Annotated in this window: 51 protein-coding genes, 1 pseudogene and 2 riboswitches (2 of these 54 only partly in view); of the genes and pseudogenes, 25 read left to right on the top strand and 27 right to left on the bottom strand. The window is 55.2% G+C overall.

Features of this window, described 5'->3' with window-relative positions; translation table 11 throughout:
* The 3 genes in view from NF683_RS04740 to NF683_RS04730 are tightly spaced (each overlapping or abutting the next) and all read left to right on the top strand, a layout consistent with a single transcriptional unit that may run on beyond the window.
* On the top strand, positions 1-124 hold the final stretch of the coding sequence (locus NF683_RS04740) for a 2-aminoethylphosphonate--pyruvate transaminase (protein WP_253921410.1). It extends 1,013 nt beyond the left edge of the window; only the last 124 of its 1,137 coding nucleotides appear in the window; the start codon falls outside the window, past its left edge; its stop codon occupies positions 122-124.
* On the top strand, positions 124-942 hold the full coding sequence (gene phnX / locus NF683_RS04735) for a phosphonoacetaldehyde hydrolase (protein WP_253921409.1): 819 nt from the start codon (positions 124-126) through the stop codon (positions 940-942). Before NF683_RS04740 ends, phnX begins: the two co-directional genes overlap by 1 nt.
* Positions 939-1,832 carry an EamA family transporter gene (locus NF683_RS04730; protein WP_253921408.1) on the top strand — a complete coding sequence of 298 codons (894 nt, stop codon included), beginning with the start codon at positions 939-941 and terminating at the stop codon, positions 1,830-1,832. Before phnX ends, NF683_RS04730 begins: the two co-directional genes overlap by 4 nt.
* A 7-nt stretch (positions 1,833-1,839) precedes the next feature.
* Here NF683_RS04730 and NF683_RS04725 read toward each other — a convergent pair whose 3' ends face one another.
* From NF683_RS04725 to NF683_RS04710, 4 genes are all read right to left on the bottom strand, one after another.
* A complete protein-coding gene (locus tag NF683_RS04725) occupies positions 1,840-2,583 on the bottom strand; it encodes a sulfite exporter TauE/SafE family protein (protein ID WP_253921407.1) in 744 nt (247 codons plus the stop codon).
* A 107-nt stretch (positions 2,584-2,690) separates the two neighbouring features.
* Positions 2,691-3,494: a 5-deoxy-glucuronate isomerase gene (gene iolB, locus NF683_RS04720; protein ID WP_253921406.1), complete on the bottom strand. Its 804-nt coding sequence runs from the start codon at positions 3,492-3,494 to the stop codon at positions 2,691-2,693.
* An 86-nt stretch (positions 3,495-3,580) separates the two neighbouring features.
* Positions 3,581-4,576 (bottom strand): inositol 2-dehydrogenase, encoded by a 996-nt coding sequence (gene iolG / locus NF683_RS04715; RefSeq protein ID WP_253921405.1) that lies wholly within the window; start codon positions 4,574-4,576, stop codon positions 3,581-3,583.
* Positions 4,577-4,613: 37 nt separating this feature from the next.
* A complete protein-coding gene (locus NF683_RS04710) occupies positions 4,614-5,483 on the bottom strand; it encodes a MurR/RpiR family transcriptional regulator (protein WP_089040561.1) in 870 nt (289 codons plus the stop codon).
* 239 nt (positions 5,484-5,722) lie between these two features.
* On the opposite strand from NF683_RS04710, the gene NF683_RS04705 reads away from it, so the two are divergent.
* From NF683_RS04705 to NF683_RS04665, 9 genes are all read left to right on the top strand, one after another.
* Complete coding sequence (locus NF683_RS04705) at positions 5,723-6,673, top strand: sugar ABC transporter substrate-binding protein (protein WP_253921404.1); 951 nt, start codon at positions 5,723-5,725, stop codon at positions 6,671-6,673.
* A gap of 54 nt (positions 6,674-6,727) precedes the next feature.
* On the top strand, positions 6,728-7,858 hold the full coding sequence (locus tag NF683_RS04700; protein ID WP_253921403.1) for an ABC transporter permease: 1,131 nt from the start codon (positions 6,728-6,730) through the stop codon (positions 7,856-7,858).
* A gap of 1 nt (position 7,859) precedes the next feature.
* The gene (locus NF683_RS04695; RefSeq protein ID WP_089040564.1) at positions 7,860-8,747 is read left to right on the top strand and encodes an ATP-binding cassette domain-containing protein; all 888 of its coding nucleotides are present in this window, start codon (positions 7,860-7,862) and stop codon (positions 8,745-8,747) included.
* A gap of 9 nt (positions 8,748-8,756) precedes the next feature.
* Complete coding sequence (locus tag NF683_RS04690; RefSeq protein ID WP_253921402.1) at positions 8,757-9,554, top strand: TIM barrel protein; 798 nt, start codon at positions 8,757-8,759, stop codon at positions 9,552-9,554.
* Between the two features lie 90 nt (positions 9,555-9,644).
* Complete coding sequence (locus tag NF683_RS04685) at positions 9,645-11,603, top strand: bifunctional 5-dehydro-2-deoxygluconokinase/5-dehydro-2-deoxyphosphogluconate aldolase (RefSeq protein WP_253921401.1); 1,959 nt, start codon at positions 9,645-9,647, stop codon at positions 11,601-11,603.
* A gap of 1 nt (position 11,604) precedes the next feature.
* Complete coding sequence (gene iolD, locus NF683_RS04680; protein ID WP_253921400.1) at positions 11,605-13,452, top strand: 3D-(3,5/4)-trihydroxycyclohexane-1,2-dione acylhydrolase (decyclizing); 1,848 nt, start codon at positions 11,605-11,607, stop codon at positions 13,450-13,452.
* Between the two features lie 86 nt (positions 13,453-13,538).
* Positions 13,539-14,441: a myo-inosose-2 dehydratase gene (iolE, locus tag NF683_RS04675; RefSeq protein ID WP_253921399.1), complete on the top strand. Its 903-nt coding sequence runs from the start codon at positions 13,539-13,541 to the stop codon at positions 14,439-14,441.
* Between the two features lie 36 nt (positions 14,442-14,477).
* Entirely contained in the window at positions 14,478-15,980 is a 1,503-nt protein-coding gene (locus tag NF683_RS04670) for a CoA-acylating methylmalonate-semialdehyde dehydrogenase (protein WP_253921398.1), read from the top strand.
* A 248-nt stretch (positions 15,981-16,228) separates the two neighbouring features.
* Positions 16,229-17,350, top strand: a complete 1,122-nt coding sequence (locus tag NF683_RS04665) for a Gfo/Idh/MocA family protein (RefSeq protein ID WP_253921397.1) — start codon at positions 16,229-16,231, stop codon at positions 17,348-17,350.
* A 139-nt stretch (positions 17,351-17,489) separates the two neighbouring features.
* Here the strand turns inward: NF683_RS04665 and NF683_RS04660 are convergent, their stop codons facing one another.
* From NF683_RS04660 to hemP, 9 genes and pseudogenes are all read right to left on the bottom strand, one after another.
* Complete coding sequence (locus tag NF683_RS04660; RefSeq protein ID WP_253921396.1) at positions 17,490-18,866, bottom strand: aldehyde dehydrogenase family protein; 1,377 nt, start codon at positions 18,864-18,866, stop codon at positions 17,490-17,492.
* Between the two features lie 360 nt (positions 18,867-19,226).
* Complete coding sequence (gene mgtE, locus NF683_RS04655) at positions 19,227-20,582, bottom strand: magnesium transporter (RefSeq protein WP_253921395.1); 1,356 nt, start codon at positions 20,580-20,582, stop codon at positions 19,227-19,229.
* A gap of 229 nt (positions 20,583-20,811) precedes the next feature.
* Complete coding sequence (locus tag NF683_RS04650) at positions 20,812-21,186, bottom strand: YbaN family protein (RefSeq protein WP_226912429.1); 375 nt, start codon at positions 21,184-21,186, stop codon at positions 20,812-20,814.
* A gap of 122 nt (positions 21,187-21,308) precedes the next feature.
* Positions 21,309-22,010: pseudogene (locus tag NF683_RS04645) on the bottom strand (ATP-binding cassette domain-containing protein); the annotation flags it as partial.
* A 53-nt stretch (positions 22,011-22,063) separates the two neighbouring features.
* Entirely contained in the window at positions 22,064-23,104 is a 1,041-nt protein-coding gene (locus NF683_RS04640) for a FecCD family ABC transporter permease (protein ID WP_253921393.1), read from the bottom strand.
* Complete coding sequence (locus NF683_RS04635) at positions 23,101-23,970, bottom strand: heme/hemin ABC transporter substrate-binding protein (RefSeq protein ID WP_253921392.1); 870 nt, start codon at positions 23,968-23,970, stop codon at positions 23,101-23,103. Before NF683_RS04635 ends, NF683_RS04640 begins: the two co-directional genes overlap by 4 nt.
* The gene (locus NF683_RS04630) at positions 23,967-25,031 is read right to left on the bottom strand and encodes a ChuX/HutX family heme-like substrate-binding protein (protein WP_253921391.1); all 1,065 of its coding nucleotides are present in this window, start codon (positions 25,029-25,031) and stop codon (positions 23,967-23,969) included. Before NF683_RS04630 ends, NF683_RS04635 begins: the two co-directional genes overlap by 4 nt.
* A 31-nt stretch (positions 25,032-25,062) precedes the next feature.
* Positions 25,063-27,036, bottom strand: coding sequence for a TonB-dependent receptor domain-containing protein (locus tag NF683_RS04625; RefSeq protein WP_253921390.1), 1,974 nt, complete (start codon positions 27,034-27,036; stop codon positions 25,063-25,065).
* A gap of 110 nt (positions 27,037-27,146) precedes the next feature.
* A complete protein-coding gene (gene hemP, locus NF683_RS04620; RefSeq protein WP_253921389.1) occupies positions 27,147-27,314 on the bottom strand; it encodes a hemin uptake protein HemP in 168 nt (55 codons plus the stop codon).
* A gap of 256 nt (positions 27,315-27,570) precedes the next feature.
* On the opposite strand from hemP, the gene NF683_RS04615 reads away from it, so the two are divergent.
* Positions 27,571-29,703 carry a PhoX family protein gene (locus NF683_RS04615; protein WP_253921388.1) on the top strand — a complete coding sequence of 711 codons (2,133 nt, stop codon included), beginning with the start codon at positions 27,571-27,573 and terminating at the stop codon, positions 29,701-29,703.
* 119 nt (positions 29,704-29,822) lie between these two features.
* Here NF683_RS04615 and NF683_RS04610 read toward each other — a convergent pair whose 3' ends face one another.
* The gene (locus NF683_RS04610) at positions 29,823-30,143 is read right to left on the bottom strand and encodes a hypothetical protein (RefSeq protein WP_193059556.1); all 321 of its coding nucleotides are present in this window, start codon (positions 30,141-30,143) and stop codon (positions 29,823-29,825) included.
* A gap of 185 nt (positions 30,144-30,328) precedes the next feature.
* On the opposite strand from NF683_RS04610, the gene NF683_RS04605 reads away from it, so the two are divergent.
* Entirely contained in the window at positions 30,329-31,222 is an 894-nt protein-coding gene (locus tag NF683_RS04605) for a LysR substrate-binding domain-containing protein (RefSeq protein WP_253921387.1), read from the top strand.
* A gap of 92 nt (positions 31,223-31,314) precedes the next feature.
* On the opposite strand, the gene NF683_RS04600 is transcribed toward NF683_RS04605, so the two are convergent.
* Entirely contained in the window at positions 31,315-31,953 is a 639-nt protein-coding gene (locus NF683_RS04600) for an NAD(P)-dependent oxidoreductase (protein ID WP_253921386.1), read from the bottom strand.
* A gap of 110 nt (positions 31,954-32,063) precedes the next feature.
* Between NF683_RS04600 and NF683_RS04595 the strand changes: the two genes are divergently transcribed.
* Positions 32,064-32,963 (top strand): LysR family transcriptional regulator, encoded by a 900-nt coding sequence (locus tag NF683_RS04595; RefSeq protein WP_253921385.1) that lies wholly within the window; start codon positions 32,064-32,066, stop codon positions 32,961-32,963.
* A gap of 27 nt (positions 32,964-32,990) precedes the next feature.
* On the opposite strand, the gene NF683_RS04590 is transcribed toward NF683_RS04595, so the two are convergent.
* Positions 32,991-33,644, bottom strand: a complete 654-nt coding sequence (locus tag NF683_RS04590; protein WP_253921384.1) for a TetR/AcrR family transcriptional regulator — start codon at positions 33,642-33,644, stop codon at positions 32,991-32,993.
* A 101-nt stretch (positions 33,645-33,745) separates the two neighbouring features.
* Here NF683_RS04590 and NF683_RS04585 point away from each other — a divergent pair, with 101 nt between their 5' ends.
* Positions 33,746-34,906 (top strand): efflux RND transporter periplasmic adaptor subunit, encoded by a 1,161-nt coding sequence (locus tag NF683_RS04585; protein WP_089040583.1) that lies wholly within the window; start codon positions 33,746-33,748, stop codon positions 34,904-34,906.
* Positions 34,893-37,991, top strand: coding sequence for an efflux RND transporter permease subunit (locus tag NF683_RS04580; RefSeq protein WP_253921383.1), 3,099 nt, complete (start codon positions 34,893-34,895; stop codon positions 37,989-37,991). Before NF683_RS04585 ends, NF683_RS04580 begins: the two co-directional genes overlap by 14 nt.
* A gap of 72 nt (positions 37,992-38,063) precedes the next feature.
* On the opposite strand, the gene NF683_RS04575 is transcribed toward NF683_RS04580, so the two are convergent.
* The 6 genes from NF683_RS04575 to NF683_RS04550 form a co-directional block, all read right to left on the bottom strand.
* Entirely contained in the window at positions 38,064-38,825 is a 762-nt protein-coding gene (locus tag NF683_RS04575; RefSeq protein ID WP_198361405.1) for a M15 family metallopeptidase, read from the bottom strand.
* 46 nt (positions 38,826-38,871) lie between these two features.
* Positions 38,872-40,146 (bottom strand): TRAP transporter large permease, encoded by a 1,275-nt coding sequence (locus tag NF683_RS04570; protein WP_089040585.1) that lies wholly within the window; start codon positions 40,144-40,146, stop codon positions 38,872-38,874.
* Complete coding sequence (locus NF683_RS04565) at positions 40,143-40,634, bottom strand: TRAP transporter small permease (protein ID WP_120386249.1); 492 nt, start codon at positions 40,632-40,634, stop codon at positions 40,143-40,145. The genes NF683_RS04570 and NF683_RS04565 overlap by 4 nt, the downstream gene beginning before the upstream one ends.
* 143 nt (positions 40,635-40,777) lie before the next feature.
* Positions 40,778-41,824: a TRAP transporter substrate-binding protein DctP gene (gene dctP, locus NF683_RS04560; RefSeq protein ID WP_253921382.1), complete on the bottom strand. Its 1,047-nt coding sequence runs from the start codon at positions 41,822-41,824 to the stop codon at positions 40,778-40,780.
* A 126-nt stretch (positions 41,825-41,950) separates the two neighbouring features.
* Complete coding sequence (locus tag NF683_RS04555; protein WP_253921381.1) at positions 41,951-42,877, bottom strand: LysR family transcriptional regulator; 927 nt, start codon at positions 42,875-42,877, stop codon at positions 41,951-41,953.
* Between the two features lie 67 nt (positions 42,878-42,944).
* On the bottom strand, positions 42,945-44,195 hold the full coding sequence (locus NF683_RS04550; RefSeq protein WP_253921380.1) for a D-amino acid dehydrogenase: 1,251 nt from the start codon (positions 44,193-44,195) through the stop codon (positions 42,945-42,947).
* A gap of 55 nt (positions 44,196-44,250) precedes the next feature.
* A riboswitch (glycine riboswitch) is annotated at positions 44,251-44,358 on the bottom strand.
* Between the two features lie 23 nt (positions 44,359-44,381).
* Positions 44,382-44,472, bottom strand: a riboswitch (glycine riboswitch).
* Between the two features lie 169 nt (positions 44,473-44,641).
* Between NF683_RS04550 and NF683_RS04545 the strand changes: the two genes are divergently transcribed.
* Positions 44,642-44,935, top strand: coding sequence for a hypothetical protein (locus NF683_RS04545; RefSeq protein WP_038478731.1), 294 nt, complete (start codon positions 44,642-44,644; stop codon positions 44,933-44,935).
* 109 nt (positions 44,936-45,044) lie between these two features.
* Positions 45,045-45,572, top strand: a complete 528-nt coding sequence (locus NF683_RS04540; protein WP_089040590.1) for an HPP family protein — start codon at positions 45,045-45,047, stop codon at positions 45,570-45,572.
* Here NF683_RS04540 and NF683_RS04535 read toward each other — a convergent pair.
* The gene (locus NF683_RS04535; protein WP_038478724.1) at positions 45,563-46,147 is read right to left on the bottom strand and encodes a gamma-glutamylcyclotransferase; all 585 of its coding nucleotides are present in this window, start codon (positions 46,145-46,147) and stop codon (positions 45,563-45,565) included. The genes NF683_RS04540 and NF683_RS04535 overlap by 10 nt on opposite strands.
* A gap of 94 nt (positions 46,148-46,241) precedes the next feature.
* Here NF683_RS04535 and NF683_RS04530 point away from each other — a divergent pair, with 94 nt between their 5' ends.
* A complete protein-coding gene (locus NF683_RS04530) occupies positions 46,242-47,108 on the top strand; it encodes a sirohydrochlorin chelatase (protein WP_253921379.1) in 867 nt (288 codons plus the stop codon).
* Between the two features lie 83 nt (positions 47,109-47,191).
* Complete coding sequence (locus tag NF683_RS04525; RefSeq protein ID WP_038478718.1) at positions 47,192-48,781, top strand: ABC-F family ATPase; 1,590 nt, start codon at positions 47,192-47,194, stop codon at positions 48,779-48,781.
* Positions 48,782-48,792: 11 nt separating this feature from the next.
* Here NF683_RS04525 and NF683_RS04520 read toward each other — a convergent pair whose 3' ends face one another.
* Positions 48,793-49,386: a cell division protein ZipA C-terminal FtsZ-binding domain-containing protein gene (locus NF683_RS04520; protein ID WP_089040592.1), complete on the bottom strand. Its 594-nt coding sequence runs from the start codon at positions 49,384-49,386 to the stop codon at positions 48,793-48,795.
* Positions 49,387-49,684: 298 nt separating this feature from the next.
* Here NF683_RS04520 and NF683_RS04515 point away from each other — a divergent pair, with 298 nt between their 5' ends.
* Complete coding sequence (locus NF683_RS04515) at positions 49,685-50,530, top strand: helix-turn-helix transcriptional regulator (RefSeq protein WP_253921378.1); 846 nt, start codon at positions 49,685-49,687, stop codon at positions 50,528-50,530.
* Positions 50,531-50,542: 12 nt separating this feature from the next.
* Here the strand turns inward: NF683_RS04515 and NF683_RS04510 are convergent, their stop codons facing one another.
* The gene (locus tag NF683_RS04510) at positions 50,543-52,048 is read right to left on the bottom strand and encodes an aldehyde dehydrogenase (protein WP_253921377.1); all 1,506 of its coding nucleotides are present in this window, start codon (positions 52,046-52,048) and stop codon (positions 50,543-50,545) included.
* Positions 52,045-53,292 carry a M20 family metallo-hydrolase gene (locus NF683_RS04505; protein WP_253921376.1) on the bottom strand — a complete coding sequence of 416 codons (1,248 nt, stop codon included), beginning with the start codon at positions 53,290-53,292 and terminating at the stop codon, positions 52,045-52,047. Before NF683_RS04505 ends, NF683_RS04510 begins: the two co-directional genes overlap by 4 nt.
* Positions 53,293-53,454: 162 nt before the next feature.
* On the opposite strand from NF683_RS04505, the gene NF683_RS04500 reads away from it, so the two are divergent.
* From NF683_RS04500 to aguA, 3 genes are all read left to right on the top strand, one after another.
* Positions 53,455-54,858, top strand: a complete 1,404-nt coding sequence (locus tag NF683_RS04500; RefSeq protein ID WP_253921882.1) for an aminotransferase — start codon at positions 53,455-53,457, stop codon at positions 54,856-54,858.
* A gap of 71 nt (positions 54,859-54,929) precedes the next feature.
* Entirely contained in the window at positions 54,930-56,276 is a 1,347-nt protein-coding gene (locus NF683_RS04495) for a Na+/H+ antiporter NhaC family protein (RefSeq protein ID WP_253921375.1), read from the top strand.
* A gap of 8 nt (positions 56,277-56,284) precedes the next feature.
* Entirely contained in the window at positions 56,285-57,403 is a 1,119-nt protein-coding gene (gene aguA, locus NF683_RS04490) for an agmatine deiminase (protein ID WP_253921374.1), read from the top strand.
* Between the two features lie 43 nt (positions 57,404-57,446).
* On the opposite strand, the gene NF683_RS04485 is transcribed toward aguA, so the two are convergent.
* Positions 57,447-57,451, bottom strand: partial view of an alkene reductase gene (locus NF683_RS04485; RefSeq protein ID WP_253921373.1) — the end only. Its footprint extends 1,114 nt past the window's final position; only the last 5 of its 1,119 coding nucleotides appear in the window; its start codon lies off the right edge, out of view — the gene reads right to left on this strand; it ends in the stop codon at positions 57,447-57,449.

Below are 57,451 nucleotides of genomic sequence, written 5' to 3'. Positions count from 1 at the left end.
CAGTTTTCGCATCGGCTGCATTGGCCAGTTGGATGCGGCGGTGATTGAGCAGTTACTCAGCGTTATTCAAGACGCCCTAACGAGTATGGGTGTTTCTCTCTTCATTGAATCAAGGAGTGCCTGATGCACTATCAATCTCCTCAATGCCTGCAGGCGGTGATTTGTGACTGGGCGGGTACGCTGGTCGATTTTGGCTCCTTCGCACCGACCCAGATATTTGTCGAAGCCTTTGCCGAACTGGGTGTGGCGATCAGCCTAGCAGAAGCACGCGGCCCGATGGGCATGGGCAAATGGGACCATATCCACACGCTGTGCAATCAGCCTGAGATAGCCGAGCGCTTTCTCCAAGCCGTCGGCCACCTGCCGACTGATGCCGATGTGACGGCGCTTTATGAACGCTTTATGCCGCTGCAGATCGCCAAAATTGCCGATCACTCGGCGGTGATTCCTGGGGCGCTGGATACGCTCACTTGGTTGCGAGCGCAAGGGCTAAAGGTCGGTTCGTGCTCCGGCTATCCGGCCGTGGTGATGGAAAAGGTGGTGGCGCTAGCCGCCGATAATGGCCTGAAGGTGGATCATGTAGTGGCCACCGATGAGGTACCCAACGGTCGCCCACACCCCGCCCAAGCGCTGGCCAATGTCATTGCGTTAGGCATCAGTGATGTTGCTGCCTGTATCAAGGTGGACGATACCGCCCCCGGCATCCTTGAAGGGCGCCATGCAGGAATGTGGACGGTCGCACTCACTTGTTCAGGCAACGCCTTGGGGCTGAATTATGGCCAGTATCAAGCGCTAAGCGATAGCGAACGCCATGCCGCCCACGAGCGAGTAGCTGCACAGTTTGCTCCCTCAAAACCGCACTACAGCATTGCCACTATCGCCGAGCTGCCAAGCGTTGTAGATGACATAAATGCCCGTTTACAGCGAGGAGAGCGGCCTTGAGCCCAGCCGCACTGGCGTTAGTGCTGTTTTCGGTGTGTATGCATGCTGGGTGGAACGTGCTGGGTAAGCGCAATGCGCCGTCGCTGGCTTTTTTTACCTTGGCATACGGGGCAGGCGGTGTGTTGTTGCTGCCGCTAGTGTGGCTTGGGCCATCATTAGCGGCGCTACCCAACGCATTTTGGGGATGGCTAGCGCTTTCAGGGCTGTGCCAAATGCTCTATATGGGTGGCTTAGCCTGGGCTTATGCGCGTGGGGAAGTCAGTGTTCTCTATCCCATCGCTCGGGCGCTGCCGGTGGTGCTTGTGCCGCTCGTGTCCATTGCGCTGCTCGGCAACCGCGCGCTGGATGTGGCGGATGGCATTGGCATGGCCTTGGTGGTGGCAGGGGCGCTGTGCCTGCCACTAAGCCGCCCCGAAGCGCGCAGGCTAGCTACCTATTTAACACCAGCCATGGGGTTTGCACTGTTGGCAGCCGCCGGCACGGTGGGCTATTCACTGATAGATAAGCAGGCACTGGCGTTAATGCAGCTAGCCGGTCATAGCAGTTTAACCGCCGGCGCGGTGTTTATGGTGTTACAAGCAGTGATGACCTTAACCTGGGCGATTCCGCTGCTGATGCTGCTGCCCTCGGAGCGTCGCCGGTTGCCTGCCATCCGCCGGCAAGGGCTAGTCATGCTGGTCGTCACCGGGCTGATGATGACCTGCACGTATGGCTTGGTACTCATGGCCCTGGCACTAACCGACGAAGTGAGTTACGTCGTGGCGCTGCGCCAGCTCTCCATTCCGGTGGGGGTATTAATGGGTGTACTGTGGCTAAAAGAGCCTGCATCGGCGGCAAAAGCCGCTGGCACACTGATCATGCTGAGTGGGCTGCTGCTGGTGGCACTTTAAGCACGCGCTAGCTGACCGCTTGCCAGATTAGGTTGATTCCCACTAGGAACATGGCCAGGATCACTAGACGGTAAAATAGCACTTCGTTGACACGGCTTTGCAGCCACAGCCCGTTGCGCACGCCGATCCAAGCGACGGGTACCAACAGCAACGACGCCCAGGCGCTGGTGACATTGATTTCACCCAGCCACATATACGGCGCTAATTTGATCGCGTTGACTACGGCAAAGGTCACCGCACAGGTGGCAATAAAGGTCTCTTTCGATAGTTTGCGCGGCAGGAGATAAACGTTTAACGGCGGCGCGCCCGCATGGGCCATAAAGCTAGTAAAGCCGCAGACGCTTGCCGCTGGCAATGCCCAGCGAGTGGAGATTGGTTTTTTAGAAGCGGGCTTGAGCAGCATATAGGCGGCGAACAGCAAGGTGATAACGCCGAGCGTCAGGCGTAAGCCCTGTTCGCTTAAGCTGCCAAACAGCAGCGTCCCCACCGTCACGCCGATAAACAGCCCCGGCACAAAGCGCCAGACCTCAGTAGCATCCTGCTTGCCCCACCATGCCTTCACCGCAAATACATCCATCACCAGCAGTAGCGGTAGCAGCAGGCCTGCCGCTTGGGTGGGGCTAATCGCCAGCGCCATGAGTGGCACCGAGAGCGTGCCAAAACCGCCCGCGAAACCACCTTTTGAAACGCCGGTCATGTAAACAGAAAATACAATCAACACCCAAGCGATGGTGGAATAATCGGGAAGCATAGGGCCTCTATGGTCTTCTATTAAAGGTAATGCACAAAAAAGCCCCGCATCAGCGGGGCTATAAAGCATAGCATTAGATAAACGTTAGCGGGCGAAGAGTCGTTCCATCAAGCGTTCATCAACCATTCGTGATCCGGGTCGTTGTGAAATTTCCACGCCCGCTTGGGCCCCGCCATGACATTTAAGTAGTAGAGCGAGTAGCCATGAGAAGCACCCACGGGGTGGTAGCCCTTGGGTACCAGCACGCAGCAACCGTTCTCTACCGCCATGGTTTCATCAAGGCTGCGGTCATCGGTGTAAACGCGCTGAAAGGCGAACCCTTGTTCAGGGTTAATACGGTGGTAGTAGGTCTCTTCCAGGTATGATTCGTGGGGTAAGTTATCCACATCGTGTTTATGTGGCGGGTAGCTAGACCAGTTGCCCGCAGGTGTGAATACTTCAACCACCAGTAGGCTATCGGCGGGCTCGGTTTCCGGCAGAATATCGTGTACGTGGCGGGTATTAGTGCCCTGGCCACGGGTGCTCTGCTTGATGTTGTCGGGGGAAATCAGCCTTGGGGCGTGATTGCCATGCCCAGGGGCAGCGCACACCGCAAGCTCTAAGTCCGTGGTCGCTTCCACCGCGTAGCTAACATGGTCAGGCAGATAAACCGCGTAGGGAGGGATCTGCTCAAAGATATCCATGCGCTTGCCGATGTCTTCAAAGCGGTGCTCGCCGCAGGTCACTGTGGCCCGCCCGGTGAGCAGCACCAGGCAGACTTCCTGGTCAACGCTGCTGGCCTCCAGGCGCTGGCCCTTGGCGAGTTTATGCACCCGAAAGCCAACGTGCGTCCAGCCAGCCGATTCAGGGGTAACGTCAATCACGGTGCCTTGGGCATCTGGGGCGGTGGGGCGTACCAGTAGTGAAGCCATATATCGCTCCTTCTGATGGCTAGCTGCTCGGTTGGCAGCTAGTCGTTGTCGATATGCAAGGTCTACACAGACCCGTCTGCGTCTGTTTAAACCGGGGCGTCGAGCAGAACTTTGCGACCTTCACGCAATGAAAGCTCCGCTGCATCGGCTAAGCGCAACGCCTCTAGGCCATCTTGGGCACCGGCGAGTGGCGCACGCTTCTCTTGCCAGGCGGCGACAAAGTCGCCAATTTCAAGTTGGTAGGCTTGGGCGTAGCGCTCCAGGAAGAACCACTTGGGTTTGTCTTCCACTTGGCCTGCTTCACCAGTAAAACGCAGCCGAGTGTCGCTCTCGTTCTGGGCTTGCAGCATGCCTTGGCTGCCAAAGGCTTCGATACGCTGATCGTAGCCGTAGCAGGCGCGTCGTGAGTTGCTGATTTGGCACAGCTTGCCACTGGCGGTGGTAAGGGTGACCATGGCGGTATCTACATCACCTGCTTCGCCAATCGCTGGGTCAATGATGCTACTACCGACGGCAAAGACACTTTCAATCGGCTCATCCAGCAACCAGCGAGCCATATCAAGATCATGAATCATCATGTCGCGGAACAGACCGCCGGACTCAGCCACATACTCGGCAGGCGGGGGAGAGGGGTCGCGGCTAATAATCGTCAGCGTTTCAAGTGCGCCAATACGCCCTTCGGTAATCGCTTTTTTTAATGCTGCAAACTGAGGATCGTGGCGGCGGTTAAAGCCTAACGCGCAGGTCACCGGGTGTTCGCTAAGTACCTGTAGGGCATCGCGCGTGCGCGCTAAATCCAGGGCGATAGGTTTTTCGCACAGAACCGCCTTGCCTGCACGGGCGGCACGCTCCAGATACTCCGCATGCGTAGGCGTGCTTGAAGCAATCAGTACGGCATCAATTTCATCATCTGCGAAGATTTCATCCACAGAGGCCGCTCGGCTAGCGTACTGCTCGGCTAGGGCTTCTGCGGCAGGCTGATGAAAATCAGCCACGGCAACCAGCGTAACGTCGGGGTGTGAATAAATGGCCTGGGCATGCACCTTGCCGATGCGTCCAGCGCCGATAAGCGCGAGTTTCATAAGCACTCCTGGTTTGTTGTTGCTGTTGGCTTGGTGTTTATGTCTTACGTTTTTTAGTCGAGGCTTTTTCTTGGGCTTTGTCCCGGGATTTGTCTTGCCGCACGCCCAGGGCAATGGCCAAGGCTTGGGTTAAGCAGAGCGATGCGGTCAAGCCGCGAAAACTTTTCACTTCAGCTTCGTTAACCACGAAAGCAACATCCGCGAAACGCGCCAGTGGGCTAAGGCTCGAATCGGTAATCACCACAATGGGTAGGCCGCGCTGATGGGCGTCTTCGCAGGCTTTTTGGCTCTCTTCGGCATAGGGAGAGAAGCTAATGGTCAGTAGCGCGTCGTGTTGGCTCATCGCGCGCAGTTGCTCTCCGTACATTCCTCCCAAACCGCTGACCAGCAACGCAGGTTTATCCACATGCGCCAGGGCATAGGTCATGTAGCTGGCGACCATGAAGCTGCGTCGTGCGCCCATTACATGAATCGCATGGGCCTTTTCAAAAATATCCAGCGCCTTCTCTAGGCTCTCTGGATCAATACGGCTGGGTAGCTGCTCAAGCACGGCGCGGTTGGCGTCAGCGAACTCCCATAATAGTTGGGTGCTATCGGGTGTTTCTCCGGTGGCGCTGCGTACCGCGCGAATGCGTTCGGTGTAGTTAGGCAACTCATCGACCAGACGGCTGCGAAACAACTGCTGCATTTCGGAAAAGCCCTTAAAGCCCAAGCTATTGGCCAAGCGAATTAAGGTGGATGGCGTGACATCCGCTTGTTCGGCAATTTTGGCCACGGTCGCTAAAGCAACTTCCTGAGGGTGATCAAGCATAAAGCGCGCGGTTTGCTGTAAGCGTTTGCTCAGTGTGGCGTACTCGGCGGTGATCAGCGTTTCCAACTCACGGTAGCTCTGTGGTGGTTGTGGCATACAAATTCCTTCGCGTTGGCCCATCTAGCAGCCTTCTGCTTATGTGCTAGTGGATATGCAGTACTGAGCAAAGTGACTCGTTGCTGTGCAGTCTAGTTGATTGGAATAAATATTCCATTTATACCAAAGTATAGAATAAATAATTTGCTATAACTGATGTTTGGAATCTATATTTCATAACGCCAAGGCATTTAATGCCACTTCCCTACCAACAACGATAACGTTATGAGGAATTATTTATGGCACGTCTATCTCAATGGCTTCTAGCCTCTGCCGCTACCACGGCATTAATGGCAGGTGTCGTTCAAGCACAGGAACCAGAGCAAGAAGAGAGCCGTTTCGTCATGGTGACCCATGGCGTTCCCTCTGATCCTTTCTGGTCGGTGGTTAAAAACGGTGCAGAAGCCGCCGCTGAAACCGTTGGGGCTAGCTTGGAGTATCGCGCGCCCTCTACCTTTGATATGGCTAAGATGCAGCAGCTTGTAGAAGCCGCAGTGGCATCTGGTCCTGATGGTTTGATTCTCTCTTTTACCGACGAAAATGCCCTGGGTGGCGCTGTGCAAAATGCTGTTGATAACGGCATCCCCGTCATCACCATTAACTCCGGTGGCGACGTGGCAAGGGATTATGGTGCCCGGCTGCACGTTGGGCAGAGTGAATATGAGGCAGGTAAACAAGCTGCTGAACGCATGCAGGAGATGGGCGTCGAGAAAGGCGTCTGCGTTAACCATGAACAAGGCAACCAAGGACTTGATCAGCGCTGTGATGGTTTTGTCGACGGCTTCGATGGCAATGCTGAGCAGCTAGCGACCACTTACGACCCCACCAATATTCGCAATGCCATTGTCGCTTACCTTAACGAAAACAGTGATGTGCGTGGTGTGCTGACCTTGGGTGCATTGGCCGCTGATCCGATGATTCGGGCCATGCGTGAGCAGGGGGCAACCGATATGTTCACCCTCGGTACTTTTGATCTTTCCCCCGGCATTTTGGAAGCCTTGGATGCGGGTGAGCTAGACTTTGCGATCGACCAACAGCAGTACATGCAGGGCTACCTACCTGTCATATTCCTAGATCAGTTCGTCAAGAACGGTCTGCTGCCCGCAGGGGATGTTGCCACCGGACCAGGATTTGTTACTCAAGAAAACGCTGCTCAGGTCATTGAGCTGAGTAGTCAGGGCATCCGCTGATAACTACCTAATCGGAAAAGGCTCGGCGGTGTCGAGCCTTGGGAGTCGATCGCTATGAATTCCACTGAAACGAAATCATCGGTTGCGCCAGCAGCGGCTGATCAAGATGAGCGTATCCAGAGAGTCTCTTTCTGGAAGAAAGCGCTTAATCGCCCGGAGTTGGGGGCGCTGGCCGGTGCCGTGTTGGTGCTTGCCTTCTTTATCGCTGCTTCCAGCGGCACCGGGATGTTTACCCCCGCGGGTATTATTAATTTTCTTGAAGTCGCCGCTCAGCTCGGCATTATCGCCACGGCGGCTGCGTTATTGATGATCGGCGGAGAGTTTGATCTGTCGATTGGCTCGATGATTGGCTTGGCAGGCATCCTGATTGCCATCCCCGCGGTGGAGTATGGCTGGCCGCTATGGGCCGCAATTTTATTGGCGTTCGCCTGTGCGGGCTTGGTGGGCTGGATTAACGGTAATCTGGTCAATAAAACAGGCTTGCCGTCATTTATCGTTACCCTGGGTTTCCTGTTCATTCTGCGTGGCCTGGCTATCGGAACCAGTCGCTTGTTGACGGGGCGTACTCAGGTGGGAGGAGTGCAGGATCATATCCCCGGAGATTGGTTTGCGGCGCTTTTCTCTGGAGAAGTCGCTACGGGCCTATTTAGCTGGATGGCAGCCAATGGCTGGATGGCGACCAACTTTGCGGGCAACCCCACGGTTACCGGTATTCCTGTCTCGATTGTCTGGTGGCTGGGCTTAACCGCTGTAGCGACTTGGGTGCTGCTGTGCACGCCTTACGGCAACTGGATATTCGCTAGCGGTGGCGATGCCAATGCGGCGCGCAACTCAGGCGTTCCCGTCCAGCGCGTCAAGATATCACTGTTCATGTTCACCGCTTTCTCCGCCACCATCTTTGCCTGCATACAGGTGATGGATACCGGCTCGGCGGACACCATTCGTGGCCTACTAAAAGAACTGGAAGCCATCATTGCCGTTGTCATTGGCGGTGCTTTGCTGACCGGTGGCTATGGGTCTGCCATTGGTGCAGCGCTGGGGGCACTGATCTTTGGCATGGTGCAAATGGGCATTTTTTACACCGGCGTTAATACCGACTGGTTCCAGGTTTTCCTGGGCGTGATGTTGCTGGTGGCGGTGCTATTCAACAATTACATGCGCAAAAAGGCGATGGAGGCCAAATAACATGACCACACGTACGCCAATGATTGAAATGCGCAGTGTCAGCAAACACTTCGGCAGTGTTATCGCCTTAAGTGATATCTCGATGCAGGTCTACTCCGGTGAGGTTATGTGCCTGCTAGGGGATAACGGTGCTGGCAAGTCAACGTTGATTAAAACCCTTTCCGGTGTTCACCAGCCCACCCACGGCGAAATGCTACTGGATGGCAAACCCGCTCGTTTCAAGTCCCCAGCTTATGCATTAGACGCTGGTATCGCGACCGTTTTCCAGGATCTGGCGATGGTGCCGTTGATGTCGATTACCCGTAACTTTTTTATGGGGCGCGAACCGACGGTGGGCTGGGGGCCTTTAAAGCGCATTGATTGGAAATATGCCGACCGGGTTGCCAAAGAGGAAATGTCCAAAATCGGTATTGATGTACGCGACCCAAGCCAGCCGGTGGGCACGCTTTCTGGCGGGGAGCGCCAGTGTGTGGCGATTGCTCGTGCCGTCTACTTTGGTGCCAAAGTGCTGATTCTGGATGAGCCCACGTCCGCGCTTGGGGTCAAGCAGGCGTCTGTTGTGCTGCGCTACATCGCCAAAGCCCGCGCCGATGGCCTTGCAGTCATCTTTATTACCCACAACGTCCATCATGCTTACCCAGTGGCGGATGCATTCACCCTATTGTCACGCGGCGGTAGTTTGGGCTCTTTCCGCAAAGAAGAAGTCAGTCGCGAAGAAGTGCTCAACATGATGGCGGGTGGCGCTGAGCTTGAAAGCCTGGATGCAGAGCTTGCGGAATTCCAGCGGGAAGATAAAGCCAAGAAGGCAAGCTTAGCCGATCAAGACACTCAGCCTGCCGATGCAAGCAGCGCCGAGCAAACTTCACCGCGAGCGGCAAGCGGCTATTAAGGAAGCATGATGAATAAGTTGACCCCATCATCGCCGTTCACGCTGGCTGTCTGTGCTGAAATGATCTTCTGCGATTTGCCGATATTGGAACGCGTTAAGCGTATTTCTGAACTGGGCTTTCAAGTCGAAATCTGGGACTGGACGAAGCACGACATTGACGCACTGGCCAATAGCGGGGCGACGTTTTCATCCATGACCGGCTATGTCACCGGCACCCTGGCAGATGCCTCCGGGGCAGATGAACTGCTACGCACCGCCGCTGAGTCGGTTGAGGTAGCAAAGCGTCTTGGCATTCCGCGCCTTAACCTGCATGGCACCGGGCTAGATGGTAATGGGTTGCCCGTTCAGCCTTGCCAGCAGATGACGGGCGCTATGTGGCTCAAAGCCCGCGACACGCTCAATCGGCTGGCAGATCTTGGCGAAAAGAATGACGTCATCTTCGTGCTTGAAAACCTCAATACCGAGGTTGATCACCCTGGCGTGCCGTTTGCTCGCTTGGAAGATGTTCTAGCACTGGTGGAGAGTGTTGATCGGCCCAGCTTGCGCATCATGCTAGATGTTTATCACGCCCAAATTGGCGAAGGTAATCTGATTGAATTGATTCGCCGCTGCGGGCCGTACATTGGTGAAGTGCAGGTAGCCGATGTGCCTGGGCGCTGCGAACCGGGGACTGGCGAGATTAACTACCCGGCCATTGCTCAAGCGCTGAACGACATAGGTTATCGCGGCACGGTGGGGTTAGAAGGTTGGGCCTCTGGCGATGACGGCCTCGCCCTTGATCGATTCCGTGCTGCCTTCTCATTTTAGGTAAGCCTCATCGATAGCCACCCAAGACGCTTTTATGCCCAGTGCCCTCTTTTGCCCGATACCACGAATTTGTGACGTGGGGAGACATTTATGCTGAATAACAATAGTCAACACCGGCCGCTAGATCTGATTTGCCTGGGACGTGTGGCGGTCGACCTGTACGCCGAGCAGATTGGCAGCCGTTTAGAAGACGTGGCGAGCTTTGCCAAGTACCTAGGTGGTAGCTCGGGCAATATGGCTTACGGTACCGCTCGTTTGGGATTGAAGTCTGCCATGCTCTCGCGGGTCGGCGATGAACAAATGGGCAACTTTGTTCGCGAGGAATTAGCACGAGTGGGGGTGGATACCTCCGCGCTACAAACCGACCCCGAGCGCCACACCGGCTTGGTGCTGCTGGCGTTAAAAGATCGCGAAAGCTTCCCGCTGCTATTTTACCGCCGCGACTGTGCCGATATGGCCATCGACGCCGACGCCATCGACCCTGAATTTATCGCCCGGGCCAAGGCGCTGGCGATTACCGGCACCCATCTTTCTACCGATACCACTCGCCGGGCGTGCCGCAAAGCGCTGGACGCTGCCGCCCATTATGGCGTGAAGCGAGTACTGGACATCGACTACCGCCCAGTGCTGTGGGGGCTGACCAATCCCGGCGATGGTGAAACCCGTTTTATCGCCGATGAAAAAGTCACTACAGATCTTCAACGCTGGTTGCCAGATTTTGATCTGATTGTAGGTACCGAAGAGGAGTTTCATATTGCCGGCGGCAGCACGGACACCTTAGCGGCTTTGCGCGCGGTACGTGAGGTTAGCGAAGCCACTCTGGTATGCAAGCTGGGCCCCATGGGCTGTGTCGTGTTTGAAGGCGCTATTCCTGAGCGTATTGAAGACGGCATTCTGGTCAAGGGCGTTCAGGTCGAAGTACTCAATGTGCTGGGCGCTGGCGATGCCTTTATGAGCGGGCTGCTACGTGGCTGGCTACGCAATGAACCCTGGCAAACCAGTGCCAGCTATGCCAATGCCTGTGGCGCGCTGGTGGTCTCCCGCCACGGCTGTGCCCCCGCCATGCCCACCGAAGACGAGTTATTTGATTACTTGGCGCGCCGGGATGAGGTACCCCGTCCGGATATTGATCAACGCCTAAACCATTTGCACCGCGTCACCACTCGAGTGCCCGTTCAGTGGCCCGAAGTGTTGGGATTGGCATTTGACCACCGTCGCCAACTCACCGATATGGCCCGCGAAGAGCATGCCGACAACGCGCGGCTGCCAGCACTCAAAAAACTCTTGGTCAGCGCCGCTGAAGAGGGCGCCAAGCTGGGTGGCATTTCCACTCCCGCGATTCTGGTTGATGACGTGTTGGGTCAGGACGCGCTCAATCATGCCAGTGGAAAAGGCTGGTGGATTGGACGACCGGTAGAGCTGCCGGGCTCACGCCCGCTGCGTTTCCAGCATGGCGATGACTTAGGTGCCTGCCTACGCAACTGGCCTAGAGAACAGATCATTAAATGCCTGGTGTTTTACCACCCTGACGATGAACTCTCACTGCGCCTAGAGCAGGAGGAGCGTCTGCGCCAGCTCTACCAGGCGGCCTGTGCTTATGGGCTGGAGTTGCTGATTGAGATAATCCCTCCCGCCGATATGCCAAGTGATAACACGACGCTACCGCGCAGCCTTCAGCGGCTCTACAACCTAGGCATTCGCCCAGACTGGTGGAAGCTACCCTCAATGACGGATGTGGCCTGGCAGGCGGTGGGCGAGACGATTGAGCGCGAGGATGCCTACTGCCGTGGGGTTGTACTGCTCGGGCTCGACGCCCCTATGGACGACATGAAACGCGGCTTTGAAGCAGCCGCCAATCATGCCTGCTGTAAGGGTTTCACCGTTGGCCGAACGCTATTTGCTAGTGCGAGTCGTGATTGGCTGGCCGGGCGTATCGACGACGCTAGCTTGGTAGAGCGCGTCGCCCAGAACTATGCCGAACTGATAACGGCGTGGCGGCAATTAAGGCAGGCACAGCCGCAAACGCTGGCCCATACCGAGGAGGCGTAAGATGAGTACCATTCGACTCACCATGGCCCAGGCGCTGGTTAAGTATCTCTCCGCTCAGCGTATTGATATAAATGGCCAAGAAGTGGCGCTTTTTGAGGGGGTATTTGCGATTTTTGGTCATGGCAACGTGGCGGGGTTAGGCGAAGCGCTTTACCACGTGCAAGACGAATTGCCGACCTTTCGTGCCCATAACGAACAGTCCATGGCCCACGCGGCGATCGCCTTTGCCAAGGCCAATGGCCGCCAGCGCCTAATGGCGGCGACCAGCTCCATCGGCCCAGGGGCGACCAATATGGTGACCGCCGCGGCGCTCGCTCATGCCAACCGTTTGCCGATCCTGCTGCTGCCGGGGGACACCTTTGCCACCCGCGAACCCGATCCGGTGCTGCAACAAGTGGAACATTTCGGTGACCCGACGATTAGCGTCAATGACTGTTTTCGCCCGGTATCGCGCTACTTCGACCGCATTAACCGCCCCGAGCAGCTGCTGACCAGCCTGCCCCAGGCGATTGCCACCCTGCTTGACCCTGAACACTGCGGTCCCGCGACCCTGGCGCTGCCCCAGGATGTGCAAACTTTTGCCTACGATTATCCTGCGGCATTTTTTGCCCCCAAAGTGCATCGCATTCGCCGCTCGCCGCCAGATGCTTTCGAACTTCGCCAAGCCATCGCCGCACTGCAGCAGGCTAAGCGCCCGCTGATCATTGCTGGCGGCGGCGTACATTACGCGGCTGCCTGCGACGCTTTAGCCGAATTTGCCAAAACACGCGGCATCCCGGTCGCTGAAACCCAAGCAGGCAAGGGAGCGCTGGCCGATAGCCACGCTTGCGCTGTGGGTGCCATTGGGGTGACCGGTAGTGCAGCTGCCAACCAGTTGGCGGAGCAGGCGGATGTCATTCTGGCGGTAGGCACGCGCTTGCAGGACTTTACCACTGGCTCTCGGGCGCTGTTTGAAGACAACGATAAAACACTGATCGCCCTTAACGTTGGCCGTTTCGATAGCTTGAAGCATCAAGCGTTGCCGCTTAGCTGCGATGCTTTGATCGGGCTGGAGCAACTCGACGCAGCGCTGGGCGAGTGGCGCGGTAGCGATGAATGGCGCGAACAAACTGGCACGCTCAAACGCGAATGGGCCGACATAGTGCGCCGTGTGACCGCAGATCAAGGGCTGGCGCTGCCAACCGATGCCCAGGTGATCGGTGCGGTTAATCGCCAAGCTGGCAGCGATACCACCGTGGTCTGCGCTGCCGGTGGTTTGCCCGGCGAGCTGCACAAACTCTGGCAATGTTCGGGCCCCGGCAGCTACCACGTTGAGTACGGTTTCTCCTGCATGGGCTATGAAATTGCCGGCGGGCTGGGCGTCAAGATGGCCAAACCTGACAGCGAGGTAGTGGTGATGGTCGGCGATGGCAGCTACCTGATGCACAACTCGGAGCTGGCGACCTCGGTGATGCTGGGCCACAAGCTGACAGTGGTGGTGTTGGATAACCGCGGTTATGGCTGTATCAACCGCTTGCAGCACGCCACCGGCGGCGCGGGGTTTAACAACCTGCTGCAAGATTGCCGCACCGTCGAGGCTGGTGCACCGAAAACCGATTTTGCCGCCCACGCTAAAGCGTTGGGCTGTGAGTCTGAATCAGTCACCGGCATTGCGGAACTGGAGCAGGCGCTGGTGCGCGCTCGCAGCGCCTCCTCGACCTATGTGATTGCTCTGGATACTGACCCACTGCCCAGTACCCAGGAAGGCGGTGCCTGGTGGGAAGTAGCCGTGCCCGAGGTCTCCGAGCGTGAAGCGGTCAATAAAGCCTATCAAGGTTACCGCGAGGCTAAGCAGCGCCAAGCCCGCTAATCGAATACAGAACATCAGAGAGTCGGCGATAGGGTAAAGCGCCCTAACGCCAAAAATACTCAGACAAAAATGACAAGGAATACGCTATGCCGACGGTTACTTTAGGCATCAATCCGCTCACCTGGACCAACGATGACTTGCCCAGCCTGGGTGGCGCAACACCGCTGGAAACCTGTTTGAAAGAGGGGCGCGAGGCAGGCTTTAGTGGTTTTGAATTAGGTAACAAGTTTCCCCGCACGCCCGACGCCTTGAATCAGGTGCTTAGCGCCCACGACTTGGCGCTTGTGTCGGGCTGGTACTCTGCGCAGCTGTTGGAGCGCACGCCTGAAGAAGAGATTGAGGCTATTCAGGATCACATGAACCTGCTCAAGCAGTGCGGCGCTAAGGTGATGGTGCTATGTGAAGTTACCCACTGTGTACACGGCGATCAGGAGCGTCCGCTCTCCCAGCGTCCGCATCTTTCCGGGCAACAGTGGCAGCGCCTGCTGCATGGCTTGGAGGTGGTGGGTGACTACCTGAAATCCCAGGGCATTCAACTGGTATATCACCACCACCTGGGCACGGTGATCGAAAGCCAGGCCGACGTTGAACGCTTAATGGATTACACCGGCGAAGGCGTGGGGCTACTGCTTGATTTTGGTCATCTGCGCGGTGCAGGCGGCGACCCGCTCGCCATCGCCAAACGCTACAGCCAACGTATCCACCATGTGCACTGCAAAGACCTGCGCTTTCCGGTGCTGGACGCAGTGCGCAACCGCGACAAAAGCTTTTTAAACGGCGTGCTAGACGGCCTGTTTACGGTGCCGGGGGATGGCGATGTAGATTTTCTGCCCGCCTTAACCCACCTGTGCGAACAGGGCTACCAGGGTTGGTTAGTGGTTGAAGCCGAACAAGACCCCGAAGTCGCCCATCCGTTGACCTATGCTCGCCTGGGGTATCGCAACTTGCGCCAACTTGCCGAGCAGGCAGGTTTCGACATTGCCAGCTAAACAGTGCCAGTCGCCGCCTTTTAATCAGGAGCTTGTATGAAGACGTTATCCCATTATCTTAATGGTGAGTTCTCCACCGGTCAGAGCCAGCGCACTGCGCCGGTTTATAATCCGGCCACCGGCGAACAAAGCGCCCAGGTAGCGCTAGCCACCGCCGATGAAACTCGTGAAGCCGTGCGCATCGCCGACGAAGCCTTTGCCGGCTGGTCAAAAGTCTCGCCGCTAAAGCGCTCGCGCATCTTGTTTAAATTTAAAGCGCTGGTCGAGGAGCACACCGATGAGCTGGCGCGACTTATCTCCAGCGAACACGGCAAGGTGTTTTCAGACGCCAAAGGCGAAGTGACCCGCGGCCTGGAAGTGGTTGAGTTTGCCTGCGGCATTCCCCACCTGCAGAAGGGCGAGCACTCCATGAACGTCGGCACCGGCGTTGATAGTTACTCGATGATGCAGCCGCTGGGCGTGTGCGCCGGTATCTCGCCGTTCAACTTCCCCGCCATGGTGCCCATGTGGATGTTCCCCATCGCTTTGGCCTGCGGCAACACTTTCGTCATGAAGCCTTCGGAAAAAGATCCCTCCACGCCGCTGCGCTTAGCCGAGCTGCTTAAAGAGGCGGGCCTTCCGGATGGTGTCTTTAATGTCGTTAATGGTGATAAAGAAGCCGTCGATGTGCTGCTCACCGATGAGCGTGTTCAGGCGGTAAGTTTTGTGGGTTCCACCCCCATCGCCGAGTACATCTACGCTACGGCGTCAGCACATGGCAAGCGTGTTCAGGCGCTGGGCGGAGCTAAAAACCATATGGTGATTATGCCTGATGCGGATCTCGATCAAGCCGTGGGTGCCTTGATGGGCGCGGCTTATGGCTCAGCAGGCGAGCGCTGCATGGCGATTTCCGTTGCTGTACCCGTGGGCGAAGATACCGCCAACCGCCTGCGTGAAAAACTGGTGGCTGAACTGGATAAGCTGACGGTCGGGCCTGGCCTGGTTGATGGTCCTGATAACGATATGGGGCCGCTGATCACCCGCGAGCATCGCGATAAGGTGGCGGACTATATTCAGGTTGGTGTGGATGAAGGCGCAGAGCTTGTGGTCGACGGTCGCCAGACAACGGTTGATGGCGCAGGTGATGGCTACTTTATTGGCGGCACTCTGTTCGATCATGTGACGCCAAAAATGCGTATTCACTCCGAGGAGATCTTTGGCCCGGTGTTGGCGATTGCTCGCGTAGCCAGCTTCGACGAAGCGGTCAGCATGATCAACGCTCATGAATACGGCAACGGCACGGCAATCTTTACCCGCGATGGCGATGCGGCGCGTCAGTACTGCGAGCAGATCCAGGTCGGTATGGTCGGCGTTAACGTACCTATCCCGGTACCCATGGCGTTCCACAGCTTTGGCGGTTGGAAGCGCTCGCTGTTTGGCCCGCTGCATATGCACGGCCCCGACGGCGTGCGTTTCTACACTCGCATGAAAACCATCACCCAGCGCTGGCCCAGCGGCATTCGTGAAGAGACCAACCACTTCACCATGCCGACCATGTAAGCAGTCTATGGGGCACGACATCATTCAACGCCGGGCCCAGCCCGGCGTTATTGTTTTAAAACCGGCCAGTGTATCAGGTGATGAGGGCAGGTTTCCGCGAGGGCGCTGTGAACCCGTCCATGGGCGCTACTTTCGCCATCCATGGCGAAAGACCCTCGCTTCAACCTGCCCTCACACCCCTTCATCGAGTGTTTGTAAAAGCAATTATTTTTTTACCGGCAATTAACTTGTTAACAGGGATAACCACAATGAAAACCCTCAAGATTGGCCTGATCGGCACTGGTTTTATGGGTAAAGCCCACGCCATTGCCTTTAATGCAGCATCCAGTGTTTTTGAACTGCCTGCCAAGCCCGTTTGCGAACTGCTGGCGGATGTCGACCTTGCCACTGCGGAGAGCCGAGCACGTGCCTGGGGATTTGCTCGCGCCACCGATGACTGGCGCGCCCTGGTGGCCGACAGTGACGTGGACGTGGTGGATATCTGCGCGCCTAACTTTCTGCATAAAGAGATGGCGCTGGCCGCCATTGCCGCTGGTAAGCATGTTTACGCCGAAAAACCGCTGGCGTTGAGCACGGCAGACGCCGACGAGATGGTCGCCGCGGCTGAAAAAGCGGGCGTCAAAACTCTGGTGGGCTTTAACTATATTCGCAATTCCGCCACCCAGTTGGCTCGTCAGATTGTCGCCAGCGGTGAAATTGGTGAGCTGATTCACTTTCGTGGGCGGCACAACGAGGATTACCTGCTCGACCCGGAAAAGCCCCACGACTGGCATACCAAGCGGGCGACCGCAGGGGCCGGTGCGTTAGGTGATGTGGGCTCGCATATCCTCAATATGGCCGAATTTTTAACCGGGCAGCGGATTAGCGAGGTTTGCGGCCAGCTACAGACTGTCATCCCCTCTCGGCCCAATGCCGACGGCAGCGGTATGGACGCGGTGGAAAACGACGATCAGGCCCAGGCCATGCTGCGGTTTGATAAAGGATTAATCGGCAATATCGAAACGTCTCGGGTGGCGGCTGGTCGCAAAATGGGCTTGGCCTACACGCTAACGGGCACCAAAGGCGCCGTTGTGTTTGATCAAGAGCGCATGAGCGAGCTGCAGCTGTATCGCCACGGTGATGCCCACGGCAGGCGTGGGTTCACTACGCTGTTAGCCGGCCCTGAACACCCCGACTATGCCGCGTTCAGTCCCGCGCCGGGGCATGGTCTGGGCTATAACGACCAGAAAATTATCGAGGTGCGTGATCTGGTCGAAGGTATCATTAACGATCTTCCCCTCTATCCAGACTTCCGCGAAGCGGCACGGGTGAATCGATTGATAGATGCCATCGAAGCGTCAGATCAGACGGGGCAGTGGGTGCAAGTCTAATATCAGCAGCCCCGTGCCTGATGATGCCGATGGATAAAGGCGTACTTCACTTCAGGCTTTTCGCACAGTACACCGCGGCGGCCCCTCCAGTTGCAACGCTACAAATAACAACTAACAGGACAAGGCCGCTAAGGATCTGTCAGGAAAACGGAGCCAACATCGCGCTAATATCTTTACCCTCATAGGGCGGATAGACATCGACGGTCTTGTCGGCGGGCGAGATCAAAAGCGACTTAGCGTTGCTGAGTGCATCGAACCCCGCCTTGCCGTAATATTTCCCCATTCCCGAATTGCCGACCCCGCCGAAGGGCAGCGAGCCGACCCAGCAATGCAGATTGGTCAGGTTTACGCAACCGCCGCCGAAGGACACTGACTGAAGAAAGTGCTCGATCGTCGCTTCATCGCGGCTGAAGATATAGGCGGCCAGCGGTTTGTCTCTTGTCTTCAGCATTTCGATCAGCGTGGCCATGTCGCCGTAGCGCAGGATTGGCAGCACCGGACCAAACACCTCCTGCTGCATCGCTGGGTCCGACCAATCGGAAGGATAAAGCAGGGTGGGCTCGACGTAGCGGGCAGGCACATCGAAGCGGCCCCCGAGTACGGTTTTGTCCGGCAGGATATAGGAGGCAACGCGCTGCGCATCTTTCTCGCTGATCATGCGCGCGAAGTCAGGGCTTTGCGACGGATCGGCCCCGTACATGCGCGTGATCGCCGCTTTCAGTTTCTCGACAAAAATGTCTGCGACACTATCATGTACGCAGACGAAACCGGGTGCGATGCACCATTGACCCGAGATCGCGTTATGCCCCCAGGCGATGGCGTCAGCGGCGCGATCAAGGTCTGCGGTCTCGTCGACGATGGTCGGGTTCTGTCCACCCAGTTCCAGAATCACAGGTGTTAGGTGCTCGGCAGCCGCCCGCATGACGACTTTGCCCACCGCCGAACTGCCGGTGAAGAAGATAAAGTCGAAGGGCAATTCCAGCAGCGCTGAGATCTCCTCGCGTCCACCAGTGACCACGGAAACGTCTTCGGGCTCGAAATATTGCGGCACCAGTTCCGCGAAGAGCGCAGCCGTTGCTGGCGTGGTGTTGGCCGGTTTCAGGATCACGGGATTGCCCGCTGCCAGCGCCGCGATGGCCGGATCGAGCAACAGGAGGATCGGCGCATTGAATGGCCCGATCACCAGTGTCACGCCGAAGGGTTCACGTCGGATCACACCGCGCTGGCCGAGCTTTGCCAGCCCCTCAGGGATTTCGACCTCTTCCGGTGCCATCAGCCGGTCCAGATTGTCGCGATAATAGGCGATATTTCCCATCGGCACCGTGATCTCGAACTGCTGTTCGAACGGCGGCTTGCCGAAATCTTGATGAAGTGCCGCACACCAGCGTTCGCGATGTTCAAGCAGCATGCGCTCCATTCTCGCGAGCTGATCTAGCCGCCAGTCGCGTGATTTCGTGCGGTCGCTGAGAAAAGCTGTTTTCTGGCGGTGGAATAGCGTCTCATACGGATTGTTCATATGTCCGGTTCCCCATTAGCGTGCAGATGTTAGCGGTCGTTCACTCGACTTCATCCAGTGCTTCGAGCACCAGTTCAGCTGTCATACCGCTGCTGTACTGTTGTTGTCCGGTGAAGTCGGTCTATTTATTTCCTTCGTTCTTTCCCTCGGCCAGCAGCTTTCCGTTCGACAGTTGTGCCCTGAGCATTGGCATCTTGTTTAAAAGATGGCTCGCTCATCAGAATCGCCCTATTGCCTGATTCCCTGCGCTATCCGGAGCCGTGCCGCACATAGCAGAAATATATGGGCACCTTCTCCAAGTCAAGCGGTGCTTAGCGATTTCTCCTTTCAAGTGTTGCAGTGCCCGCCAGGGGCACATGGTTATAGGATGATTAAAGTAGCTAACCCCAAGAACGACATAAAGCCGACCACATCGGTAACGGTGGTTAAGATGACGGCACCTGATAATGCGGGGTCTATTTGTAACCTTTTCAACACTAAGGGAATCAGCACGCCTGATAAGTTCGCTAGGCTCATATTCACAAAGATGGCCAGCGTAATCACCAGCGTAATCAGCGGATCGCCGAACCACAGGTAGGAAATACCACCGACGACGAGTGCCCACACCAAGCCGTTACTCATCCCCACCCACAGTTCTTTGTTATAGAGCCACTGTTTGTTATTACCGGCGAGCTGGCCGAGCGCTAGGCCGCGTATCACTACCGTGAGGGTTTGGCTGCCCGCAATCCCGCCCATACTCGCGACCACCGGCATCAGGATGGCTAGCGCTACAATTTGATCCAGGACCTCTTCAAACTGCCCAATTACGAAGGCCGCTAAAAATGCAGTGAGCAGGTTAATGCCCAGCCAAATGCCGCGGCTCTTTGCACTGCGGAGTATCGGAGTGAAGACTTCTTCTTCGTCGCTGACGCCCGACATGTGCTTTAACGTCATGTCAGCATCATCTTGGGTGATTTCTAATACATCAGCGGCGTTCAACTGGCCCACTAACAGCCCGTCGCTATCGCAAACCGGAACAAAAGGCAGCTCTTTAGAGCGGAGCAGTGCGGCAGCCTCGCTTACCTTCATCTGGTCATTGAGTGTGAAGGGGGCAACCATGTACTCATCAACGACGCTCTCCTGTGGTTGTTTGACTAGATCAATGAGCGTCAGCGTGCCCAACAGGCGCTTATCCTTGTCGGTAATCATGATCTGTTGCGATTCATCATCCAACAGCTGATGAATACGGATATAGCGCTGTACGGCTTCCAGCGATACGCCCTGTTTTACATTAACCGTTTCTGGGTCCATGTAACGGCCGACCACGTCATCTTCATAAGAATGCAGGTTCTCAACTTGGGCGCGGATCTCTTGATCTAAGCTGGCATAGACGGTCGTTTTGATCTCTTCGTCGGCGACGTCGAGAACTTCAGCCACTTCCTGGGCATCTAGGCCTCTAACGATTTTTTCTACATCGCTGGCAGAAAGGTCTTCAATGTAGTCGGCACGAATATCTTCATCGACTTCGGCGAGTACTTCGCCGAGCAGTGCTTCAGGAATGTACTCCCACAATCGGTCGCGAGTTTTGGTTGGAAAAGACTCGAGCGTGCGCGCAATCGATAAAATATCGAGTTCAGTAAACAGCTCGCTTAGGGCGGCGGTATCTTCCTCATCTAACCGTTTTTGAAGATAGAGCAGTTGCTCCTCTGAATTTGTGTATTTTTCCTCATCGCGCATAGAGCCCGTCCTTATTGGAAGCTTAGTGTTAAAAGCTTAGTGTTAAAGAAGTGCAAACTCCTGGCGGCTCGCTTTATGAATGTTATAGACAGGTAGGGTTGAAAGCCATGGCGGTACTGTGATGCAAGCACACGATATACCAGCCCATATCGAGCCCATATCGAGCCCAAGCAGCGCTACAGCTGGAAGTGGCGATCACTTCACTAAACGATGAACTATTCAGTCACACTTAGCTATGAGACGAAGGCTCTGGCCGGGTAGCCAGCCAAAGGGCAATCAGCATTAGTAGGGCCACCACTGCCCCGCTTAACCAGCCAGGCCCGAGTGACCAAACGGTGATTACGGCACTCAACGCTATCGTGCAAACGGCAAAAATCTTAGCGCGCTTGGGTATGGCGCGCTCTTGTTCCCAGGTAACCAGCAGTGGCCCGACATAGTGGCGGGAGCGAATCCAGGCTTCAAAACGTGGAGACCCCCTTGAGGCACAGTAAATAGCGATTAGCATAAACACGGTGGTCGGCAATAGGGGCAGAAAAATGCCTAATACGCCGATGCTAAAACTCATCCCTGCCAGCATTACCCACATGAGGCTGATCAGTCTCATTCTTGCTCCCCAATTGGCACACGGTAATGCATATATTGCCCGTTACGTATGGGATAAGTATGGACTTATATGAAGGCTTTGCCACTCTGCGGGATAGAGCTCGTTGGCTGCTGACCGTTATCTTAAGGCGTTAGGGCGAGAAGAGGGGCTGCAGCGTTACTGCTATTGATAGGCAGCAGCTCTACGTCATAAACCTCCGCGATGGTGGCGGGGGCAAGCACTAGGGCGGGCGAGCCGTGAGCAATACGCTGACCTTGATGTAATAGCCAGACCCGGTCGGCGTAGGTGCTGGCGAGGTTGAGGTCGTGCAGCACGCAGACAATCGCCATGCGGTGCCGTTCTGCCCAGGCGCGTAGTTGACGCATTAAGCGCTGCTGCTGGCCGATATCGAGTGCGCTAGTGGGTTCATCCAGCAGTAAAAGCCCGCCATCTTTGGCGGTAGGTGAGCGCCGTGAGAGTAGCTGGCAGGCACCTCGTGCAATCATTACCCGTTGGCGTTCGCCGCCAGAGAGTGAAAGTACGCTGCGTTTAGCTAAATGCGTCAGATCTAGGTCATGCAGCAGTTCCGCAATCAGTGCGTTGCTGGGGTTGCTGCCCAAGCTCACCAGCTCAAAGGTTTGCCAATCAAAGCCGGGCAATTCTTGCTGGGCGACCAGCGCCCGGCGATTGGCAAGCTCGTTGATTGGCCACTCACTCAGGCGTTTTCCATCCAGATGTAGCTCGCCCTGTTCACAGGGGCGAAATCCCGACAGCATGCTGAGTAGTGTGCTTTTGCCCGCGCCGTTGGGGCCAACAATGGCGAGTAGCTCACCAGGGCGAAGGGTGCCGTCCAGCGGCGCGATTGAGGGCGTGGTGGTAAAACCCGCCTGATGTAGAGTTAGCATGCCCGGTTCCGACGCATTAGCAGGTAAAGAAAATAGGGGCCGCCCAGTAGGCTGGTTAATAGCCCGACGGGAATTTCGGCAGGGGCACCGAGGGTGCGTGCCAGGGTATCGGCCACCACTAGCAGTAGTGCACCGCCTAACATAGAGGCGGGTAGCAGCAGGCGATGGCCAGGCCCGAGCCAAAGTCGCAGGCAGTGGGGGACGAGCAAACCAAGAAAGCCAATCACGCCGGTAAGTGCGACGCACAGCCCTACACCCAGCGAGGTAGCAACGACCATGCGGCGTTTTAAGCGCGTTGCATCCAGGCCTGCCGCATGGGCGGTAGATTCGCCTAGCTGAAGTAAGTCAAGCTCACGAGCGCTGCGTATTAACAGCCATAGGGCAAAAGCAATCAGGGCAAGGGCTACGGCGGTGGTGCGCCACAAAGCGTTGGTAAGCGTGCCCATTCCCCATAAGCTGAGCTGACGAAGTTGATCGTCGCTGGCAATAAACGCTAGTACGCCGCCTCCAGCGCCTGCTAACGTGTTGATTGCTAAGCCTGCTAGCAGCAGTGACATGACGGCGGCACTGCCACCCCCTTGGCGCTTGGCAATGCCAAACACCACTAAGCAAACACTAAGCGCACCGAGAAAGCCCGCTGCAAACTGGCCATAGAGGCTACCGGCAGCGCTGTCCTGAAATAGCACAATCCAAAGTGCTACAAATAGCCCTGCACCACTGGCAAGGCCTAATAGCGTTGGGTCGGCCAATGGGTTTCTAAATAGCCCCTGCATGGCGGCACCACTGCCCGCCAGCATCGCCCCCACGGCAACCCCCAGGAGCAGGCGCGGTAGGCGTAGCTGCCACCACACTTGGATACTGAGCTCATCTGCGCTGCCATTAACGAGTGCCCAGGGCGACACACCTAACGCGCCTGAAGCAGCACCCCAGCCAAGGGCGATCAATAACGCCAGGGTAAGGCCACTTAACACTCGTGCTGTTCGACTAAGCGGTAACAAGGGGCGATAACGATCATGGGAAGCGCTGGTGATCATCGGCTGACCTGCTCTGTGCCAAGCAGTGCTTCAATGTTCTGGCGCAAGGTAAATAGCTGCTCAGGCGTGCGAGGGCCAAAACCGAGCAGGGCCTGATCATCAATCACAATAAGCCGCTGTTCGCGTCCTGCGGGCGTTAAGCGCATACCCGGTAACTGCCATAGCGCGTTTTCACCGCCCAGCGCGTCTAACCCCCGTTGGGACATAATCACCAGTGCGGGTGCTTCTTTTGCCAGCGCCTCTGCCGCAACGCTTTGATAGCCCGCCATATCGCCAAAAGCATTGTCGAGGCCAACGGCATCCAAGGCTATATGGGCGGCGGTGCCGCTGCCGGCAACCCGCGGTGTTAGGCCACTATGGTGAAGAATAAACATCGCACGTGTATCCGGCAGCGGGGGAAGAGCCGCCAAGCGCTCAAGCGTCGCGGTGAGTGAGGTTGCCAACTCGTCACCTCTTTGTTGGCGTTGCGTGTGCTGAGCCACCGTGCGGACTTTCTCGGCAATCGAGGACAGGTCAGCAGGGGCATCAATCACATCAACCGTTACGCCCACGGCCTCTAGCTGTTCCAACACCTCTTTCGGGCCGGAATGTCCCGCTGCTAACACACGGTCCGGCGCCACTGAGAGGACGCTTTCTGCCGACAGCTGGCGCAGATAGCCTACCGAGGGCAGTGCGGCCATTTCGGGCGGGTGGAGCACCGTATCATCGCGGGCAACGATCTCGATATCCGCGTCAAGCGCGGCGATGGTTTCAGCGATATCGCCGCCCAAAATGACCCAGCGTTCGTTGGCTAGCGCCCCGCCAGTGGTTAACCAGCCAATCAGTAGCGCGGCAAGCGAGTGGCGTGCGAAGCGTGTGACATTCATGCCACGGCCTCTTGGTTGCCGAGTTCATTCAGCAACTGCCGCCACTCGGGCCGCTCCACGCGACCTTCCTGGCGCTCAGCGTAAATTTGCAGCACGAAAGAACCCTCTGCATCAAAGGCTTCTACACTGGTGACGCCACCGTCGCGGTTAGGCTTGCTGACCTGCCACACTTGCTCAATGGCAGTGTCATTAAGGTGCAGCGTGAACTGCTCGCCAAACAGGTTCAGCCAGCCGCGGGCGCGCTGAGGTTCAGGTAGTGTGCCAGTGCGAATTTGCACGCAGCCAGGACTGGCCACGAACAGCATCAGTGGCAGTGCGCGCTGACTTGCTTTGGTTAACAGGTTTTCCAGGGCATCGACGGGCAGCGCGCGAGTATAACGGCCTTCCATTAGCTGGTTGGCTTCCAGACGCTCTAGATGGTGGCGCTGAAGCAGGGCGAAAAATTGGTGCACATCACGCATCGCCGCCCATTCGCTGGCGAGTGTCGGCGCTTCAGGAAGCGCACGCTTTAAGCGGGGCGCGCTTTGGGTAAACGCGGGGGTATCTAGGGTGCCTAGGGCAGCTAATGCGCCCCATGGGCGGGGCAGCGGATTTTCCAGCGCAAAGCTTTTGTGAATGGCACAGCCATGCTGATTGAAAATTTGCAGGCTCCAGCGCCACTGGCCTTGTTCACTCTCCGTTGGCAGGGGGGCATGAATAGGGTCGCGGATTAGGCAAGCCCAGTGCCAATGGGAATACAGCAACCGTAAATCTAGGCCGCCTGGGTCAAGCAGCAAGCCGGTTTGCGGCCCGCCGTCTAGGTCAGGGTAATCACCGGTTTGCTCAAGCACGGCTAAACGGGAGCGGGTGAGCGCTTTGACTCGGCCTAACAGGGGGAGGCGCGCCGCAAGGTCTTTCGGCGCGAGGGGCAGCGTCCATACGTCACGGCCTAAGCGCGCGGCCTGAAGTTCGCCTTCACTGATTGATAAGCGCTCGGCAATATCAATCGCTGGCAGGCGAGGCTGTGCTGCTCGTGCTGCGTCAAAGGCTTCAAGAATTGCGATCTGCTGGGACTCAATCATACGTCACCTCTAGGCTTAACATTGCAAGGAGTTACCACTGCCAGTTGAGGGTGGCGAACAGGCTACGTCCGTCGCCCAGACTGCCATCGGGCCGATACCACACTTTGTCGCCGAGGTTGGCGAGGCGCAGCGCGGTATCAATAGCGGGGGTGATTTGCCAAGCAAGGTGGATATCGTGCAGCCCATAGCCTGGCAGGCGTTCATCGTCGCCCTGTTTGTCGAACGCCTGAGCAAAGCGGCCCTGCCAGCCGACCCGTACAGCGCCGTTATAAAGCGCAACATCACTGCCCAGCGTCATTTCCAGAGGTGTTTGGCTACCCAGAGCCTCACCGCTGTCGCGATCTTTGCCGGATACCTCTGAAAGACCTACAAAGCTAGTTAGCAGCGGGAATGCGCTAGGTTGCCAAGTAAGTCGGGCGTCATAGCCCCATAGCTGAGCACGCTGCACGTTTACGGCCTGAGTTGTGCCCGCCATGATATCGACCTGAGTGTCAATGAAGTCGTCTGCACGAGTGTCGAAGTAGCTGGCGCGCGCCTGCCAGTCGCCTTGGTGCCATACCACACCGCTTTCCCAGGTGCGGCTGGTTTCAGGCGACAGGTTCGGGTTGGGAATCCAGTAGTTATCCGGCGTGCAGAAGGTGGGCCCGGCGCAGAAACCGGCAAAGTGGCGCTCATTAGCGTAAAGCTCGGAAAGACTGGGGGCGCGGAAGGCTTCGGCGTAGCCGGAGAACAGCATCAAGGAGTCGTCGGGTCGCCAGGCAAGACGGAAGCGCGGCGACACTTGGTCGTGCACGCTGTCGGCATCGTTTTGACCGCTGGCGTCATAGCGGTCATAGCGCGCGCCAATGCCGACGTCAAGCTGCCCCGCACCGCCCTCAGCTAAATAGCGGCCCGCAGTAAGCGTGGTGTCAAGATAGGCTGACTGGGTATCGATATCAGCGTGAGGGAAACCATTCGCTTCACCGTCAGGCCGTTGGCGAGCCTGCTCCAGCTCTGCGCCAAACACCAGCGTTTGTGAAAGCCAGCCATGGTCGATGCTGTGATAGCCATCGCTCTGCAGGCCGATCCGCTCAAGGGTACGGCTAGCCTGTGGCTCGTCGATATCCTGTTGGCTAAAGGTAAGCTGTGAGGTGATTTCAGTGGCACCACTCGGTTGCCAGCGGTGGCCAAGTTGTACGTTATTACTCTCAACATCACGGTCGCGTAATGGGTTGCTAGCGCTGGTTGATAGCTGCTGCGGATTAGCGGGTTGGGTGGCGCGCTCATCATAGTGCTGCCAGCTAATAAACACCCGTTGGTCGTCGCTTGGTTCCCAGCCGCCTTTCAAAAGCAGGCTATTGAGGCTGGCATCTTCTACTGCTTCATCACCGCCCGCGCGACGAATATCGCCGGACTCGCTACGGCCCACAGAAAATAGCCCATCCACTTGCCCGTTAGCCGTGGCGCGGCGGCCAAACGCCGTCAGGCTGCCGCGTAGCTCGTCGTTCGCTGTTGCTCCGCCTAGGGAGAGACGTGCACCGCTATCTTCACCTGGGGCTAATAGATCGCTGGCCTCGACACTGGTAAAGCTAACAACGCCGCCCATGGCATTGCTACCGTACAGGCTGGAAAGCGAGCCACGGGCAATCTGCACTTCTTGAATCAGCGCTGGGTCGAGGAAGAAGTTGCCCACATGGCCAGTGGAAATATCCTGGCGAACACCGTCCAGGCGCACCAGTACACCATTTCTGCCGAAGCCACGCATACTCAGCGTTTGGCCGTTACGGCGTCCTTGGCCAGCCACATGCAGGCCAGGCTGGCGGCTCAGCACGTCTTCAACGCGGCTCGCGGTGGCAAGCGTTGCGTCTTGGCGGTCGATGATGTCGATAATCAGCGGTGCGCGGGACAGATCCGTCGGTGCTCGGGTACCTGTGACTGTGAGGGGGTCTAAGCCCGAGTCATTGGCGTTGGCAGGCAGAAGAGGGAGTAGGATAAGGCAAAAGCCTAACGTGTGAGTTGGTTTCATGGGCCAGACAGTTCCAGCAGAAAGTGATGGATAATGTTGCTGGCTGGGTGCGATGGGCTACCTGGCTGGCTAAAAGGGTTAGTAGTAGGTAAGTGATTATTTTAAAAGGCTTACGCCGTTAAGATCAGCTTGCCGCTTTTCGTGCGTCGCAGCACATAGCGTCGCTGTTCATGATGAATAACCAACTGACCGTCTTGATCAAGCAGCGCCTGACTTGTCACTTCGCGAGATGCGCTAGGCGAGCCTTCTGGCGGAGCGTCTTTTTTTCTGGGCTGCATGAGAGATTGTTTCCTGTGGTAATGATAACTATTAGCATTAATTTAGCAGATTTGACTACCTCTCACAACCATCACTCCCAACCTTACCTAACCACCGTGCAGATGCTTAACCAACAGTTTTTAAAGGTGGGGAATAGCTTGCTAATGAACGTTCACCTAACAGTAGAGTTCTCGTCATTACCCTGTCATTTAAATTGATTAGTGTCCTCTTAACATAAAACTAGCGCGTGTTAACCGTGACGAGAGGACCGTTGTTATGAGCAAGGAAATTGAAGACCATCGCCTGTTAAATCAGAGCAGCAACCAGCCGTTTGCGGATGTGTTAGCGCAGCATGTTTCGCGACGCGCGGTAATGCGGGGCGGCTTAGGTTTGGCCGCTGCTTCAATGCTTGGCTTTGGCGGTGCCGCCCAAGCACTGGCTTCAAACGGGGCGCAAAAAACGCCGTTGACGCTGGCGTTTGAGGCGGTTCAAGGATCGCTAACGGATGCTGTCGTAGTGCCTGAAGGCTATGTTGCCCAAGTGCTGGTGCCGTGGGGCACGCCGTTGAACACTGGTGACAGCTGGCAGTCCGACCAGTCAATGACTGCCGAGCGCCAAGCCGCTAGCGTGGGTATGAACCACGATGGAATGGCTGGTTTTGCTCTGGATGCCGATAACGCCTCACGGCGCTTTGTGCTGGTGCTCAACAACGAATATATCGATCAAGCAGCGCTGTGGGCACCTCAAGGTGGCCCCACTGATGCTGAAGGCAAGCGCCCCGCCGAAGAGTCGCGTACTGAAATCAACGCTCACGGTGTCACTATTGTGGAAGTTGAGAAAGACGCTAACGGACACTGGTCGCATGTGCCCGGCTCCCGCTATAACCGCCGTCTTACCAGCGCGACGGTGATGGAAATGGCTGGCCCAGTGGCAGGCAGTGACTATGTGAAAACGCGTTTCTCCCCAGCGGGTACGCAAACCCGTGGCACCAATAACAACTGTGGTAATGGGTTAACGCCCTGGGGTACTTATATCGCTTGCGAAGAGAACTGGCCCAATGTGTTCATTAATCACGGCCAACTCTTCCAGGACGACGCGCGGATTGGTATTCCTACCGATAAAAGCCGCTATGGTTGGGATACCTCTGCGGGTGATGCCTCTGAAGAAAACGATGAGTTTGCGCGTTTCAATATCACGCCACGGGGCGAGCGTGCTGAAGATGATTACCGCAACGAAGCGCGCACCTTTGGCTACCAAGTTGAAGTCGATCCCTATAGTGATGCTCACGCGGTAAAACGCACGGCACTTGGTCGTTTCCGTCATGAAGGGTGCTGGCTAGGTAAGCTGGAAGCAGGGCAACCCGTGGTGTACTACTCTGGCCACGATTCCCGCAACGAGTACGTCTATAAGTATGTTTCTGACGCTGCCTGGGATCCCGCCGATGCCAATCGTCCGGGTGAAGCGTATGACCGCCTCGCTATTGGTAGTAAATATCTGGATAACGGCACCCTCTATGTGGCTCGCTTCAACGCTGATGGCAGCGGTGAGTGGTTGCCGCTAACACCTAGCGCGCTAACACGCGACGGCCGTTCGTTGGCAACGGCTTTGGGCTTGGCAGAGGATGATTTAGCTGGGGTGATTATTAACACCTGTGATGCAGCGGATCTAATGGGAGCGACACCAATGGACCGCCCAGAGTGGGCAACCGTGGATCCTTCCTCTGGCGAGGTGTATCTAACGCTGACCAATAATTCGAAGCGTAGCGAAGAAGCCGCAGCGGCTACTTTCACCAATCAAGGCGATGACATTGCTCAGCTAGGGGTAGGCTATGAGACAGCCCCGGCCAACGCTGTTAATCCACGCGCTAATAACGAAGCCGGTCACATAATCCGCTGGCGTGAAAGCCGTCTGCCGAATGCCTTCCGTTGGGAAGTGTTTGTGTTTGGTGCCGCCACTAATGATGAAGGCAATCATTCCGGCCTGACTGAAATGAACCAGTTTGCCAGCCCCGATGGTCTGTGGTTTGACCAGCGTGATGATGGTCAGGGCATTCTCTGGATACAGACCGATAATGGTTACGAAGGCATTACCGAGTACACCAACGACCAGCTATTAGCCGTGGTGCCTAACAGCCTGGACGAGATTCAGGGTACCGGCCCGGTGATTAACAACAGCAACCAGCAGCAACTGAAACGCTTCGCCGTAGGGCCGAACGGTTGTGAAGTGACCGGCATTTTTGCGACGCCGGACAAAACGGCGCTGTTTATTAATATTCAGCACCCCGGCAACTGGCCCGCGGATGGTAGTGCACTGACCCAAGATGCCACCGCTGAGGCCAGCGGTCAGGTACGCCCTCGGGCATCTACCGTTGTTATTCAGAAGCGCGATGGTGGGCCGATAGGGGTGTGAAAATAGCTGTTGAGCCCTAGTCACAATTTTGGGTGCTTAAAACGCTATTGAGAGCTTCCATTAAAAGCTTCGAACCTGTGAAAGGTTCGGAGCTTTTTTTGATCCTGAGCCTTTTGGGCTTACTGCTTTTTCTGCCGGGCTTCTAACGCGTGGATGGCGTCGATCTTCAATGGGAGCTTGTTGGCCCAGAGAATATCTTCGCGGCAATGGCCAATATCTAGCAGCACCTGATCATCGTAGGCCAATAGCGGCAGTATATGGCGGCGGAAAAGACAGCGCCGCCGGAAACGCCACCAGCCCATATCTAGCGCGCGAATTAGCCTCATTGACGGCATGGCAGGCATGTAAAAATCTACTTGTGGTGGCTTTGGGGGCGGCGCTAATTGGCTGGCTTTTACCCATGCATTTTGGGCATGTTGGGCTGAACATTCACACTTCATCGCGCACCTCTTTTTTCACAACGACTGTGCAGGCAGCGGTGTCTGGGCACCGACTGGACAGGTATGGTTTGGGGTCAATAAGTGAGAGGGTCGCGACCTCTTGAGAACAGCTTGGTGCTTCGTCTTGGATCAATCAAACGAAAAGATCTACACTGATCGTTAAGTTTTTCTGAAAGGTGGGCGTGATGAATCAACTATCGACCATAGCTCCCAGCCGAGCTGCCTTGCCGTTACTGGATAGCGAGGTGCTACGCACCTTTGTGACGATTGCGGAGAGTGGCAGCTTCACCCGCGCCGCCCAGCAGCTATTTCGCACCCCATCTGCACTGAGCATGCAGATCAAACGGCTAGAAGAAACGCTTGGCCAAACGCTATTTGTGCGTGAGGCGCGCTATGTGCGCCTGACTACCGAGGGGGAAGTTCTCCTGGGCTATGGTCGACGGCTGCTTAAGCTCAATGCGGAAGCCGTTACTCAGTTTTTAGCTCCCACCATTGAAGGGCGCGTCGGGCTGGGTATAACTGACGACGTCGTTGGGCGTATTTTACCCAATGTGCTTGCTCAGTTTGCTCGCTCGCATCCGGCCGTGCAGGTCGATGTCGTCGTTGGACGCAGCAAAGACCTGCTCGCTAGGCTGGATGAGGGAGAACTCGACTTGGCGCTGGTGATGGGCGGAGAGCCTGGTCAGGCGGCGCGCGGTGATGTGGTGCATAGCGAACCGTTAGTGTGGACGGGCCGTGAGGATGGCGTTGCCGTGGAACGAACACCACTGCCGGTGACCTTGGCTCAACAGGGATGTGCGTGGCGGAGGATCGCGCTAAACGCCCTTGACCATGCTGGGGTTAATTACCGGATCGCTTACTCCTGTGACCATTGTGCTGGCCAGGAAGCGGCTATGCTGGCTGATCTGGCTGTGACGGCTTTTCCGAAAAGTTTGATTCGCCCACCGCTCAAACGGCTAAACAACGATGCTCTACCGCCGTTGGGAGATTATCAGGTATTTCTTGTCAAGCGTGCGGGCAGTAGTGATGCCAGTGAGGTATTGGCTGAACGAGTGGTAGAGGTACTACGGGAGGGGTGAGTTCATAAGGAAGTTCGTTACATATCTTTGACCGGTGTAGCCCTGACAGTCGACCCGACACTGTGTCGGGTCGAGAAAGAGTTCCTAGCTGCTCAATACGCGACGCAGAAGCGCTGATTCGTATGTTGTGGATTTTCCAACTCATCGATCATGGCGATGGCGTAATCCTGCACTGAAATACGGCTGTTGCCTTCGCTATCAGTCAGTAGCGTATCGCCGCCAAGCCGGAAGTTGCCCGAGCGCTCGCCGGGGAAAATTTCCGCGGCAGGCGAGAGAAACGTCCACGCTTGGGCCGTTTGTGCGCGTAAGGTTTCAAGAGCTGTTTGCGCCCCTTCAGCAGTAGCACGATACTCGGCGGGGAACTCCGGCGTATCCAATAGCCGTTTTCCCGGTGCTATTTCTAGCGTGGCCGCGCCACCCACTATCAGTAATTGAGGCACTGAGGCTTGTTGCGTGGCCGCCAAAATCGAATTAAAGCCTTTGATGTAATAACCGTAAACGTCATCCTGTGCATGGCCGCTGAATGCACTGATCACGGCGTCGACACCGCGTAGTTGTTCGGCTAATGCATCGGTATTTAATACATCGCTTTTAATGATAATGAGATTTTCCTGCGGCGCTACCCGTTCAGGGCGTGTGACTAGTGCCGTCACATGATGGCCGCGGGACAGTGCTTCTGTTAATAGGGCGGTGCCAATAAACCCGCTGGCGCCAATCAATGCAATTTTCATGGTCAAGCTCCTTATGTGGATGATGTGTGCATTGTCGGGCGCTTTATTGATTTTAAAAATAGCGGTTAGAATAATTTACTGTTATCAATTTCATAACAATAGAGTGCTATATGACCATCGCCAACGAGTTCGATTTAAACGCTTTACCGATTTTTATCGCCCTGGTTGAAGCTGGCAGCTTTACTAAGGCGGCTGAGCGACTAGGCTGCACAAAAACTCGGGTAAGCCTGCAAATCCGGCAGTTGGAGACCCGCCTTGGTGCGACGCTGTTTCATCGCACAACGCGGCGGGTGCAACTTACCCAAGCTGGGGAAGCGCTCTACCATCAATGCCATCCTCTATTAGCAAATTTACAGGGCGCGCTTGAGAGCACCGTGAGTGATACTCAGCAGCTACATGGTGAACTGCGTATAACGGCTCCAGAAGATTACTCCTCCGGGGTGCTGAGCGAAGTGGTGGTAGTATTCAGCCGTTTGCACCCAGCGTTGCATATCGAACTGCGTAGCGGCGACCAAGTCAGCGATATGTTGCAAGAGGGAATCGATTTAGCGTTTCGTTTAGGCTGGTTAAAAGATTCCACTCTGCGTGCCCGTCGGTTAGGCACATTTCAACAGTATGTAGTGGCTGCTCCCAGCTACCTAAAACGCCACGGCGTGCCAGCGCACCCGAAAGCCCTGGAAGCACACGACTGGATTGCCTTCACGCCATTAAAAGCGCCTTTAACGTGGGCGTTTAAGCAACAAGAAACCTTGGTCAATGTGCAAATGAACGCAAGGTTAGCAGCCAATTCAACGGTGAGTTTAGTGGCTTTGACCGCTGCCGGAGGCGGGTTTTCAGTGCTGCCCGATATTACCGCTGAGCCGGAAATAGCGGCCGGACGCTTGGCTCGCGTTTTGGCCGAATGGTCTCTGTCCGAAGGGGGCGTTTATGCGGTTTACCCGCCTGGACGGCATGTGCCCGCCAAAGTACGTGCGTTTATGACATTTTTTGAATCGCAAATGCAGTACTAAAAGCGGCAACCGCGATTGCCGTTCTCATTATGCTTGTTTCTCATACGCCGCCAAAAACACATCCACTGCGTTACTGACCTGACGGTGAATCTCTTCATCGCTGGGGAGCTGACGAACCCCCATACGCACCTCCATAACCAACATGCCTTGCCACATGCTACAGAGTTGGTCGGCGGCTAGTGTGGGTGCGTTAAGGGTTAAATGCCCGGCGCGAGCTAGCCCCTCAAGCTTTTCCTGCAGCCACTTTTTAGTGGCCCAGGGGCCTGATTCGAAAAAGGCCAGTAGCAGTTCGGGGTGCTGACTTCCCTGTGTACTCATAACGCGCTCAACGGCTAACACGTGGGGCTCCAACAAAAAGCGCACGAGGCTTGTGCCGACTTCAATCAGCGATTGACGCACGGCTTCGTGAGTGTCGGGAAGCTGTTCTAGCCCATGACGAAGGAGGGCGGTTTCACGCTGAATGACGCTGCCAAATAGCGCTTCTTTGTTTGCAAAATGGCCGTATACGGTCACTTTGGAAACACCCGCTTCACGGGCAACGGCTTCCATGGTCACCCCTTCGAGTCCAAAGCGAAAAAATAGGCAGGTCGCCGCGTTTAACATCGCGTCGCGTTTAGCCATATCTTTGGGGCGGCCGACGCTGCGTTTTTTGTCAGGCGGTAAAGGTTGCGAGTCCGTCATTGCGTAAAATCCGTGCCTATCGAATAAATAAATATTGAACGCTGGCGTACACATATTATAGTGAACCGTATCGTTCAAGAATAAACCATTTCGAGGCCATTATGGACACTTCCTTCAATACTTCCTGGCGCCACCGGAGTCGTGGCACGTTGGCGGCCTTAATTATGATGAGTATCACGGCAGTTGCGGTGGTTGCGCTGACTAGCCAGCACAGTCGTGCCCAGTTGGCTAACCAGCAAGAAACTGATAACGCTTTGTTGCAAGTGGTGACGCAGTCTCTTGCCCACTCCGAACAGCTGGAGCGGGACGTGCGCTTAACGGGGCGAGTGGTTGCACGTCAGTCAGTGTCGCTTGCCTTTGAACCCGCTGGCCGTGTTAGCGAAGTGTTGGCTGATAGGGGGAGTGCAGTTGAGCAGGGCGATGTGCTGGCGATACTGGATACCCGTCGTCTTGAAAGCCGTTTGGCAGAAGTGGCCGCACGCAGTGAGGAAGCCCGCGCCGGTCTGGCTTTTGCTCAGCGCCAAGAAGAGCGTGAAGCGCAGCTTAATCAAAGTAACTTCGCCAGCCGTACGACGTTGGACCAAGCGCGCACGGATCGGTTAACGCTTCAAGCCCGTCTTGCGGCACTGGCGGCTGAACGAGACAGCCTTACTGCTGATCTTGAGGACAGCACGTTAAAAGCGCCCTTCGCCGGACGCGTCATTGAGCGTCATGTCAGCGTTGGTAGTTTAGTGACTAGCGGTACCGCCGCGTTTGAGCTGATCGATGTTGAGCAACTTGAAGCGCATCTAGGATTGCCTGCTCGGTTAGCGTCGACGTTTACACCAGGCGAGACGGTAACACTCAACGTTAATCACCATGCTATCGGCGGTAAGGTGCGTGCTCGGCTACCCCATATTGACAGCGACAGCCGCACGCAGACGCTGGTTGTCTCGCTTGACGCCTCAAACAGCGCGGTGCCTGGTGATCTCGTTGAACTTGGCTACGCAGTGGTAGAGCCTGCCAGTGGCTATTGGGTGCCGCTAGATGCCTTACGTGCTGCCGAGCGAGGATTGTGGAACGTACTGGTGGCAGAGCCGCTGGAAGAGGGGCATTTTCGTGTGGCACGGGCGAGCGTGGAGTTGCTACACACTGAAGGCGATCAAGCCTTTGTGCGCGGAACCCTTGAGCCAGGAATAAGGTTAATTACCAGCGGCATTCACCGCATCACCCCTGGGCAGCAGGTCACCCTCAGCGAGGATATGGCTTATGCAGCGCATTGAGTGGTTATTTAACCGCCGTTTAGTGGCACTAACCTTGGGGTTGCTGGTTGTGGCTGGGCTATCGGCTATTCAAACGCTGCCTCGGGCAGAAGACCCTCATCTGATTGCGCGTATGGCTACCGTGCTTGCGCCGTTTCCTGGTGCTACGCCTGAGCAGGTTGAAGCGCTGGTAGCGCGGCCTATTGAAAACGAGTTGCGCACTATTTCAGAAATCCAAGTGCTTGAATCTACGTCGCGCCAGGGCATCGCTGTTATCAGTCTTGAATTAGAAGACGCGGTTATTGATGTCGCCCCCGTGTGGAGCCGAGTACGAGATAAGTTAGGCGATATCGCGCCAACCTTGCCAACCGGTGTGCAAACACCAGAGCTGCTGGATGACCGTGGTTACGCCTTTAGCATGGTGGCCGCCCTGCGCTGGACACTGGATTCTTCGCCCAACCCGCAGTTGATGGAGCGTTATGCTGAACGCCTAGAAGACCAGTTTAGGCGTGTTGCAGGCACGGAATACACCCATCTGTTTGGTGTCGCAGGGGAGCAGGTCGAGGTCATGGTCGACCCCTTAGAGCTAAATGCGTTGGGGCTTTCTGTAGGCCAGTTGGCCGCCGCCATTGAAGCAAGTGATGGCCGCCGCACGGCAGGCGAAGTGGTTACTCAAGGTCATCGGCTAACGGTCGGGCTGAGCGGTGAATTTGATACGTTGGACAGGTTGCGCGATGTCGACGTGGCTATCCGGCAGGGCCAAACGGTTAGGCTAGGTGAGATTGCCGAGCTGCGCCGCGGCGTGCAGGACCCGCCCGCCGCCATGGCGCTGCTTAACGGCGAACGAGCCGTGTTTGTGGGTGCCCGTATGGCTCCCGGCCAGCGTATTGATGTTTGGGTTGAACGGGCTCAGCAACAACTCATGGCGTTTGCTGACGAGCTGCCCGTGGGCCTTGATGTTGACGTGGTGTTTGAACAAGCAAGTTACACCAATCAGCGCTTAAGCGATGTCGCTAGCAGCTTGCTGATAGGGTTAGTGCTGGTAGTGGCTATTCTGTTTTTAAGCATGGGCTGGCGCTCGGCGATCACGGTGGGACTAGCGATTCCCGCCACGGCGCTGCTCACGTTGGCGTTTTTCAAGCCACTGGGTATTGATATCCACCAAATGAGCATTACCGGCATTATTGTGGCGCTGGGGTTAATGGTGGATAACGCCATTGTCATGACCAACGCCCTTCGTGAGCGTTTCTTGCAAGGGGACTCAGTGATTGCCGCGACCCGAGATGCCTTGCGCCATTTAGCCGTGCCGTTACTGGCCAGCACCCTGACGACCATTCTGGCGTTTATGCCAATTGTGCTAATGCCGGGGCCCGCCGGAGAGTTCGTAGGACCGCTAGCCCTGGCCGTTATTGTAGCGCTGGTGAGTTCTTACTTGGTATCGCTGCTGTTAGTGCCAGCGCTCTCTCCGATGCTGCTGGCCAGCGTGGCGAAGAAACCGTCAGGCTCACAAGATAACGTGATTAAGCGTGGTTTTCGGGGGGCCGTACGTAGCTCGCTGCGTCATCCGGTGGCTGCCATGATCATTACCTTATGCGTGCCTGTGAGTGGTATCGCGCTAATGCCAACGTTAGACGTCGCGTTTTTTCCACCGGCAGACCGTGACCAATTCCACATTGAAGTACGCTTGCCACCGGCTAGCAGCATCGCCAATACCGCTGCGTTGGCCGATGAAGCCGTAACCCTTATCCGAGAGCTGCCGGGCATCAAGCGGGTGTCGGCATTTATCGGCGAAAGCGCCCCCATGATGTACTACAACGTATTGACCAATGAGGATAACAACCCGGCGTTTTTACACTTGATTGTTGATGCCGAGTCGTTAGCGGTGACTAACCAGCGGGTGCCAATGCTGCAGCAAGTGCTTGATCAACACTTTCCGCAGGCGCAAAGCGTGGTGCGTAAGTATGAGCAGGGGCCTCCGTTTAAAGCACCGATTGAGCTACGAGTCTATGGCGATGACTTGGACATACTGTCATCGCTGGGACTTGAACTAGCGCATCTAATGCATCAGTTGCCTCAGGTAACCCATGTGCGCGCAGGCATGCAGCGCGACCTGCCCAGGCTAACGCTGGATATCGACCAAACGGCGCTCCACGATGCAGGCCTTACGCCACAACGCCTAGCGGAACAGGTGGGTGCTGCACTGTCGGGCCAGTCTGCAGGCATGCTGTTGGAAGATACTCAGCAGCTTCCCGTCCGAGTGCGTTATGTTGGTGAATGGCGCACCGATGCTGAACAGCTTGCTGCGCTGCGCTTAGTCAGTGATGGCGTCGCAGAGGGGTTGCCGCTAGCGGCAGTGGCGGAGGTATCGCTAACGCCAGCCTGGAGTGTGATTACTCGCCGTAATGCGGAACGGGTGCAGTTAGTGCAAGGCTACTTGGTAGCCGATGCGTTGCCGGCAGTTTCCATGGCACAGCTAGAGGACGCGTTGCAGAACGCGCTCAATGCAGGAGAAATTCACCTCCCTTCTGGCTATCGCATTGAAACCGGTGGTGAGGCCGCCGAACGTAGCGAAGCCGTGGGTAACCTGCTGGCCTCGGTGATACTGTTGGTGATTGCCATGGTGGCAACGGTCGTGCTGGCGTTTAATTCCTTTCGCCGCGCTGCCATTGTGTTTATTGCCGGTGCCCAGGCGATGGGCATGGGCATTGTAGCGCTGCTGCTCAGTGGTCATGCATTCGGTTTTGTCATTATTGTCGGCATTATGGGGCTGGTGGGTGTGGCGATTAATGCCACTATTATCATCATTGCTGCGTTTGACGACGATGAAGCGGCACGCCAAGGCGATATCGATGCCATGTTAGCGGTCATTAGCGGCCCCACCAGTCGGCATATTATCTCAACGACGATCACCACTTTCGCAGGATTAATTCCATTGATGATGGCGGCAGGTGGATTGTGGCCACCTTTCGCGCAAACCGTCGGATTTGGGCTACTTTTGGCAACGCTGGTGTCGTTTTTCTTTACCCCAGCGCTTTATCGGCTTTGGGTGGCAAGAGCAAGCTCGTCTACCGATAGCAAGCATGCGGTAGCGGGAAACGCAATCTGAGCATCCTTGATAAGGTGGTGTGAGTTCTAGGCGACGATGCCCTTTACCTGGAGTGGCATCGTGCCTAGTCAACTACAGCTGTCGGCGCCAGCGATTCTCAATGGTGTCCAACTCTGCCGGGCCGTAATGCGCCTGCTGATGTGACCCGTAGTAGGCCCATAATTGATCGCCGTAATCGAAGTGCCACCACTCGCTAGGCAGGTTAGTGAAGCCTTGCTGTTGCATGGTGTGATACAGCAGGCGGCGATGATCTCGGGCGTTAACTTGCTGCGGCGTTAGCGTTTCCAGGTGCTCGAAATAGTCGCTATGAGAGGCGGGGATCGCTTCATCAAACAGTGTCCCCATATCCAGCGGCAGGCCATCGGCATCACATAGCGTGACATCGACGGCGCCGCCGGTGAGATGTGGGCTGGGTGCTAATGGGTCGCGGCTGGGGACCGAGACAAATTCCCGTGTGCGCTCCAGTAGCTCCGCTTCACTGAGGTCGGGCTGATGATGTTGGATAGCTTCGTGCAGGGTATCAAATAAGTACTGCTGTACCCGCCATGGACGCCAGCCGTCGAGCACGATTAGACCGATCCCTTCGGGCAAGCTGCGCGCTGCGGCGAGTAGCGCCCGATAAACGCTTTCCCGAACGAAACACTCCGGTACCGCGCCGGGAATGCCCAGCCGAGCATAGGCGGGGAATACGCTAATCGGTGCCGGGGCGAGGCTCATTGGCACCAAGCGCTCACCGTTATCTTCAATAGATGTTCGGCGCAGCTGTTCCCAGTTTGGCGCTAGGTGGCTGGGTAGAGGCGGCAAGGCCTTCAATAGTGTGTTCAAAGACATCATGTTGTCCAAGCAGAGTGTTATCAAAACAGGTTCTTAAAACAGGCTCTTAAAACTGAGCAGGCAGCCACAGCGTCAGTGATGGAAACAGGATGAGTAGAATAAGCACCGCAATCGCTGTCAGTACAAAGGGCCAAATGGTTCTGAACAGCGACACTATCTCAAGTCGACTGACCGCGGCGGCGACAAACACGCAGGCACCTAGCGGCGGGGTGATTAACGCAATGGTAATGTTAAGCGTGATGATGACACCCAGATGAATGGGGTCGATACCCGCCATCATCGCCACTGGCGCAAAGATAGGCGTCAGTAGCATCAACGCTGACACTTCCTCCATAAACATTCCCGTGACGAAGGTGATCGCGCTGAGCAGCAATAAAATAACCACGCTATTGTCTACGTAGGGCGATAGCAGCGAGACAAATTGCGCGGGCACTTGCGCATAGGAGAGTAACCAGCTAATTGTCGCTGAGGCGGCCATAATCAGAAAAATCGCCGAGGTTAAGCGTGCCGTATCGACGATAGCTTTCCAGCACTCTTTAAAACGCAATCCTCCCAACACGACCCCGCACAACGCGACATACAGCGCTGTCAATGCGCCTGACTCTGTTGGCGTCACGAAGCCCAGCACGATGCCAGCAACAATAATAAAAGGGGCAATAAGTGCCGGCAGAGCGGCTACGAAGGCTACGCCAAGTTGGCTGAGTGAGGGCAGCTGGCCACTTTTGGGTAACTGATGGCGCCAAGCATACCAAGCGTTCATGCCCATAAAGGCAACGCCCAGTAGCAACCCCGGCACAACGCCTGCCAGAAATAGATCGCCGACCGAGGTGTTGGTCAGTGAGGCGTAGAGAATCATAAAGATACTGGGTGGAATAATCGGGCCGATTAACGAACTGCCGGCGGTCAACCCAGCGGCAAAGGCTCGTGAGTAGCCCTCTTTCTCCATAGCAGGCACTAACAGCGACCCAAGTGCCGAGGTGTCCGCCACTGCTGAGCCATTAACACCCGCGAAAAATACGCTCGACACCACATTGACGTGACCCATTCCGCCCCGCAAATGCCCTACCATCAGGCGGGCGAGCCCCATCAAGCGTTCAGTTAAGCCGCTGACGTTCATCAGGTTGCCAGCGAAGATAAATAACGGAATCGCCATCAAGGAGAATACATTGATACCACCAAAGAATTGCTGGGGCAGCATGCGTGGAATCATTGAGGGGTCGACAAACAAAAAACCGACTATTGCGGTGGTAAGCAGGGCGATAAACAGAGGCAGCCCAAGCAAGACGTGGCCCAGGAAAACAACCAGCATAGTGACAATCATAGGTCGTCCTCGATGGTCTTGAGTGGCGCAGGGCCATAGAGAAGCACATGCCAAGCCAGTAGCAGAAAGCCAATAGGTAGCGAGAGCAGTGGCACCGTGCGGCTAATGCCGAGCCCAGAAGTGGTAAACATGCTGACCGATAGCGCATAGCGATAGCTAACCCATGCCCCGCCTGCTGCAATTAGCAGGGTGAGTAGCCATTGGTACACGTTTAGCAAGCGAGCAAAGGGGGCGGGCAGCCGTTTCTCTAACAGGCCAACGCGCATATGTCCTCCTTCAGACCAGACAGCGCCAGCCGCGAGCATCACGGTGGCGATGATCAAAAAACGTGAAAGCTCATCTGTCCAGATAGGCGCGCCACCAGCGATGTAGCGTGCAAACACCCCAAACAGAATGGCCGCAACATTGAGCGATAACAGTGCGCCCGCCAGAGTTAAGGTAACAGGGCGGCTGATCGCTAAAAGACGGGATCGAAGCGTATTAAACATGGCAGCCTTCCATGAAGCACAGGAACGTTAAGCACTTGAATATTAAGTGCTAGGGTCTTAAGTACTGGAGTATTAAGTACTAGGATATTAAGTACTGGAAATAGGGGGCCGGTAAGGTGCCAGCCCCCTGTTGTTAACAGCCGTTAGTCGAGCAGTTCGCTCATGCCTGCATCTTCCAATGCCATATTGATCCAGCGCTGCTCGATATCACGCTCACCGAGCCACTCAAGGTAGGCAGGCTGGCCGATTTCGCGGAAAGCGGCTAGCTCTTCTTCAGAGGGACGAATGACTTCCATGCCTTGCTCTTCCAGATAGGCGATACGCGCCTCTACCTGCTCCTCATTGTGCTCACGGGCATTGTGATTAGCTTCGGAGACGGCCTCCATAAAGGCGCTGCGAAGCTCATCATCCCAACCTGCGATCATGTCGCTGTTGCCTACCAGGAACTGGTCGGAGTACTGGATATTGGCGAGGGTCAGGTAGTCCTGCACTTCGTAAAGGCTGCCTAAGATGATATACATCGGCGGGTTCATTTGCCCGTTAGCCACCCCGGTGCGCAGTGCCATATAGGTCTCTGTCCAGGGGATGGGAGTGCCGGAGGCGCCGAAGGCCTCATAAAGAGCGACTTGGCTAGGGTCCATGGCGCGGAAGCGGAGTCCTTCGAAGTCGTCAGGATGGCTGATCGGCCTTTCGTTATTGGTGAATGCCAAAAAGCCGCCTTCTTCCACAACGGCTAGCATATCGATACCGGCACGCTCCTGCAGTGCGTTGCTGACTTCCTGCCAATACTCACCCTCATCGAAGAAAGTGTGGGCTGCAGAAAAATCGTCGAACAGAAACGGAATAGCGCTAACGAAGATTTCATCCACAAGAGGAGAAACACCCGCAAATGACGCCACATTGAGCATGGGCGTATTCATGGTTTGTTCCATGCGCTCCTCTTCTTCGCCGAGCATGCTATTCGGATAGAGCTCAAGCTGGATCTCACCGTCAGTTTTTTCGTCTACCAACGTTTTAAGATTCTCTGCAAAGACGTGGACAGCATTCTTTTCCGGGTCTGGGGCACCGTTGTAACTTAGATTAATCGTAGTCGCTGCAAGCGCGTTCCCTGCCATCAAAGCAGAGCCTACTAGGCACGCGGAAATAAGCTGTTTAGGCGCAAAGTAGTGGGGCAGTTTTGCTGGGTACATAGTCAGTCTCCTGGTTTATTGTCGTGAGCTACGGGGCGCTATGGGCGCGTTATTAGATTTATAAGGAGTGCCTACTAGAAGACTATGTATTGAGGTGTTGACTATGCAATACCTAAACTGTGGCTTTTATTGCAACAGTCGTGGTGCATCGGCGGAGAAAAAGCGCATGCCTTTGTGCAAATGATTGATGCAAGTGATTGAGGCGACTGGGAGTTCCTGTCCTTTCAGGCTAACAATTTGTGCCCGCGTACCGTTCATCACCGGGTACTGCATGGGGAGTGTGAAGATCTCACCGCGCTCAATCTCATCCGCTACAGTGAGTTCGGGCATAAACGTAACGCCGATGCCTGAGCGGACGAAATTCTTTAACACCGCAACAGAGTTTGTATGCAGGCGTGCTTCAAGATGAATACGCTCCTGGTGAGCCACCATATTAACCATTTGCCGCATACCAAAAGGATTGTCCATTAACGCCAGGGGCCACTCCTTTAAGTCATGCAGCGTTACCGGGCGGTTAAGATCACTAAGTGGGTGATTGGGGGGGACAATGACATCGAGCGGCTGGCGCGTTTCCACGTGGCAGAAAAGTTGTGGGTCTACCGGCGGTGCATAAAGTAGCGCTATATCCACCTCGCGATCGTGGAGTAACGACATCGCTTCATTGACACCCGCCATGCGGATTTCAACTTTGATACCGTCAAACGCTGACATGAAAGTGCCTAACGGTGCGGCGATCAGGTCAGCAATAAACCCTTCTCCCACGGCAATGCGAACTTCCCCTTTCGCGAGACTTTGCAGTGCCATTAGTTGGGAGAGCACCGCTTCTTCTGAAGCCCGCTGGGCATGAAAATGGTGCACCAGTAGCTGGCCCGCTGCAGTGGCACGCATCCCTCTTCCGTGCCGCTCGCATAGCTGGGTATCCAGCTCTTCTTCTAGTGCTTTTAGTTGGCGGCTAACGGCAGAGGCATCGACATTCAGGTGGGCGGCGGCACGCCTGAGCGAACCGCGCCGAATCACTTCATTGAGGTAGGTTAATGCACGCTGGTTAAGCATAAAACACGCCTATGTTGGGGTGCTCTATATCTTACCGGAAGCCTGCCCGGGCTTGTCATGGTTGGCACTAGCTAAGCGGTTGGGGGGCTGGCTCGCGGAGGATATTTTTCTCTTCCACCGTGTCCGCCAGCATTTCGGCGGTAATGGCTGACAGTGTCCAGCCTAGATGGCCGTGGCCGGTGTTATAGAAAACAGTGGGCAAACGGCCAGGCCCAACTTTGGGTAGCATATTCGGTAGCATCGGCCGCAGACCCGCCCAGGGCACGACGCGTTGGGTGCTCACGCCAGGGAAGCACTCTTCTACCCAGCGAACCAGCGGTTGAATGCGGTCGTTGCGTATATCGCGATTCGCGCCGTTAAATTCAGCGGTGCCAGCCACGCGGAAGCGGTTGAGCCCCAAGCGACTGGTCACCAACTTGGTTTCATCGTCTAGCAGGCTGACGGTTGGCGCGGCTTGCTGAGAGGCCTCGTCATCTAGCTGTACGGTTATCGAGTAACCTTTTACGGGATAGATATTAACGCGATCGCCTAATTTGGCGGCAATGGCGCGGCTACCGGTTCCCGCACAAACTACCACGCTGTCAAAACGTTGGCTCATGCTGTTGTTATCTACCGTGGCGCTTACCCAAGCCCCATTCTCGTCAGCACCAATATCGTCAATATGGTGGCCATAGTTAAGCTGCACGCCACGCTTGGCGGCTGCTTGAGCAAGGCCGTTGGTATATTTATGGATATCGCCAGTGGCGTCGCTTTCGGTATAGAAACCGCCATAGTAACTACCTGCCAGGGTTGGCTCGATGGCGCGCATTTCATCCGGCGTGACCGATCTGCGTTCAAGGCCGCCTTTCGCTAACAACTGCGACACGCGCGAGGCGTGATCAAAGCCAGCTTTGTCGCGGTAGATATGCAGAATGCCTTGCTGTTTAAGATCAAAATCAATCTGCTCGTCTTTCGCCCACTGGAATAAGTGCTCTCGGGCAGCAATCGCTAACCGAGTGGTTTCTGTGGTGTTGTCGGCATAACGGGGAATGGCGGCGATGAACTCTGCAAACCAGCTGAGTTTGTGCCAACTAGGGCGAGGGTTGACCAGGAGCGGCGCGTCGTTTTTTAGCATCCAGCGCAGGCCTTTAAGCACCGTCGGCCAGTGGTTCCACACTTCAGCATTCGAGGCCGAGAGCTGCCCGCCGTTGGCAAATGACGTTTCCATTGCCGCATAGCGGTGTTTCTCAAAAACAGTTACATCAAAGCCGCGCTTTGCCAGAGCATAAGCACTTGTAATACCAGTGATCCCACCGCCAATAATAGCAATGCGTTGCATAAGTCTCTCCAGATTGTATGAGCGTCAAGCGATACCCCTAGCAACATTGGCTAGGCGTACCCCTTCCGTCATGGAACCTGAGAGATTCACGCATCTATGGAGGCGCTTGCTCCTTCGGTGGGCTGAGTGACGCAGTCATCAGCCGCTCTTCGGAAAATGTTAGTAGTTACTGTGTTAGTAAATACCATAACGATAGCGGTCCGGTGGCCTGAGAGTTTCCGGGGTCGTTGCTCCTTCGGCGCTGGTGGCTAGCACCAGTCTCTCCCGCTATTGCTTTAATAAATAACGTTGTAACGCGTCAGTCGAAAAAGTGAAATAGGGTAAACGTCTTAAGGGGGGGACGCAAAGACGCAAAAGAGAGGAGCACGCTGCTTAATGGGCATGCTTTGCAATAGCGTGGTTTTAACTGACAATATCGAAAACCTTATTAGCGATGGAAATAACGCATGCAGGCAAACGGATTTTTTGATGGTGTAGGCGAAGCGATTGGCGATGCTATTCGCGTGGTGGTGGAGTTTTTATTGGGCTTCTTCACCAACTTTTTCGGCGCGTTTGATGACTTTATTGATGGTCTAACCCGCTCTCTGGGTATCAATGCGTCGTTCTTTAGCATTCTGGTGTTGGTAATTGGCTTGTGGCTGTTATGGCGCGGCTTTCGAGCGCTGCTACGAGGCTCCTTACTAGGAGCCATCGTGCGTATTGTGCTGGCGCTGTTTATCCTGTCGTGGCTGATGATGTAGAGAGGGCGAGCGCCCTTGAGTCAGTTTCATTAGATAAGTGATCAATTGTCATTTGCTTATTTGGTGCATTTTGCCATCATCTGCACTCTTTTTGTGCAGAGAGGGAGCAATGAAAGCTTATCTTGGCAAGATGCGAGGAGAGCCAACGGCGCGCCGCCCCGTCGGCTGGCAAGATGCCTGCTGGTCATGGCTGGGCGCTTTTACTGGCATGGCCGTTATATGCTGGCTAAGTGCCGCTTGGCTTTCGCAGCAGTTATTAATCGTGGGCTCCTTTGGGGCAACGTCGGTGTTGGTTTATGCAGCGCCTGAAAGCCCGTTCGCCCAGCCAAGCCATGTACTGTTTGGCAGTGTTTTGTCGGCGCTGGTGGGGGTGGGGTGCTACCAATTGCTGGGGGCAACGCCTATCTCGATGGCACTAGCGGTGTCGCTTTCCATACTGGTGATGCAACTGACACACACCGTGCATCCGCCGGGGGCTGCCGCTGCGCTGATTGCGGTAGCAGGTGGGGCGAGTGTCCACAAACTGGGCTGGTGGTATCCGCTGATCCCCATTGGCGCTGGGTGCGTGGTCATGCTGGTAGTGGCCATTTTGGTGAATAATTTAGCGCGCCATCGCCGTTACCCACGTTATTGGTAGCGGTGTAGCTGCTCCTCAATGGCGAAAACGTGCGCATCGTCTGTGCCTAATTCGCGTAACGCCTGGGCTAAGTTCAGTAAGTAAGCTTTATTCGAGCCGCTCGGGCCATGGGAATGGGCAATTTGGTGTGCAATATCATCCAACGATGCCTCGCCCAGAAAGGCTGGGTTATCTTCAGTAGCTAAGTAAATTAGCCCTTCCGTTGTTGCCTTTGCCGCCTGCACATTGCCCCGCTGCGCTAGAAAAGTGAGCGGCACTTTTTCACGCAGATAGCCGTTCTTTTCACGTACATCTAGCGGTGCCAGCACGTCGGGTGTAATGCGGTACGCCATGCCGTGACATACTTCCCCTTGGGCACGAATCAGCGTAGCGACGCGCCCCGGTGCGTCCGGCGTGCCACGGTGATCGTGGGAGCCTTGCCAAAAACGTCGCGCCCAGCCGGTAATGTAGGCGGGCTGACGTTCCAAGTAGGCAAAGTCGGCCTTCCAGATCAGCGAGCCATAACCAAACAGCCAGATATCGGTATGGCCGTCGAAGAAGTTTCTTTGCTGGTTCAGGGCGGTAGTATCAAACATCGCTATCAAGCATCATGAGTACGGTACATCGGTTAAAGCGCTCATCTTATCATGCCTTTAGTGATGACTTACTTGACCATCTCCGGAGACCGACATGCGCGCTATTTTTCTCGTCGATAACGGCTCATTACGGCCTCAGGCAACCCATAATCTGCGCCGCGTAGCGTTTGCGCTCAGCCAGCAGCTAGGCGAAACCGTGCAGGCGGCTTCCTTACTGCACTCCAATAAAATCCCTCCCGACGAGGTTGACGGCATCCCCGCGATGACTCTGGGCCCGGCTGCTGAGCGCAGTGCCGAGAATGGGGCGACAGAGATCATTGTGCTGCCGTTTTTCTTTGGCCCAAGCAAAGCACTGACGGGCTACTTGCCAGAGCGCATGGCAGCACTGCAGACGCGTTTTCCTCAGGTGAGCGTTCGTGTGGCCCAGCCGCTGGTAGATGAGCGGGGCAATAATGACCTGCGCTTAGCCAAACTGCTGGCCGACAACGTGCGCGATAAGCGCCAAGCGGGGACTACGCCGCATGTAGCGCTGGTCGATCACGGTAGCCCGATTGCTGAAGTGACCGCCGTGCGCAATCGCTTAGCCGGCCAGTTAAGCGTGCTACTGGCAGATGAGGTTAGCTGCGTAGCGGCAGCCTCCATGGAGCGTCGTGAAGGTGACGAATATCGCTTTAACGAGCCGCTGTTGGAGCATTTATTGGATACACCGGAGTTCCAAGCAGGCCCGGTCATCCTAGCGATGCTGTTTCTCTCGCCTGGGCGTCATGCGGGGGAAGATGGCGATATCGCCGAGATTTGCGCCGCCGCGGAACAGCGCCATCCAGGTTTGAGTGTGACAACCACCGCGCTGGTTGGCGAACACCCTGACATCGTCGCGATACTGCACGCACGGCTGCGCCAAGCACTTGATGGTGAACGTTTTCTACTCGAACTTCCGGCTACGCTAGACAATGCGCACTAGGTGGGAGGTGTAACGCTGCCCAAAGGCGCGTAGAATCGCGAGCCTTTGAATGCGCAATTACACTGTTAACCAGGGCTCACATCTTGATCGCAACCGCCAATATCACCATGCAGTTTGGGGCCAAGCCCCTGTTTGAAAATGTCTCCGTCAAATTTAATAACGGCAATCGCTACGGTTTGATTGGCGCCAATGGTTGCGGTAAGTCCACCTTTATGAAAATTTTGGGTGGCGAGCTTGAGCCTTCTTCCGGGCAGGTCATGCTGGATAGCAGCACGCGGCTGGGTAAGCTACGCCAGGATCAGTTCGCCTACGAAAACGAGCGGGTCATCGATACCGTTATCATGGGGAACGCTGAGCTGTGGAAAGTGGCCGCCGAGCGCGAGCGGATCTACTCCCTGGCAGAAATGAGTGAAGCGGATGGCATGGCGGTGGCCGACTTGGAAGTACGCTTTGCTGAGCTTGACGGCTATACCGCTGAGTCTCGCGCCGGGGAGCTACTGTTGGGGCTAGGTATTCCCATTGAACAGCACACCGGCCCGATGAGTGAAGTTGCCCCCGGTTGGAAACTGCGTGTGCTGCTGGCCCAGGCACTGTTTTCCGACCCGGATGTGCTGCTGCTCGATGAGCCGACTAACCACCTGGATATCAATACTATCCGCTGGCTGGAAGATATTCTCAAAGCGCGCAGCAGTACCATGATTATCATCTCCCACGACCGCCACTTCCTGAACAGTGTGTGCACGCACATGGCGGATCTGGATTACGGGGAAATTACCCTGTTCCCCGGCAACTACGACGACTACATGACAGCGGCCACTGCTGCCCGCGAGCGTCAGCACTCGGATAATGCTAAGAAAAAAGCCCAAATTGCCGAGCTTCAGCAGTTTGTTAGCCGCTTCTCGGCCAACGCCTCCAAAGCCAAACAGGCCACTTCACGGGCGCGCCAGATCGACAAAATCAAGCTGGAAGATATCAAGCCTTCGAGCCGGGTTAGTCCGTTTATCCGCTTTGAGCAGAATAAAAAGATTCACCGCAATGCCGTGAATGTAGATGCCATTACCAAAGGCTACGACGATGAGAAGCCGCTCTTCGAGCGTTTCTCGATGACCGTAGAAGCGGGTGAGCGCATTGCTATTATCGGCCCCAACGGCATTGGTAAAACCACCCTGCTTAAAACCCTGGCGGGTGATTTACACCCCGATGCCGGTGAAGTGAAGTGGACCGATGCAGCGGAAGTTGGCATGTTTGGCCAAGACCACACCGACGACTTTCCTGTTGATGCCACGCTCTTCGAGTGGATGAGCCAGTGGACCAAAGGCGGTGAGCAGGTGGTGCGCGGCGCGTTGGGTCGGATGCTGTTTTCCAGCGACGATATTGGTAAATCGGTGAAGGTCATTTCCGGTGGCGAGCAGGGGCGCATGCTGTTTGGCAAGCTAACGCTCACCAACCCTAACGTGCTGCTAATGGATGAGCCGACCAACCACCTGGATATGGAATCGATTGAGGCGCTGAACTTAGCGCTGGAGAACTACCCAGGCACGCTGATATTTGTCAGCCACGACCGCGAGTTTGTTTCCTCGCTGGCCACGCGCATTATCGATATGCAGCCCGAGGGCCTTGTCGACTTTAGCGGCAGCTACGACGACTACCTACGTAGTCAAGGCGTTGTTTGATCGCTAACCGATCAACCAATAATGTGTGTGTAAGTCGACTCTGAGGCGGGTTGCTGCTCGGCATCGAGTAAGTTGCCGCTAAAGGTTTCGTTTAGCTCTTTGGCGAGCTCTACATAAACGTACATCTGCTGATTGCGACGTTTATGTAGCGGCGGCTTAACCAGCAAGCTAATCCCACGAATGGGTTCGTGGGTCTCGCCTTGCAGTAGGTCGGGCATTTCTCCAGGTGGAAAGGCGTTGGCGATCGTGATTGGGTTCGAGGGTTGTTTGCCTTTGATAAAGAAAACCTTTTTGACCGCATCATAGCTGGCTTCTTTTCCCCGTAGCCATTCGGTCAGGCGTTCGTCTGTCGTCGCATCGGGGTGAGAAAAAATCACAAACAGAGAGTGCTGCTTTACTTTCGCTGTGCGCTTGGCGGGCACCGGTTCTTCTGGTTCAGGCGAAGGGGGCTGTGGTTCTGCTTTGGGTGCTGGCGGCGGCGTGGCGGCCTTTGCTTTGGCGCGGCGTTGTTTGGGAATAACCACATAAACGAAAATAGCCGCAGCCACGACCCCCAGCACTAATGAAGCAATAGCGAGCAAGAACGGAAGTGAAGTGGTGTCCATCTCATTGAGTCCTATCTGTCGGCGCTTAGGCCCTATTATTTAGTCGTAAAATAGCGGCATTCAGTGTTAACGCAAGCGCCACCCAAAGCCAATGAGGCATACCAGTAGAGTGAACAGCGAACTGAGCATGACTCACCAGTATATGAAAACTAAAGAATCAATAGCCTAGCAGCGAATGCTCACTGAGCCTATGGTGTCGCCCAGCGTGGAGTGTCAATTTTTAAGATGCATCGCCAGAGTTTACCGTGTTCCCTCAACGCAGTATCGTTTTGCATAAAGCCTAAATGAAGCGCTAATTATGAAATACTGTTCGCCAGTAGATGATATCGACTGTGATTTCCTGACTAATGCAGGCAGTGCCGCTTGGCATAAGCAGCTTGCCAGTTTGGTACGTTCTGCGGGGAATCGAGACTTCCCAGCGCGGCTTGAGCTGGTGCTGCGAGCCATAGCAGGCTTTGATACGATTCTGATTAGTACTTACAAGGGGCGTCGTCGGCCGCTACTGATTCATGACGACTACCCATCTGAAAACCGTCAACAGGCGATAGATCGCTATCTCAGTGGCGCTTATTTGCTGGATCCTTTTTTTACCGCTATTGATGCTGGGCTAAACAGTGGCGTCTATCGGCTACGGGAGCTTGCGCCAGACCGTTTTGAATCTAGCGACTATTATGCGCATTACTATCGATCGTTAGGGTTGGCCGATGAGGTTGGGCTGTTTGCCTGTGTTGGAGAAGATGTCTTGATGGTGGTGTCGTTGGGATTTCAGAAAGACGCTCCACTCAAGCGACGTTCACTGCAAGTATTGAAAAATGTGGCACCGCTGATCGAGACACTGTTGATGGAGTTTTGGAAGTGGCAGGGCATGCTTTTTCAGCAAACACTGGAAAAGCACGCCCCTGTGGAAGCCGCTTTCGCGAGCTTTGGTCAGACGTTGTTAACGGCCCGTGAGCAGGAGATAGTGCGTCTTCTATTAGCCGGACACTCCACTAAGTCAGCGGCTCGAGAGCTTGATATCAGCGATGGAACCGTAAAGGTGCATCGCAAACATATTTATCAGCGTCTGGATATTTCCAGCCAGTCGCAGCTATTTCAGCTGTTTCTTGAACATGTGGCGTTGATTTCCCGGCAGTTGAGAGGCTAGTTAGGCAGCTCACTATGACTGTAGCGTCATCCAGATGGTTTTTATCTCGCTATACTCATCCAGCGAATGAAGCGATTTATCCCGCCCGTTGCCTGATTGTTTAACACCACCGAACGGGACTGTCATGTCCGGCCCCGCCCAGTTGTTTACGTACACTTGCCCAGACTGGAGTTTGCGTGAAACGCGCATCACGCGGTCAATATCCTGGCTCCAAACCCCCGCCGCCAAGCCGAAGTCACTATCGTTAGCGAGAGCAAGCGCTTCGTCTTCGTTATCGAAGCCAAATACCGCTAGCACCGGCCCGAAAATTTCTTCGCGACCTACCACCATCGAAGGCGTAACGTCGTCGAAAATTGTGGGTGGGATAAATAGTCCAGGGCCGTTAAGCGGTTCTCCACCGGCCCTTAGCGTAGCTCCCTCTTCCTGGCCTTGACGTATATAGTCGAGCACTCGGCGGTATTGAGTCTCGTCTACCATGGCACCCATGAAGCTTTCCGGATCGAGTGGATCTCCTGGCTGCATTTGCTCGGCGGCTTTTACCACGCGGGCAACAAAGTCTTCACGGATGCTGTTTTCTACCAGCAAGCGAGATCCCGCAATGCAAACCTCGCCCTGATTGTGGAAGATAGCCGTTGCAGCATACTGGGCAGCTTTATCGAGATTCTGACAGTCCGCAAAGATGATGTTGGGACTTTTGCCTCCGCACTCTAAATAGACGCGCTTCAGGTTTGACTGCCCAGCGTATTGCATCAGCTGTTTACCGACCTGTGTTGAGCCGGTAAAAGCGAGGCAGTCGACCTGCATTGAGAGCGCCAGTGCTTTACCTACTGTATGGCCATAGCCGGGCAGCACCTGAAAAACACCCGTGGGTAGGCCCGCTTGCTGGGATAAATTAGCAAGGCGCAGTGCTGACAAGGGGGATTTTTCTGATGGTTTAAGGATGACGCTATTGCCTGCCGCTAAGGCAGGGGCGATTTTCCAAGCGGTCATCATCAGCGGGAAGTTCCACGGTACTATTGCAGCGACAACACCTAGAGGTTCTCGAACGATAAGCCCTAAATTGCTATCACCCGTGGGGGCAACTTCACCATACAGTTTGTCGATACTTTCCGCGGTGTAGCGCAAACAGCTGATGGCGCCGTCGATATCACCTAAAGCGCTTGAAATGGGCTTGCCCATATCAAGCGTATCAAGCAGTGCCAGTTCATGCTTATGATCCTGCATTAAGTCAGCAAGCTTAAGGAGGATGACTTTACGCTGTGTCGGTGAGCGCCGTGCCCACTCGCCCCGTTGGAACGCTTCTCGGGCGGCTTTAACCGCGAGAGCAGCGTCAGCCTCGTCACAACTCGCTACTTCGGCTAACACGCTGCCGGTGGCAGGGTTAATCGTGGTAAGCGTGTCACCATGTTGAGCATCCACAAAGCGGTCGTTGATATACGCACGGGTTTCGAAATTGAGCTTTTCCGCTAACGCTTGCCACTCGGCCTGGTTGGTTGGGGCCGTGGTTGGGATATTCATACGTTAACCTCCAGACTGTTGGCGTTTTCGATAAGGGCTTCACAGAGTGCTTGAGCGCCGAGGGCGCAGTGTTCTGGTGTGGAATACTCAAGTTCGTTATGGCTAATACCATCGCGACAGGGAATGAATAGCATTGCAGTGGGGGCCACACGTGAAACGTAAACAGCATCATGGCCAGCGCCGCTTATCATACGGCGGTAGGGAATGCCCTGACGCTTGGCTGCGCTCTCAAGAGCGGCAACACATCGTTCATCAAACTTAACCACGGGAGAGGCCCAGATGCGTTCAAAATCCACGGCGATGCCAAACGTTTCGGTAATGTCCGCTAGCTCGCTATGAAAGTGCTCTTCCAGTACGTCGAGTTTCTCTTCCACAGCATGACGGAGGTCGACGGTCAATTTAACTTTGGCAGGAATTACATTGCGAGAAGGCGTATCAATTTCAAGACAGCCAAAGGTTACTTTTGTATCGCCGCTGGTATCGTTAGCTGCATGAGTGTACAGGCGGTCAATTAACCTCGCGGCGGCGGCTAGTGCGTCATGACGGTAAGACATTGGGGTGGTACCTGCATGGGCCGCACTGCCTTGGATCGTTAGATCAAACCAGCGCATTCCCTGCACGCCAGTGACAACCCCAATTGCCAGTTCCTCTTCTTCAAGCACTGGGCCTTGCTCGATATGCAGCTCAAAAAAGCTGGCTAGCTGCGGTTCTCCAATCGGTAGGTCGCCTTTAAAGCCTGTCTCTTCAAGCGCTTGCCCAAAGGTAACGCCATTGGCATCCTGTCGAGCTAAGGTTTCCTCAACTGCGAAAACACCTGCATAAGTGCCAGAAGCAACCATGGCCGGTGCAAAGCGACTGCCTTCTTCGTTGGTCCAAACGATAAGTTCAAGCGGGCGCTCAGTCACTACGCTGTGATCGTGTAGAGTGCGAAATACTTCTAAGCCTGCGAGTACACCCAGAACGCCATCGAAGCGTCCGCCTTTGGGCTGGGTATCTAGATGGCTGCCTGTCGCCACAGGTTTAAGGTCGTTACGTCTACCAGGACGGCGGATAAAAAGATTACCTACCCCATCAACGCGCACCTGACAGCCGATCTCTTCACACCACTCAATCAATAGGTGCCTACCGGCAGCATCCTCCTGGGTAAGTGCTAAACGGTTGCTTCCGCCATTGGGCGTGGCGCCGATCTCTGCCATTGCCATTAAACTTGACCACAGCCGCTGACCATCAATAGAAATCTGCATGGAAGCCTCTTCTTATGTTTATAGGATGATCTAAAGGTTTTCACCTTAGGTGGCTGGGCAGTAAGTCGATATACCCCAATGGGGATATATTCTTGGCATTGTCTATCCCGCTAGCCTGTTGACTCACCTCAACAACGGCTTCCTACAAATGAGGGCTAGATGATGACCAATAATAGAGCAGTGCCTGCTTACGACTCGCAAGATCTGTGGCAGAAGGATAAAGATCACTTTATCCATCCCTTTACAGACTTCAGTCTCTTCAACGAAAAAGGTTGCGACTTAATTACTGATAGCGATGGCATCTATGTCGAGGATGTCCACGGGAACCGCTTTATCGATGGCATTGCTGGGTTGTGGTGTGTCAATGTCGGGCATGGGCGCGCTGAAATAGGGCAAGCGATGGCCGATCAAGCGACCCGGATGGCCTACTTCTCAACCTTTAATAATCTCTCTAATGCACCTGCTACTGAGCTGGCAGCCAAGTTAGCTGAGCTCGCGCCTTCACACTTGAATCATGTGTTCTATAGTTGCGGTGGATCCGCGGCTAACGATGCCACTATTCGCTTGGTTCATTACTACTTCAACCGCCTGGGTAAGCCAAAGAAAAAGCACATTCTTTCGCGTACCAATGCCTATCATGGCACCACCTATATGGCGGCCAGCCTTACTGGCATTGAGAGTAATAACTGGGAATTCGACACCCTTGATCACCTGGTAACTCACCTCAGTGAGGCTAACTGCTATCGTCAACCAGAAGGCATGACGGAAGCCGATTACTGTGATCACCTAGTGGATGAGCTTGAGCGCACGATTAAGCGAATCGGGGCGGACAATATTGCAGCGTTTATCGCAGAGCCGATTATGGGCGCCGGCGGGGTGCTGATGGCTCCTCAGGGGTATCATGCACGTATGCAGGCGGTATGCCGAGCCAACCATATCCTCTATATTGCCGACGAAGTGGTTACTGGTTTTGGTCGCCTGGGCCACTTTTTTGCCTCTGAGGCGGTGTTTGATACCCAGCCCGATATTATTAACGTGGCGAAAGGCCTCTCTTCCGGCTACGCCCCGCTCGGCGCCACGCTGATATCTGATGAGTTATATGCTGTTCTAAGCACTCCCCAGGGGCCAGGCGGAGTACTGAGTACTGGCTTCACTTATTCAGGGCATCCGGTTAGCTGTGCGGCAGCGCTTAAAAATATTGAAATTATTGAGCGTGAAGGGCTGTGTGAAAATGTACGCGACATTGGCCCTTACCTTGAGCGCAAACTCAAAACGCTAGCGGATCATGAGACAGTAGGTGACATCCGCGGCAGTCATTTCATGATGGCGATTGAGAATGTCGCTGATAAAGTCACTAAAAAGACATTGCCTGTTGAGGCGCGGGTGGGTGATCGCGTGGCTGCCGAGGCGCAGAAACGTGGTTTGATAATCCGGCCTGTGGGGCATCTCAATATTATTTCGCCTCCCTTAATTTGGACTCGCCAAATAGTTGACGATGTGGTGGCTATTTTAGATGAGTCTTTTGCTGCAACCACGCTCTCTCTCAAAGTGGATGGTTACCTGTAGCGAACAGGTATCAAGGCGGGTTCGATTGCGCCCGCTTCGAGTCTTAGTACAACGATAAAGAGACGCGACCAATGGAAGATTATGGAATTTTAAGCCTAATACCTACCCTGGTTGTCTTGGTAATGGCGATTGTGACAAAGCGCACTATTGAGTCGCTTCTTGCTGGCGCTATCGTGGGGCTATTGATGTATAAGCCTCTCGATATTGTCACTCAGGGCTCGGATATCCTACTGAATGTGCTAGGCAATGAGACAGTCACTTGGATTATTCTAGTGTGTGGGCTTTTTGGTAGCTTAATTGCGCTGCTAGTTAAAACGGGGGGCGTTTTAAGCTTTGGTAATGCGATTACAAAGCGCATACATTCCCGCCGCCAGAGCCTGTTGGCAACCTGGGTCTTGGGGCTGATCATCTTTGTCGATGATTATCTTAATGCATTAACCATCAGTGCCTCTATGAAAAAGGTGACTGATCGCTTTAATGTGTCACGGGAGAAACTGGCGTATATCGTCGACTCTACCGCAGCGCCGATCTGTATTCTTGTGCCTTTTTCAACCTGGGCAGTTTTCTTTGCGGGATTGCTTGAAGACAACAATGTTGCTGGCAGTGGTATGGGCCTATATATCGAGGCAATACCGTTTATGTTCTACGCGTGGGTGGCAGCTGCGCTGGTACCACTGGTTGCACTCGGCTGGATTCCCAACCTGGGGCCGATGCGTACTGCCGAGGCTCGAGCGATGGGAGGGCAGCCGCAGCCAGAAGGGGTTGAAGAGAATGCACTTGAAGTGGGCAATGAAAGCACCAAACAGCCCCACTTAATTAACTTCTTACTCCCTATAGCGACGCTTATCTTCTTTACCTGGTACTTTGAAATTGACATTTTACGCGGTGTTATTGTCGCGCTTGTCGTCACCTTAGTATTAATAGCAGTTCAGAAGCTCTTAAGCTTTAACGATACGTTCGATACTGCGCTCGATGGCTTTAAAGCCATGATCATGCCTCTGGGAACTTTGGTAGCGGGTTTCGTTTTGAAAGAAGTGAATGACTTGCTTGGGTTAACAGGTTTTGTCATTGACGCGGTGCAGCCCTTAATGACCGCCGGTATGCTACCTGCCGTTGTGTTTATCACCATGGCGTTTCTAGCCTTTGCCACCGGTTCCTTTTGGGGAATATTTATTATTGCAATGCCCATCGTACTACCGCTAGCCAGTGGTATGGATGCTCATATGCCGCTTGTTGTGGGTGCTTTAATATCCGCCAGCGCTTTTGGAAGCCATGCATGTTTCTATGGCGACTCCACGGTGCTTTCTGCCCAGGGAGCTGGCTGCTCTCCAATGGCCCATGCGCTAACTCAGCTCCCCTATGTGCTAATTGCAGCCACTATTGCTGCAGGCATTTTTATGTTGGTAGGTCACCTATGAAACAGACAATGTCAGCTCCTCAAAAGACACTTTCCCAAAACAGTGAGCCGGTAACGCCAGCATCTCTTGGCTACTCAATGCCTGCCGAGTTTGCACCCCATGACGCGTGCTGGATGCTCTGGCCGCAGCGTCCTGACACATGGCGCTATGGTGCCAAGCCTGCGCAGCAAGCGTTTGTTGACGTGGCTATTGCGATTGCCGAAAGTGAAACCGTATTCGTGGGTGTTAACGATGAGCAGTATGAAAATGCCCGTAACCAGCTTCCTGCTCATATTCGTGTGGTCGAGTTATCCAGTAATGATGCCTGGATGCGTGATGTAGGACCTACCTTTGTGACTCACCCAGATGGGCATCTTGCCCTGATTGACTGGGAATTTAATGCCTGGGGCGGCTTGAAAGAAGGGCTCTATTTTCCCTGGGACAAGGATAGGCGTATCCGTTGCAAGATCAGCGAAATGCTTGGTATCCAGCGTTTTGAAGCCCCTCTTGTTCTGGAAGGCGGGGCAATACATGTCGATGGTGAAGGAACACTGATCACGACAGAAGAGTGTTTGCTGAACCCCAACCGCAACCCAGATATGGATCGAGAAACCATCGAGCGTTGGCTTCAGGAGTATTTGGGGATCAGTAAGGTTATTTGGCTTCCACGGGGGTGCCACTTAGATGAAACCGATGGGCACGTGGATAACCTATGCTGCTTTGTCGCACCTGGGCAGGTAGCGTTGACGTGGTGTGATGATGAGCAGGACCCCCAAGGCGTTATCTCGAGAGAAGCGTTAAGCGTGCTGGAAAATGCAACGGATGCCAAAGGCCGAAAGCTAACAGTGCATAAGCTGCCGATACCGGGGCCACTCTATATTGCCGAGGATGAAGCCAGTGGTTTAGACCGCCTCAACAGTTCACACCCTAGACTGCCGGGAGACCGAATGGCGGGGTCTTATGTGAACTTTTATATAGGTAACTCCGTTGTGGTGATGCCGTTGTTAGACTCCCGTCACGATGGCGAAGCTGAAAACATACTCTCGACACTCTTTCCTACTAAACGAGTGATCGGCGTGCCTGCCCGCGAAATACTTCTAGGTGGAGGCAACATACACTGTATTACCCAGCAGCAGCCCCGCGTATAGCTACGCTCCCCCCAGCTAATCAGCTGGGGGGAACACAAATCGGTTAGC

The sequence above is a fragment of the Halomonas sp. MS1 genome (assembly GCF_024182575.1).
Classification (GTDB): domain Bacteria; phylum Pseudomonadota; class Gammaproteobacteria; order Pseudomonadales; family Halomonadaceae; genus Vreelandella.
Note: the sequence above shows the minus strand (reverse complement) of the source record. Positions and strands in the feature narration are given on the sequence as shown.

Coding starts and splice junctions, on each gene's coding strand:
- phnX (WP_253921409.1), top strand. CDS start 124: ATGCACTATCAATCTCCTCAATGCCTGCAGGCGGTGATTTGTGACTGG.
- NF683_RS04725 (WP_253921407.1), bottom strand. CDS start 2,583: ATGCTTCCCGATTATTCCACCATCGCTTGGGTGTTGATTGTATTTTCT.
- iolB (WP_253921406.1), bottom strand. CDS start 3,494: ATGGCTTCACTACTGGTACGCCCCACCGCCCCAGATGCCCAAGGCACC.
- iolG (WP_253921405.1), bottom strand. CDS start 4,576: ATGAAACTCGCGCTTATCGGCGCTGGACGCATCGGCAAGGTGCATGCC.
- NF683_RS04710 (WP_089040561.1), bottom strand. CDS start 5,483: ATGCCACAACCACCACAGAGCTACCGTGAGTTGGAAACGCTGATCACC.
- NF683_RS04705 (WP_253921404.1), top strand. CDS start 5,723: ATGGCACGTCTATCTCAATGGCTTCTAGCCTCTGCCGCTACCACGGCA.
- NF683_RS04700 (WP_253921403.1), top strand. CDS start 6,728: ATGAATTCCACTGAAACGAAATCATCGGTTGCGCCAGCAGCGGCTGAT.
- NF683_RS04695 (WP_089040564.1), top strand. CDS start 7,860: ATGACCACACGTACGCCAATGATTGAAATGCGCAGTGTCAGCAAACAC.
- NF683_RS04690 (WP_253921402.1), top strand. CDS start 8,757: ATGAATAAGTTGACCCCATCATCGCCGTTCACGCTGGCTGTCTGTGCT.
- NF683_RS04685 (WP_253921401.1), top strand. CDS start 9,645: ATGCTGAATAACAATAGTCAACACCGGCCGCTAGATCTGATTTGCCTG.
- iolD (WP_253921400.1), top strand. CDS start 11,605: ATGAGTACCATTCGACTCACCATGGCCCAGGCGCTGGTTAAGTATCTC.
- iolE (WP_253921399.1), top strand. CDS start 13,539: ATGCCGACGGTTACTTTAGGCATCAATCCGCTCACCTGGACCAACGAT.
- NF683_RS04670 (WP_253921398.1), top strand. CDS start 14,478: ATGAAGACGTTATCCCATTATCTTAATGGTGAGTTCTCCACCGGTCAG.
- NF683_RS04665 (WP_253921397.1), top strand. CDS start 16,229: ATGAAAACCCTCAAGATTGGCCTGATCGGCACTGGTTTTATGGGTAAA.
- NF683_RS04660 (WP_253921396.1), bottom strand. CDS start 18,866: ATGAACAATCCGTATGAGACGCTATTCCACCGCCAGAAAACAGCTTTT.
- mgtE (WP_253921395.1), bottom strand. CDS start 20,582: ATGCGCGATGAGGAAAAATACACAAATTCAGAGGAGCAACTGCTCTAT.
- NF683_RS04650 (WP_226912429.1), bottom strand. CDS start 21,186: ATGAGACTGATCAGCCTCATGTGGGTAATGCTGGCAGGGATGAGTTTT.
- NF683_RS04640 (WP_253921393.1), bottom strand. CDS start 23,104: ATGATCACCAGCGCTTCCCATGATCGTTATCGCCCCTTGTTACCGCTT.
- NF683_RS04635 (WP_253921392.1), bottom strand. CDS start 23,970: ATGAATGTCACACGCTTCGCACGCCACTCGCTTGCCGCGCTACTGATT.
- NF683_RS04630 (WP_253921391.1), bottom strand. CDS start 25,031: ATGATTGAGTCCCAGCAGATCGCAATTCTTGAAGCCTTTGACGCAGCA.
- NF683_RS04625 (WP_253921390.1), bottom strand. CDS start 27,036: ATGAAACCAACTCACACGTTAGGCTTTTGCCTTATCCTACTCCCTCTT.
- hemP (WP_253921389.1), bottom strand. CDS start 27,314: ATGCAGCCCAGAAAAAAAGACGCTCCGCCAGAAGGCTCGCCTAGCGCA.
- NF683_RS04615 (WP_253921388.1), top strand. CDS start 27,571: ATGAGCAAGGAAATTGAAGACCATCGCCTGTTAAATCAGAGCAGCAAC.
- NF683_RS04610 (WP_193059556.1), bottom strand. CDS start 30,143: ATGAAGTGTGAATGTTCAGCCCAACATGCCCAAAATGCATGGGTAAAA.
- NF683_RS04605 (WP_253921387.1), top strand. CDS start 30,329: ATGAATCAACTATCGACCATAGCTCCCAGCCGAGCTGCCTTGCCGTTA.
- NF683_RS04600 (WP_253921386.1), bottom strand. CDS start 31,953: ATGAAAATTGCATTGATTGGCGCCAGCGGGTTTATTGGCACCGCCCTA.
- NF683_RS04595 (WP_253921385.1), top strand. CDS start 32,064: ATGACCATCGCCAACGAGTTCGATTTAAACGCTTTACCGATTTTTATC.
- NF683_RS04590 (WP_253921384.1), bottom strand. CDS start 33,644: ATGACGGACTCGCAACCTTTACCGCCTGACAAAAAACGCAGCGTCGGC.
- NF683_RS04585 (WP_089040583.1), top strand. CDS start 33,746: ATGGACACTTCCTTCAATACTTCCTGGCGCCACCGGAGTCGTGGCACG.
- NF683_RS04580 (WP_253921383.1), top strand. CDS start 34,893: ATGCAGCGCATTGAGTGGTTATTTAACCGCCGTTTAGTGGCACTAACC.
- NF683_RS04575 (WP_198361405.1), bottom strand. CDS start 38,825: ATGATGTCTTTGAACACACTATTGAAGGCCTTGCCGCCTCTACCCAGC.
- NF683_RS04570 (WP_089040585.1), bottom strand. CDS start 40,146: ATGATTGTCACTATGCTGGTTGTTTTCCTGGGCCACGTCTTGCTTGGG.
- NF683_RS04565 (WP_120386249.1), bottom strand. CDS start 40,634: ATGTTTAATACGCTTCGATCCCGTCTTTTAGCGATCAGCCGCCCTGTT.
- dctP (WP_253921382.1), bottom strand. CDS start 41,824: ATGTACCCAGCAAAACTGCCCCACTACTTTGCGCCTAAACAGCTTATT.
- NF683_RS04555 (WP_253921381.1), bottom strand. CDS start 42,877: ATGCTTAACCAGCGTGCATTAACCTACCTCAATGAAGTGATTCGGCGC.
- NF683_RS04550 (WP_253921380.1), bottom strand. CDS start 44,195: ATGCAACGCATTGCTATTATTGGCGGTGGGATCACTGGTATTACAAGT.
- NF683_RS04545 (WP_038478731.1), top strand. CDS start 44,642: ATGCAGGCAAACGGATTTTTTGATGGTGTAGGCGAAGCGATTGGCGAT.
- NF683_RS04540 (WP_089040590.1), top strand. CDS start 45,045: ATGAAAGCTTATCTTGGCAAGATGCGAGGAGAGCCAACGGCGCGCCGC.
- NF683_RS04535 (WP_038478724.1), bottom strand. CDS start 46,147: ATGTTTGATACTACCGCCCTGAACCAGCAAAGAAACTTCTTCGACGGC.
- NF683_RS04530 (WP_253921379.1), top strand. CDS start 46,242: ATGCGCGCTATTTTTCTCGTCGATAACGGCTCATTACGGCCTCAGGCA.
- NF683_RS04520 (WP_089040592.1), bottom strand. CDS start 49,386: ATGGACACCACTTCACTTCCGTTCTTGCTCGCTATTGCTTCATTAGTG.
- NF683_RS04515 (WP_253921378.1), top strand. CDS start 49,685: ATGAAATACTGTTCGCCAGTAGATGATATCGACTGTGATTTCCTGACT.
- NF683_RS04510 (WP_253921377.1), bottom strand. CDS start 52,048: ATGAATATCCCAACCACGGCCCCAACCAACCAGGCCGAGTGGCAAGCG.
- NF683_RS04505 (WP_253921376.1), bottom strand. CDS start 53,292: ATGCAGATTTCTATTGATGGTCAGCGGCTGTGGTCAAGTTTAATGGCA.
- NF683_RS04500 (WP_253921882.1), top strand. CDS start 53,455: ATGACCAATAATAGAGCAGTGCCTGCTTACGACTCGCAAGATCTGTGG.
- NF683_RS04495 (WP_253921375.1), top strand. CDS start 54,930: ATGGAAGATTATGGAATTTTAAGCCTAATACCTACCCTGGTTGTCTTG.
- aguA (WP_253921374.1), top strand. CDS start 56,285: ATGTCAGCTCCTCAAAAGACACTTTCCCAAAACAGTGAGCCGGTAACG.